Annotated in this window: 66 protein-coding genes (2 of these 66 only partly in view); 38 read left to right on the top strand and 28 right to left on the bottom strand. The window is 51.9% G+C overall.

Annotated elements, in window-relative coordinates:
• The 13 genes from ABJV08_RS07450 to ABJV08_RS07390 form a co-directional block, all read left to right on the top strand.
• Positions 1-390: the final stretch of a FliI/YscN family ATPase gene (locus tag ABJV08_RS07450; RefSeq protein ID WP_348040563.1), read on the top strand. The gene continues 969 nt to the left of window position 1, outside the view; the window shows 390 of its 1,359 coding nt (coding positions 970-1,359); its start codon lies beyond the left edge, outside the window; the stop codon is at positions 388-390.
• Positions 391-491: 101 nt separating this feature from the next.
• Positions 492-833 carry a hypothetical protein gene (locus ABJV08_RS07445; protein WP_348040561.1) on the top strand — a complete coding sequence of 114 codons (342 nt, stop codon included), beginning with the start codon at positions 492-494 and terminating at the stop codon, positions 831-833.
• A 58-nt stretch (positions 834-891) separates the two neighbouring features.
• Positions 892-2,904: a flagellar hook-length control protein FliK gene (locus tag ABJV08_RS07440; protein WP_348040559.1), complete on the top strand. Its 2,013-nt coding sequence runs from the start codon at positions 892-894 to the stop codon at positions 2,902-2,904.
• Positions 2,905-2,949: 45 nt separating this feature from the next.
• Entirely contained in the window at positions 2,950-3,525 is a 576-nt protein-coding gene (locus ABJV08_RS07435) for a flagellar basal body-associated FliL family protein (protein WP_348040557.1), read from the top strand.
• Positions 3,526-3,548: 23 nt separating this feature from the next.
• Positions 3,549-4,472 carry a FliM/FliN family flagellar motor switch protein gene (locus ABJV08_RS07430; protein ID WP_348040555.1) on the top strand — a complete coding sequence of 308 codons (924 nt, stop codon included), beginning with the start codon at positions 3,549-3,551 and terminating at the stop codon, positions 4,470-4,472.
• A gap of 9 nt (positions 4,473-4,481) precedes the next feature.
• On the top strand, positions 4,482-4,823 hold the full coding sequence (gene fliN, locus ABJV08_RS07425; RefSeq protein WP_348040553.1) for a flagellar motor switch protein FliN: 342 nt from the start codon (positions 4,482-4,484) through the stop codon (positions 4,821-4,823).
• Entirely contained in the window at positions 4,823-5,077 is a 255-nt protein-coding gene (locus ABJV08_RS07420) for a flagellar biosynthetic protein FliO (protein WP_348040551.1), read from the top strand. The genes fliN and ABJV08_RS07420 overlap by 1 nt, the downstream gene beginning before the upstream one ends.
• A complete protein-coding gene (gene fliP, locus ABJV08_RS07415) occupies positions 5,067-5,843 on the top strand; it encodes a flagellar type III secretion system pore protein FliP (protein WP_348040549.1) in 777 nt (258 codons plus the stop codon). The genes ABJV08_RS07420 and fliP overlap by 11 nt, the downstream gene beginning before the upstream one ends.
• Before the next feature lie 3 nt (positions 5,844-5,846).
• Positions 5,847-6,122 (top strand): flagellar biosynthetic protein FliQ, encoded by a 276-nt coding sequence (locus ABJV08_RS07410; protein ID WP_348040547.1) that lies wholly within the window; start codon positions 5,847-5,849, stop codon positions 6,120-6,122.
• A complete protein-coding gene (gene fliR, locus ABJV08_RS07405) occupies positions 6,119-6,901 on the top strand; it encodes a flagellar biosynthetic protein FliR (protein ID WP_348040545.1) in 783 nt (260 codons plus the stop codon). The genes ABJV08_RS07410 and fliR overlap by 4 nt, the downstream gene beginning before the upstream one ends.
• Entirely contained in the window at positions 6,901-8,043 is a 1,143-nt protein-coding gene (locus ABJV08_RS07400; protein WP_348040543.1) for a flagellar type III secretion system protein FlhB, read from the top strand. The genes fliR and ABJV08_RS07400 overlap by 1 nt, the downstream gene beginning before the upstream one ends.
• A gap of 67 nt (positions 8,044-8,110) precedes the next feature.
• The gene (gene fliD / locus ABJV08_RS07395) at positions 8,111-9,466 is read left to right on the top strand and encodes a flagellar filament capping protein FliD (protein WP_348040541.1); all 1,356 of its coding nucleotides are present in this window, start codon (positions 8,111-8,113) and stop codon (positions 9,464-9,466) included.
• A 19-nt stretch (positions 9,467-9,485) separates the two neighbouring features.
• Positions 9,486-9,881 carry a flagellar export chaperone FliS gene (locus ABJV08_RS07390; RefSeq protein ID WP_348040539.1) on the top strand — a complete coding sequence of 132 codons (396 nt, stop codon included), beginning with the start codon at positions 9,486-9,488 and terminating at the stop codon, positions 9,879-9,881.
• A gap of 15 nt (positions 9,882-9,896) precedes the next feature.
• Here the strand turns inward: ABJV08_RS07390 and ABJV08_RS07385 are convergent, their stop codons facing one another.
• The 3 genes from ABJV08_RS07385 to ABJV08_RS07375 form a co-directional block, all read right to left on the bottom strand.
• The gene (locus ABJV08_RS07385) at positions 9,897-10,997 is read right to left on the bottom strand and encodes a sigma-54 dependent transcriptional regulator (RefSeq protein ID WP_348040537.1); all 1,101 of its coding nucleotides are present in this window, start codon (positions 10,995-10,997) and stop codon (positions 9,897-9,899) included.
• Positions 10,998-11,278: 281 nt separating this feature from the next.
• A complete protein-coding gene (locus ABJV08_RS07380) occupies positions 11,279-11,761 on the bottom strand; it encodes a helix-turn-helix domain-containing protein (protein WP_348040535.1) in 483 nt (160 codons plus the stop codon).
• Between the two features lie 307 nt (positions 11,762-12,068).
• Positions 12,069-12,404 carry a PilZ domain-containing protein gene (locus ABJV08_RS07375; RefSeq protein WP_348040533.1) on the bottom strand — a complete coding sequence of 112 codons (336 nt, stop codon included), beginning with the start codon at positions 12,402-12,404 and terminating at the stop codon, positions 12,069-12,071.
• Between the two features lie 298 nt (positions 12,405-12,702).
• On the opposite strand from ABJV08_RS07375, the gene ABJV08_RS07370 reads away from it, so the two are divergent.
• Positions 12,703-13,638, top strand: a complete 936-nt coding sequence (locus tag ABJV08_RS07370) for a diguanylate cyclase (RefSeq protein WP_348040531.1) — start codon at positions 12,703-12,705, stop codon at positions 13,636-13,638.
• A gap of 98 nt (positions 13,639-13,736) precedes the next feature.
• A complete protein-coding gene (locus tag ABJV08_RS07365) occupies positions 13,737-14,579 on the top strand; it encodes a class II aldolase/adducin family protein (RefSeq protein WP_348040529.1) in 843 nt (280 codons plus the stop codon).
• On the opposite strand, the gene ABJV08_RS07360 is transcribed toward ABJV08_RS07365, so the two are convergent.
• The 4 genes from ABJV08_RS07360 to ABJV08_RS07345 all read right to left on the bottom strand — a co-directional run bounded on the left by ABJV08_RS07360 (position 14,576) and on the right by ABJV08_RS07345 (position 16,819).
• Positions 14,576-15,127, bottom strand: a complete 552-nt coding sequence (locus ABJV08_RS07360; RefSeq protein WP_348040527.1) for a hypothetical protein — start codon at positions 15,125-15,127, stop codon at positions 14,576-14,578. The two genes, ABJV08_RS07365 and ABJV08_RS07360, sit on opposite strands and share 4 nt — an antisense overlap.
• 92 nt (positions 15,128-15,219) lie before the next feature.
• On the bottom strand, positions 15,220-15,507 hold the full coding sequence (locus ABJV08_RS07355; RefSeq protein WP_348040525.1) for a hypothetical protein: 288 nt from the start codon (positions 15,505-15,507) through the stop codon (positions 15,220-15,222).
• Between the two features lie 190 nt (positions 15,508-15,697).
• On the bottom strand, positions 15,698-16,111 hold the full coding sequence (locus ABJV08_RS07350) for a holin family protein (RefSeq protein ID WP_348040523.1): 414 nt from the start codon (positions 16,109-16,111) through the stop codon (positions 15,698-15,700).
• A 156-nt stretch (positions 16,112-16,267) separates the two neighbouring features.
• Entirely contained in the window at positions 16,268-16,819 is a 552-nt protein-coding gene (locus ABJV08_RS07345; RefSeq protein ID WP_348040521.1) for a glycosyl hydrolase 108 family protein, read from the bottom strand.
• 120 nt (positions 16,820-16,939) lie between these two features.
• Between ABJV08_RS07345 and ABJV08_RS07340 the strand changes: the two genes are divergently transcribed.
• The 5 genes from ABJV08_RS07340 (at position 16,940) to ABJV08_RS07320 (ending at position 21,254) form a co-directional block, all read left to right on the top strand.
• Positions 16,940-17,368 carry a hypothetical protein gene (locus ABJV08_RS07340; protein ID WP_348040519.1) on the top strand — a complete coding sequence of 143 codons (429 nt, stop codon included), beginning with the start codon at positions 16,940-16,942 and terminating at the stop codon, positions 17,366-17,368.
• A gap of 29 nt (positions 17,369-17,397) precedes the next feature.
• Positions 17,398-18,027: a hypothetical protein gene (locus ABJV08_RS07335; RefSeq protein WP_348040517.1), complete on the top strand. Its 630-nt coding sequence runs from the start codon at positions 17,398-17,400 to the stop codon at positions 18,025-18,027.
• 142 nt (positions 18,028-18,169) lie between these two features.
• Positions 18,170-18,982 carry a universal stress protein gene (locus ABJV08_RS07330; protein ID WP_348040515.1) on the top strand — a complete coding sequence of 271 codons (813 nt, stop codon included), beginning with the start codon at positions 18,170-18,172 and terminating at the stop codon, positions 18,980-18,982.
• A gap of 114 nt (positions 18,983-19,096) precedes the next feature.
• On the top strand, positions 19,097-20,629 hold the full coding sequence (locus ABJV08_RS07325) for a PAS domain S-box protein (protein ID WP_348040513.1): 1,533 nt from the start codon (positions 19,097-19,099) through the stop codon (positions 20,627-20,629).
• Positions 20,619-21,254 (top strand): response regulator, encoded by a 636-nt coding sequence (locus ABJV08_RS07320; RefSeq protein ID WP_348040511.1) that lies wholly within the window; start codon positions 20,619-20,621, stop codon positions 21,252-21,254. Before ABJV08_RS07325 ends, ABJV08_RS07320 begins: the two co-directional genes overlap by 11 nt.
• A gap of 244 nt (positions 21,255-21,498) precedes the next feature.
• On the opposite strand, the gene ccoS is transcribed toward ABJV08_RS07320, so the two are convergent.
• The 12 genes from ccoS to ABJV08_RS07260 all read right to left on the bottom strand — a co-directional run bounded on the left by ccoS (position 21,499) and on the right by ABJV08_RS07260 (position 33,130).
• Positions 21,499-21,651, bottom strand: a complete 153-nt coding sequence (gene ccoS / locus ABJV08_RS07315) for a cbb3-type cytochrome oxidase assembly protein CcoS (protein WP_348040509.1) — start codon at positions 21,649-21,651, stop codon at positions 21,499-21,501.
• Positions 21,648-23,771, bottom strand: coding sequence for a heavy metal translocating P-type ATPase (locus tag ABJV08_RS07310; RefSeq protein ID WP_348040507.1), 2,124 nt, complete (start codon positions 23,769-23,771; stop codon positions 21,648-21,650). The genes ccoS and ABJV08_RS07310 overlap by 4 nt, the downstream gene beginning before the upstream one ends.
• Complete coding sequence (locus ABJV08_RS07305) at positions 23,768-24,247, bottom strand: FixH family protein (protein WP_348040505.1); 480 nt, start codon at positions 24,245-24,247, stop codon at positions 23,768-23,770. The genes ABJV08_RS07310 and ABJV08_RS07305 overlap by 4 nt, the downstream gene beginning before the upstream one ends.
• Positions 24,244-25,698, bottom strand: a complete 1,455-nt coding sequence (ccoG, locus tag ABJV08_RS07300) for a cytochrome c oxidase accessory protein CcoG (protein WP_348041261.1) — start codon at positions 25,696-25,698, stop codon at positions 24,244-24,246. Before ccoG ends, ABJV08_RS07305 begins: the two co-directional genes overlap by 4 nt.
• Positions 25,685-26,620 carry a cytochrome-c oxidase, cbb3-type subunit III gene (gene ccoP, locus ABJV08_RS07295; RefSeq protein ID WP_348040503.1) on the bottom strand — a complete coding sequence of 312 codons (936 nt, stop codon included), beginning with the start codon at positions 26,618-26,620 and terminating at the stop codon, positions 25,685-25,687. The genes ccoG and ccoP overlap by 14 nt, the downstream gene beginning before the upstream one ends.
• On the bottom strand, positions 26,613-26,774 hold the full coding sequence (locus ABJV08_RS07290; RefSeq protein WP_348040501.1) for a cbb3-type cytochrome c oxidase subunit 3: 162 nt from the start codon (positions 26,772-26,774) through the stop codon (positions 26,613-26,615). Before ABJV08_RS07290 ends, ccoP begins: the two co-directional genes overlap by 8 nt.
• Entirely contained in the window at positions 26,771-27,505 is a 735-nt protein-coding gene (gene ccoO, locus ABJV08_RS07285; RefSeq protein ID WP_348040499.1) for a cytochrome-c oxidase, cbb3-type subunit II, read from the bottom strand. Before ccoO ends, ABJV08_RS07290 begins: the two co-directional genes overlap by 4 nt.
• Positions 27,506-27,518: 13 nt before the next feature.
• A complete protein-coding gene (ccoN, locus tag ABJV08_RS07280; RefSeq protein ID WP_348040497.1) occupies positions 27,519-29,177 on the bottom strand; it encodes a cytochrome-c oxidase, cbb3-type subunit I in 1,659 nt (552 codons plus the stop codon).
• Positions 29,178-29,276: 99 nt separating this feature from the next.
• Complete coding sequence (locus ABJV08_RS07275; protein ID WP_348040495.1) at positions 29,277-29,972, bottom strand: endonuclease/exonuclease/phosphatase family protein; 696 nt, start codon at positions 29,970-29,972, stop codon at positions 29,277-29,279.
• Between the two features lie 18 nt (positions 29,973-29,990).
• Entirely contained in the window at positions 29,991-30,536 is a 546-nt protein-coding gene (locus ABJV08_RS07270; protein ID WP_348040493.1) for a DsrE family protein, read from the bottom strand.
• Between the two features lie 45 nt (positions 30,537-30,581).
• A complete protein-coding gene (gene ggt, locus ABJV08_RS07265; RefSeq protein ID WP_348040491.1) occupies positions 30,582-32,375 on the bottom strand; it encodes a gamma-glutamyltransferase in 1,794 nt (597 codons plus the stop codon).
• 182 nt (positions 32,376-32,557) lie between these two features.
• Positions 32,558-33,130, bottom strand: coding sequence for a hypothetical protein (locus ABJV08_RS07260; protein ID WP_348040489.1), 573 nt, complete (start codon positions 33,128-33,130; stop codon positions 32,558-32,560).
• 449 nt (positions 33,131-33,579) lie between these two features.
• Here ABJV08_RS07260 and ABJV08_RS07255 point away from each other — a divergent pair, with 449 nt between their 5' ends.
• The 7 genes from ABJV08_RS07255 (at position 33,580) to ABJV08_RS07225 (ending at position 37,579) form a co-directional block, all read left to right on the top strand.
• Positions 33,580-34,014: an aldehyde-activating protein gene (locus ABJV08_RS07255; protein WP_348040487.1), complete on the top strand. Its 435-nt coding sequence runs from the start codon at positions 33,580-33,582 to the stop codon at positions 34,012-34,014.
• Positions 34,015-34,106: 92 nt separating this feature from the next.
• Positions 34,107-34,454, top strand: a complete 348-nt coding sequence (locus ABJV08_RS07250) for a hypothetical protein (RefSeq protein WP_348040485.1) — start codon at positions 34,107-34,109, stop codon at positions 34,452-34,454.
• 104 nt (positions 34,455-34,558) lie between these two features.
• A complete protein-coding gene (locus ABJV08_RS07245; protein ID WP_348040483.1) occupies positions 34,559-34,858 on the top strand; it encodes a hypothetical protein in 300 nt (99 codons plus the stop codon).
• Between the two features lie 78 nt (positions 34,859-34,936).
• Positions 34,937-35,314, top strand: a complete 378-nt coding sequence (locus ABJV08_RS07240; protein ID WP_348040481.1) for a hypothetical protein — start codon at positions 34,937-34,939, stop codon at positions 35,312-35,314.
• 223 nt (positions 35,315-35,537) lie between these two features.
• Entirely contained in the window at positions 35,538-36,140 is a 603-nt protein-coding gene (locus tag ABJV08_RS07235; protein ID WP_348040479.1) for a hypothetical protein, read from the top strand.
• A 133-nt stretch (positions 36,141-36,273) separates the two neighbouring features.
• The gene (locus ABJV08_RS07230; RefSeq protein ID WP_348040477.1) at positions 36,274-36,609 is read left to right on the top strand and encodes a hypothetical protein; all 336 of its coding nucleotides are present in this window, start codon (positions 36,274-36,276) and stop codon (positions 36,607-36,609) included.
• 106 nt (positions 36,610-36,715) lie between these two features.
• Entirely contained in the window at positions 36,716-37,579 is an 864-nt protein-coding gene (locus ABJV08_RS07225) for a hypothetical protein (RefSeq protein ID WP_348040475.1), read from the top strand.
• On the opposite strand, the gene ABJV08_RS07220 is transcribed toward ABJV08_RS07225, so the two are convergent.
• The 3 genes from ABJV08_RS07220 to manD are packed head-to-tail and all read right to left on the bottom strand — an operon-like array spanning position 37,560 to position 41,729.
• Complete coding sequence (locus ABJV08_RS07220) at positions 37,560-39,326, bottom strand: hypothetical protein (protein ID WP_348040473.1); 1,767 nt, start codon at positions 39,324-39,326, stop codon at positions 37,560-37,562. The genes ABJV08_RS07225 and ABJV08_RS07220 overlap by 20 nt on opposite strands.
• A gap of 8 nt (positions 39,327-39,334) precedes the next feature.
• Positions 39,335-40,477 carry a Gfo/Idh/MocA family oxidoreductase gene (locus tag ABJV08_RS07215; RefSeq protein ID WP_348040471.1) on the bottom strand — a complete coding sequence of 381 codons (1,143 nt, stop codon included), beginning with the start codon at positions 40,475-40,477 and terminating at the stop codon, positions 39,335-39,337.
• Positions 40,478-40,511: 34 nt separating this feature from the next.
• The gene (manD, locus tag ABJV08_RS07210; RefSeq protein WP_348040469.1) at positions 40,512-41,729 is read right to left on the bottom strand and encodes a D-mannonate dehydratase ManD; all 1,218 of its coding nucleotides are present in this window, start codon (positions 41,727-41,729) and stop codon (positions 40,512-40,514) included.
• Between the two features lie 826 nt (positions 41,730-42,555).
• Between manD and ABJV08_RS07205 the strand changes: the two genes are divergently transcribed.
• Positions 42,556-43,239, top strand: coding sequence for an SDR family NAD(P)-dependent oxidoreductase (locus ABJV08_RS07205; protein WP_348040467.1), 684 nt, complete (start codon positions 42,556-42,558; stop codon positions 43,237-43,239).
• Positions 43,240-43,554: 315 nt separating this feature from the next.
• Here the strand turns inward: ABJV08_RS07205 and ABJV08_RS07200 are convergent, their stop codons facing one another.
• The 5 genes from ABJV08_RS07200 to ABJV08_RS07180 form a co-directional block, all read right to left on the bottom strand.
• Entirely contained in the window at positions 43,555-43,959 is a 405-nt protein-coding gene (locus ABJV08_RS07200; RefSeq protein WP_348040466.1) for a DUF3299 domain-containing protein, read from the bottom strand.
• Between the two features lie 101 nt (positions 43,960-44,060).
• On the bottom strand, positions 44,061-45,326 hold the full coding sequence (locus ABJV08_RS07195) for an ABC transporter permease (protein ID WP_348040464.1): 1,266 nt from the start codon (positions 45,324-45,326) through the stop codon (positions 44,061-44,063).
• A 3-nt stretch (positions 45,327-45,329) separates the two neighbouring features.
• Positions 45,330-45,923, bottom strand: coding sequence for an ATP-binding cassette domain-containing protein (locus ABJV08_RS07190; RefSeq protein ID WP_348040462.1), 594 nt, complete (start codon positions 45,921-45,923; stop codon positions 45,330-45,332).
• A 64-nt stretch (positions 45,924-45,987) separates the two neighbouring features.
• Positions 45,988-46,233: a hypothetical protein gene (locus ABJV08_RS07185; protein ID WP_348040460.1), complete on the bottom strand. Its 246-nt coding sequence runs from the start codon at positions 46,231-46,233 to the stop codon at positions 45,988-45,990.
• Positions 46,234-46,486: 253 nt separating this feature from the next.
• Positions 46,487-46,864, bottom strand: a complete 378-nt coding sequence (locus ABJV08_RS07180; protein ID WP_348040458.1) for a hypothetical protein — start codon at positions 46,862-46,864, stop codon at positions 46,487-46,489.
• 53 nt (positions 46,865-46,917) lie between these two features.
• On the opposite strand from ABJV08_RS07180, the gene ABJV08_RS07175 reads away from it, so the two are divergent.
• From ABJV08_RS07175 to ABJV08_RS07130, 10 genes are all read left to right on the top strand, one after another.
• Positions 46,918-47,208, top strand: a complete 291-nt coding sequence (locus ABJV08_RS07175; protein ID WP_348040456.1) for a hypothetical protein — start codon at positions 46,918-46,920, stop codon at positions 47,206-47,208.
• A gap of 138 nt (positions 47,209-47,346) precedes the next feature.
• Complete coding sequence (locus ABJV08_RS07170; protein WP_348040454.1) at positions 47,347-48,582, top strand: GTP-binding protein; 1,236 nt, start codon at positions 47,347-47,349, stop codon at positions 48,580-48,582.
• A complete protein-coding gene (locus ABJV08_RS07165; RefSeq protein ID WP_348040452.1) occupies positions 48,579-49,187 on the top strand; it encodes a DUF1826 domain-containing protein in 609 nt (202 codons plus the stop codon). Before ABJV08_RS07170 ends, ABJV08_RS07165 begins: the two co-directional genes overlap by 4 nt.
• Positions 49,188-49,445: 258 nt before the next feature.
• Complete coding sequence (locus ABJV08_RS07160; protein ID WP_348040450.1) at positions 49,446-49,763, top strand: PqqD family protein; 318 nt, start codon at positions 49,446-49,448, stop codon at positions 49,761-49,763.
• A gap of 47 nt (positions 49,764-49,810) precedes the next feature.
• Positions 49,811-50,356: a 2OG-Fe(II) oxygenase gene (locus ABJV08_RS07155; RefSeq protein WP_348040448.1), complete on the top strand. Its 546-nt coding sequence runs from the start codon at positions 49,811-49,813 to the stop codon at positions 50,354-50,356.
• Between the two features lie 6 nt (positions 50,357-50,362).
• The gene (locus ABJV08_RS07150; RefSeq protein ID WP_348040446.1) at positions 50,363-50,779 is read left to right on the top strand and encodes a lasso peptide biosynthesis B2 protein; all 417 of its coding nucleotides are present in this window, start codon (positions 50,363-50,365) and stop codon (positions 50,777-50,779) included.
• Positions 50,776-52,656: an asparagine synthase-related protein gene (locus ABJV08_RS07145; RefSeq protein ID WP_348040444.1), complete on the top strand. Its 1,881-nt coding sequence runs from the start codon at positions 50,776-50,778 to the stop codon at positions 52,654-52,656. The genes ABJV08_RS07150 and ABJV08_RS07145 overlap by 4 nt, the downstream gene beginning before the upstream one ends.
• Before the next feature lie 98 nt (positions 52,657-52,754).
• Positions 52,755-52,919 (top strand): lasso RiPP family leader peptide-containing protein, encoded by a 165-nt coding sequence (locus ABJV08_RS07140; RefSeq protein WP_348040442.1) that lies wholly within the window; start codon positions 52,755-52,757, stop codon positions 52,917-52,919.
• An 87-nt stretch (positions 52,920-53,006) separates the two neighbouring features.
• Positions 53,007-53,981, top strand: a complete 975-nt coding sequence (locus ABJV08_RS07135; protein ID WP_348040440.1) for a hypothetical protein — start codon at positions 53,007-53,009, stop codon at positions 53,979-53,981.
• A complete protein-coding gene (locus ABJV08_RS07130; RefSeq protein ID WP_348040438.1) occupies positions 53,974-55,401 on the top strand; it encodes a sulfatase in 1,428 nt (475 codons plus the stop codon). Before ABJV08_RS07135 ends, ABJV08_RS07130 begins: the two co-directional genes overlap by 8 nt.
• Before the next feature lie 339 nt (positions 55,402-55,740).
• Here ABJV08_RS07130 and ABJV08_RS07125 read toward each other — a convergent pair whose 3' ends face one another.
• Positions 55,741-56,086 carry the final stretch of a nucleotidyltransferase family protein gene (locus tag ABJV08_RS07125; RefSeq protein ID WP_348040436.1) on the bottom strand. The gene runs 731 nt beyond the window's last position, so the window shows 346 of its 1,077 coding nt (coding positions 732-1,077); its start codon lies off the right edge, out of view; the stop codon is at positions 55,741-55,743.

Genomic DNA, 56,086 nt, shown 5'->3' with positions numbered 1-56,086 from the left:
ACAGTGCTGGCCGATGGTGATGATCTGGACGATCCTGTCGTCGATAGCGCTCGGGCCATTGCGGACGGTCACATCATATTGTCACGTTCTTTGGCCGAGCAGGGCGTTTTTCCGGCGATAGACATCGGGAAGTCGATCAGCCGGGTTGCGGTCGATATTATTGAACCAGAGCATCAGGAAGCCCAAATCCACTTCCGAAGACTGTGGTCAGTTTATGAAGAGAACCGGGATTTGGTGCTGATGGGCGCTTATCAAGCGGGCAACGACCCGAGCATTGATGAGGCACTAGCCAGCTGGCCGCTACTCATTGATTATATTAAGCAAAAGCCCCGAGAACTTGTGGATTTCCAGACGAGCGTAGATGAGCTGTCTGGTTTGTTCGTCTCATGAAGCGGCGGGTCAAAGGATTGCGGCGGGTCTTGAAGGTTCGCGACACGCAAAAGCGCTTAAAGGAGCGCGCGGTAATGCAAGCCGGGAACCATTGCGCCTCAATGGAAAATAATGCGCGGAGAATTCGCGCGCTCCACGCCGAGACCCACGAGAGCGACGCAGCCGTAACCGCCGATATTTTTGCATCCAAAATGGAGCTGTCGGATCGATTGCTCGAAGCAACGCGGATGGTGGAGGCCTCAGTTCAAACCGCGAGGCAGGATCTTGCCGCTGCAGAACGGCAAAATTTTGCCGCCCAGGCCTTGCATGACGGTACTGAGAGATTGTTGAAATCGAAGGTGTCGATCCTTCAAAAAACAGCAAGTCGAAAAGCTGATTCGTCCAGTAACATGCTGTATAATATAGATAATCACAAAAAAAAGGAACGTCGCGATGATCGGTAAAATCATGTCGGAAGCTGCTCATTCCATAATTGGCATGTTTTCTGCAAAGCCATTAGGCATGGAACATAATACATCCAATTCTGATTTTGCATCACTTTTGCGGTCGCCCGAAGAGCAACCGCATGCAGGTGATGCCGTGATGGATATTTCACCGTCAGATTTAAAGAATGTTGATGCTGGCGAAAATGATATGGCGCTGGATCATAATGCAGATGCTTCCGCCGCCGTTTCGATTGCCAACCAAAGCTTTAGCAAGCCGCTTTTCGATCAGCATGTCTCTGCGGAACAGATTGTTCAAGATGCCGCAAGCGCTGAGTCCTCGGAAGATGTCCCGTCGGATATAAAGTTTTCACTCATTTCAAACCGAGATGTCATGATCAGCGGGAACCCTTTGCCTCGCAATAGCGGAGCCACGTTGGAATCTGGCACAGAGAATAATGTATTGGCGGCAAAGCCTGGCCTACCATCAGAGATTCCGGCTCCATCTGCTAATAGCAATCTTGTTGAGTCTTCTCGTTTGAAGGCTGCGCCGACTGCTAGCCTTGCAGATAATGTTGCAGGCCATGCAACCTCAAGCCGGTCGCACACCGAATTGCCACAAGCACATAATGACACCCGCATTAACGCAGTACGGACCGAAGTCGCGCCGGCAGCTGGACGTTCCAACATTGTTGAGGGTGATCTAACCAAGGGGCGGATGGAACCGGACGATGTGAGAGGAAATTCACTGAAATCTGGCGCGAATGGTACGCCGACAGTGAGATTATCCAATAGTGTTGACGGGCGTCCAGCCATGGATCGCTTGAACAATATTCTCGCTCAGCCAGGAACGGTAACGCTCGAAAATATATCTGATTTGGATGCGGCATCAACCGTGCGATTGACAGATATTGTTGAAGATCTCGCAACCACGCATCGTTTGAACAATGATCAACCGCAAGCAAGCAAGGCTAGTTTAGTCGATGGTCCTCAGATCGATTCAGGGCCGGCCTTTAGAGCGGCAACGGCAATTGACGGTGATCAGCCGATCAAGGAAGCGTCAACAACAGCTCCAGGCGCACGCATGCGGCCGGTGGGCATCCAGAACAATCTCGATTTCCCGATCAACGATAATCTGCAACCAAAGCAAGGGGATGAGCTAGTTGAAAAAACCCAAAGCTCTGTCTTGCAACCGCAGAAAAACGAGCAACCCGTCTCATCATCACCGGTTCGTGAAAATGCGATTGGCACCACAATGTTTCCGAGCAGTGATGCGGTGCTTCTGAAACTACAAAATCTACATCGCCAAAGGCTGCACAGCGCTGATGAGCAAGAAGCAACAACAGTCGATACCTCAAAAGTAAGCAGTGTTGAAAATCCACACGCCAAATTCCAAGGCCTGTCAAACCGGCTGGACCTAGGCAGAAAAGAAGGCTCTTCCACAAAGTCCAAGTTGAAGCCCGATGCGCTTAACGATGCGGTTTCTCTCAAGTCAGTAGGCAAGACTGATGAATATCTCCGTCCGTCCATTGAGGCGTTCAAGATGGATGGAGTACTTCCAGTCAAAGCGCCGGAACAATCGGCTGAGCCACAGCCGATCCTGACTGCGATGGCCAATGGAACGGTTCGCGAAACCCCTCAAAGATCCGTCCCCTTCGACATGTCAGCGCCGCAAGTTGCCGCGCGACTTGCAACTGAAATCACAGGCCTTGTGGCTGCCGGGGGTACAAAGAAGTTCGAACTTAATCCCCGCAATTTGGGTCGGATGGAAATCACCTTTGTCACACAGGGTTCGTCAGAAATTGTTGAAATTCAAACGGAACATCGCGGCGCCAAGGAAGTCTTGGTCCAGCACAGTCAGATGCTTCAGGATATTCTAAAATCCCAGGGTCGCGAGGACCTTAGCCTCCGGATTGAGGTGAAGGAAAACAGCTTCTCGACATCAAAAGGCGAGGGCGACGATATGTCACAGCAGGAAAATCGTGACGCGCAAGAGCATCCTCGTCAACCCTCTCAAAGCCCCAGAATGGCGGCATCCTTCGAGAGTGTTCCTGAAAATCATCTAGCATCAGACAACAGCCGATACGCTTAAAAATCAATCCTGCATCCACCAATTTAGCAAGTTCAGAGGTCAAAAATGTCAGACGCGAAAACAAAAGATGAAAAACCAAAGGGCAAGAAAAAGGGTAAGCTTAAAACCATAATCTTGATCGTTGTTTTGGTCTTGGTGCTGGGTGGCGGCGGCGCTGCTGGCGGATTTTTTGCAGCCGGTATGCTCGGCGGAGAAAAGGAAGAGCCAGAAGATCCCAACAAGCCGAAAATCATCCTGAAAGATGGAACAGCCGTCAGTGACAAAGAGGCGAGTAGTTCGATTCCACAGGAATCATCCAGTGATTTCAAGGTGACCTATCACCAGATCGAACAGCCTTTCACATCGAACCTGTCCAATTCAGACAGTTTCGCACAATTGTCTCTCGCGGTTTCGACATATTATGACGAACGCGTCTTTGAAAATGTCACCAATCACGAGATCGCGATTAGATCGGCCGTGCTGATGGAACTGGGACAGCAAGACGCTTTTGAACTGGAGCAGCCGGAAGGCAAGCTCAAGCTCAAGCGGAGATTGCGCGATATCATTAACGACACGCTGAAAGCCAAGACCGGTTTCGGTGGAATTGAAGACGTCTACTTCACCGACCTGGTAGTTCAATAGAGGTTTCGGAGAGAAGCAAGATCATGACCAAATCTAAATCCCCACCTTCGGACGCAGCTACCACCGCGGCGGAAAACGAACCTGCGCCGGCAAGCCATAGCTTGCTGAAAAAAGGGGAGCCGAACGAGATATTGCTGAAGACTTACAAGAAGGTAGAGAAGAAGCTTGCCGGTCTCCTGAAAGTGCATCTTTCCAATATTCTTGATTGCGACATGGGGGTGGAAGTTGGTGACAGCGCCAAGCTGCCTTTCCAGGATTGGCTTTCCAACCAACTAGCCGACTCTGTTTATCTCGAGTTTCAACTGGGTGCTTCGGAGGTCCCGATCATAATTCGGATCGCCCGGACATTCCTGACGGCATCAGTTGATTGTTTTTTTGGCGGCCAATTTGATGGCGAGATGGAAAGCACCGGTGAGCTGAAGAAATCCGAGATTGCGATGATCGAAAGATTGGCAAACTCGATCTCTGTCGTATTGGCCGATGCATGGTCTGTCCTTTTCAAAACGACCGTGCGTTTCAAAGGCTATGTGCATGACAAGGACGAAGTCGAACTGGAAACGGATGATGATGACATGCTCGTCGCTTCCGCATCCATCGAACTTTTCGGTCATACAATCCCAGCGATTGATGTTGTCCAAACGATTGATGGATTGGTCGCGATCGAGCCACAATTAAATCGCCCCAATCAAAAGACGACAAACGAAATTGATCCGATCTGGAAGGCCGACCTCAAGGATTCCGTGGAGCAGGTTTATTTGCCGGTCCGCTCGGTTCTTGGCCGTCCGACTATGCAATTGTCAGAGCTGTCGAGGCTTGCCGTTGGTGATATTTTACCAGTGGCACCGACCGACAATGTCCCTTTGATCGTCGGGGATCGGGTTTTTGCTCATGGCAGCATCGGCGAACAAAATGGCGGTGTCGCCTTCAAAATTACACAATTTTTATAGGACCAGAAGATGAATGATATGACTCATGATAGCGAAATATTGGATGCTGTAGCGCAGGCGGATTCCGACGTGATGCCAGCTCAGGACCACTATAGTTTCCTGTCCGACATCAAGGTTAGATTGTCGGTTGAAGTGGGCAATGTTTCGATGACAATTGCCGAAATAATGGATCTACGCGAAGGCTCTGTTGTCGAGCTGGACAGACAGGTTGACCAGCTGATTGATATCAATGTGAATGGAACATTGGTCGCGCGTGGAGAGGTCGTTCCGGTCAAGAATAAGTTCGGCGTGCGGATTGCGGAAATCGTATCCAACGGCATGACACGGGCGCGTGTCGAAAGGCGCAACTGATGACTTACTACATCATAAAGCTGTTCATCATGGTGCCATTGGTCGGTTTACTGATCTTTGGGTCGCTATGGCTGTATCGCAAATTTCAGCCGCAAATGATGATGCGGCAAAATGCAAACCTCCTCAATGTCGTCGAAACACTTCCAATGGGCGTTCAAAGCAAATTGGCCGTCGTCGACTTTGGCGGTCGTCAGATTCTGTTGGCTGTGACGCGCAGCGGTATCCAAAAAATTGATGTTCACCATGCGGATTAGTTCTAAAATCATCTGGGCGATTGTGCTGTTTTTTGCATCCGCATATGTCGCCGACCCTGCATTTGCTCAGGATACAACACCTGGTGCTTCCGTTGCTCTAGAGCGGGCCCTGGACGACATTTCTGGCGATGGTCAGCCACTGAGTACGACATTGCAGATATTGATCGTCATGGGCCTTATGACGGTGTTGCCATCGATCATTTTGATGATGACCAGTTTTACCCGGATCATCATTGTCTTGTCGATTCTGCGCCACGCTTTGGGTCTGCAGCAAACGCCGCCCAATCAGGTTCTGCTCGGGCTTGCGCTGTTCTTGTCCATGTTTGTGATGGCGCCGCAGATTGAGAGAATCAACGAACAGGCAATAGCGCCTTATTCATCCGATGAAATCGGCCTGACCGAAGCTATCGAGAAATCCGGTACAATCATGCACGATTTCATGGCGAAGCAGACAAGACAAAGCGATTTGAAGCTATTCATGGACTTGTCTGGCCAGGATGGTTTTGAATCTGCCGAAGAAATCCCGTTCTCGATAATGTTGCCGGCATTCGTCACCAGTGAACTCAAGACGGCCTTTCAGATCGGCTTTCTCATCTTTTTACCGTTTCTGATAATCGATCTCGTTGTGGCGGCAGTCTTGATGGCGCTGGGCATGATGATGTTGTCCCCCGTGATTATCTCCATGCCATTCAAATTGCTGTTGTTTGTGATGATTGATGGATGGGCGCTAACCATGGGCTCGCTTGCCGGTTCCTTTGCGACATAGACCATGACGGATAACCCAGATTTCTTTATTGGCATTGCGCAGCAAGCCCTTTGGATCACCGCGCTGGCTGCGGCTCCACTGCTGATACCGGCATTAATAGTTGGACTGTTGCTCGGTATGGTCCAGGCAGCAACGTCGATCAACGAGCAGACTCTGAGTTTCGTTCCAAAGCTTGTCATTGTGGCTGCCGTTGCAGCGGTGTTCGGCGGGTCAATCCTGCTGTTGATCGCTGACTTTACCCGCGAAGTTTACGCACGTATTCCGGACCTCCTGCTGTGATTGCACCAGGATTTGCAGAATTTGAAGGCCAGATGTGGATGTGGCTTATGGCCATGATCCGGCCAAGCGCAGCGATGGTTGTCGCCCCGATTTTTGGCGCTGCCAATATACCGGTTCAAATTCGCATCGTTCTCGCCTTCATGATCGGTATGGTCGCCACAAACAGTGTCAATTTCGACCTGCCAACCGAGACTGCAATTTCCTTGAGCAACAGTTTGTTTGTAATGGGGGAGGTGGTCACTGGCCTCGCAATAGGCTTTGCGCTCCAACTAGGCTATTCCAGTGTGCTGATCGCCGGTGAAACAATCAGCAATGCAATGGGCCTTGGTTTCGCCAGTATGTCTGACCCGCAAACCGGTCAATCGACACCCGTCATTGGTCAGTTTCTAACAATTTTTGCAACTCTGCTTCTGCTCGCAATTGATGGGCATCTGTTGCTGGTTGCAACAATTGTTAAAAGCTATGAGGCGCTTCCTCCTGGCTTTGCAATGATGGACACCGGCATGCTGTATAGCATGGTGCAATTTGGCGGGACGCTATTTTCCATGGGATTGCTTATTGCTCTGCCGGTGGGCGGCGCGCTCATTCTCATCCAGTTGATGATGGGCTTTCTGGCTCGGACGGCCCCTGCGATGAACCTTTTTGCCGTGGGTATTCCGGTGACGATTACCGCCGGTCTGGTAACCTTGGCGGTTACCGCTCCGATTATTGCCGATGCCGTCATGCGGGCATTGGGCATGGGCCTTGATCAAGCGGCGCTTGTCGCTGGAGGTGGATAATGGCGGAACAATCACCTGGTGGCGGAGAAAAGACCGAAGCACCAACCCCGAAGAAACTTTTGGACAGTTCGAAAAAAGGCGATGTTCTCCAATCCCGTGATCTGGGCGGGGCGATGATTATTTTTGTAGGCACCACGGCTTTTCTTATGTTTGGCGGTCTGCTCTACCAGGCTTTGGCTGACATGGTCACCAATGCGCTAATCTTTTATCCGGAAGATATCGAGGCATTTGATGTCGGCGGTCGAAGCGTGACGTTGGTCTCCAGCATAATACCGGAATTCATGACTCTATTTGCACTGTTGATGGTGGCAGCTGTTGCGACGCCGGCTATGCTGGGCTCGCTAGGATTTCGATGGTCGGCGATGAAGCCAAAGCCCTCAAAACTCGATCCGATAAAGGGTTTGCAGAGAATTTTCGGTTCCAATGGAGTCATGGAACTTGGTAAGTCCATGATGAAAGTGATCCTGATCGGGGCGGTTGGCGGATCAATCATATATTTGCACTTTGACGAGATTGCACAGCTTGCTGCGCAAGACCTCAACGAAGCGATCGCGAGCTTCTCGGCTTTGTTTTTGAAGCTGTTGGTCGGCATTTGCGTTAGCATGGTTTTAATTGCCATGATTGATGTTCCGATCCAGCTCTTTCAGCGCGGCAAGCGTCTGAAAATGACGAAGCAGGAAATCAAAGATGAATATAAGGAGGCCGAGGGCTCTCCTGATGTCCGCGCTCTTCAACGTCAGCGACGCAGTGAGATGTTGAGCGATTCAACGCGGAAAGCGGTTTCCGAAGCAACCGTGATCCTGGTCAATCCAACCCACTTTGCCGTAGCGCTGCGATATGATCGAGACCAGGACATGGCTCCTATCGTTCTCGGCAAGGGATGCGATGACATAGCGCTAGCGATGCGGGAGATGGCCAATGAAATTGGCAAGCCCATCATGGAATATCCGGAACTCACAAGGTCGATATACTATACGTCCAACACTGGGGATGTGATCGATGATCGCCTTTATGCTGCGGTTGCCATGATCCTGAGCTTCCTGATCCAACTGGATGCCAAAATGGTCAGCCCAATCCACAAACCCAATATCTCACTACCTGATGACGTGAAATATGGAGCCGATGGTGCCCGAATGGCATAATCTCAAATTAGCCGGAGCCATTAATTTGAAACCCGACGCGCCGTAAAACACCCAAAGGAAGTTCATTATGTTTGGAAATATTGCAAATAGTCTCGGGATCGGCTCAGGACTAAACACGGCGCAGCTGGTCAATGATCTTTTGGCTGCTACCCAAGGAGCCAAACTCGGTCAGCTCAATGAGCGCGAGCAGCTGAACTCTTCTCGGATATCCGCGATGGCGGCCACTGAATCGGCTTTGAGCACGTTTGCGGCGGCGGTGAAAGAGACTTTGAACGGACAGGGATTTGTCGGAGAATTAATCTCTAGTCAGGAAAATCTGGCCACCGCTTCGGTATTGGAAGGTGGACGGCCGGAAGGATTGCCTGCGTCGGTCGAAGTTGTGCAAATTGCGGTCGCTCAGCGAGAAATTTCGGACGTATTTGCAAGCGCTTCCGATCCTGTCGGGGAACGCACGCTCACGATCAACAACAGCGGTGGCAGTTTTGACGTGGTCATTGATAGCGCCAACAATAGCCTGACCGGGATGCGGGATGCTATCAATGCCAGCAATAGCGGCGTCACCGCGATCATCGTGACCGACAATGCGGGAGCCCGTCTGGTCATGGAGGCCCAAGAAGGTGTCGACAATGCCTTTACCCTTACACAAAGCGGTGCTTCGCCGGCCATGAATCTCACGAATATTGATGTTGCTGCAAACAGCATCATCAATGTGGATGGAATTCAGCTGACCAATGGCAGCAACAACGTCACCGGTGCAATTCCCGGCGTGCAAATCTCTTTATTGGCTGCTGAGCCGGGCACGCAGTTCACGATCAATGGTGATTCTGAACCACTTGACGTTAAGGGCTTGGTGACCGAATTTGTGACGGCCTATAATGAACTACGCAGCTCGCTCAACGACGCCACTGCGCCCGGTTTGGCGGGAGGCAATGGCGGACCGCTAGCCGGTGATCGCGGCGCACGCGAGGTCATGCGCAAACTCAGTCAGTTGACCTCGACTCAACTTACTGATGTCGGTGATTTCAAAACGCTTGCCGACATTGGTGTGCGGACCGAAAATGATGGTACACTTAGTGTCGATAACGTTCGCCTGGATGCTGCGATTGCTTTGGACAGCGGCGCGGTCAAACTGATGCTTGAGCCGGCCGTCGCTACTGAAACCCAGATTGGCCTGTCCGGTGCGCTCGATGCAATTTCGACAGCGTTGAACGACGACAGCGGTGCTTTGGCCGTGGCCCAGGATCGTCTGGAAGCGATTAGGGAAACGATCGCGGAATCGCGCGAAAAGATAAATGAAGACGGCGAGAAACTGCGTGAACAACTGGAAACAACCTTCGCCGGACTTGAACGACAGCTTTCGATTCTGCGTTCAACGCAATCCTATGTTGAGCAACAATTCGCTTCTTTTAACGATAACAACTGATCTGGGAAAGTAACAGAATATGACATTTCAGTCTCAAATTCAAAGATCCTCTAGCTATCAATCTGTTGCTAAGGAAAGCCGCGTTTTGGCCGCTGATCCTTATGAGCTGGTTGCTGTGCTGTTTGAAGAACTGCGAGAAACACTCAATATGATGATTGAATGTGCGCGGCGGCAAGACGATGCGCGGCTATTCCAATATCGAGCAAAGTCTCTGGCGATCCTGAATGGCCTGGATGAATCTTTAAACTTTGAGGTCGCGGGAGATCTCGCGCAGACATTGCACATCATATATAATGAAGCTGCAAAACGCATTCAGATTGATAACAAGGAATCCTGTGTTGAACGTGTTGAGTCAGCGCGAGAGATGATTCACGAGATTGAGAAGGCCTGGTCCGCAATCGCTCCGTTCCATTGAGGCCGTTTCTCGGCTTCAGCTTGCAACTTGAAAGTCTCTCGGGCCTTCTACCTGCCAATCGATATTATGCTTCCGCATTTTGTCGATAAGGGTTGTGCGTTTTATATTGATCGAGCGCGCGGCTCTCGAAACAACGCCATGCGAGGCATCCAGAGCCTTCATGATGATACGGCGTTCTTCATGCTGTAGGTGAACATTCAAATCCCGGACATTGTCATTTTGATGCTCGAAATTCGGAATGCCGATCGAATTGTCTGAAACTGAAGATTGATTAGTGTGAACTGCTTCGCTTGTTGCAGTTTCAGTAAAAGTTACATTTTCGCGAGCCGGAGCGATATCAGATTGCACAAGCATGGCGACATCTTTGGCCAAAACCTGTTGGCCAGAAAAGAAAACTGCAGCGCGCTCTACAACATTGCGCAGTTCACGAACATTGCCGGGCCAGTTGTAGCTTTGCATTGCTGCAAACGCTTCGGCGGTAAAAATGGGCAGGGCGTTCCGGCCATCTTGGTTTTTCATAAAGTGCGCAACCAACGCAGGAATATCTTCTGTGCGTTCGTTAAGAGCTGGTACTTCGATCGGAACAACGCAGAGACGGTAATATAGGTCTTCGCGGAATGACTTGCTTTTGATGCACTCGCCAAGATGTTTATGCGTCGCGGCGATGACTCTGACATCAACATTGATATTCTGATTGCCGCCGATCCGATTTACGACCCGCGTTTCCAGTACCCGCAGCAATTTGACCTGCATGTTAATTGGCATGTCGCCGATTTCGTCGAGGAATATCGTGCCGTTGTTCGCTTGCTCAAATAGACCGACATGCTGGTTTACCGCGCCGGTAAAGCTACCCTTTTCGTGACCAAATAGCTCTGATTCAATCAATTGGTCCGGAAGGGCACCGCAGTTGACGGCAATACTCGGTGCATTCGCACGGTCTGAAATAGCGTGGATCGCTTGAGCGACAACTTCTTTGCCGCTCCCCGAAGGACCAGTGATCATGATCGAGCTATTGCAGCGGCCGGCAAATTTAATGATAGTACGCAATTGCTGCATTTTTGGACTGTCGCCGATCAGCATGTCTGTCAGCATCGTCTCAAAATTTGTATCGGTCATATACTTACCCAGATAACAGTCCACACACATCCCCGAATTGCCGGGGAAGGGTGGTTCGAAGATCCCGCAATCTCCGAACCGTCACCTGGTAACGTCTGAAATGGACAAAGATGGTTAAATATGGGTTAATGAAGTGACGTCAGTTTTGCGGCCCAAGGGCTTGTGACCGATTGAGCGGCCTTCTTGCGCAATATTTTGGATTGATGTTGAGACAGGGGCATGGGTATTTATTCGGCTAGGCTTATCAGCAATTGTGGCACTTCCCGATTGATATCCGGGTTTTAGAAGGGGGCGTTCGAGAGAATCGTCTCGATCTTGCTCACACATTCAAGAGAGGCTGATACGAATATCATTCGGTTGTCGTCGGGGTTTGGGGTTTTCTCAAGCAAACCCTGATCAACCATAACATTGATGTATCTCATCGCTGTTGTCATTGGGATGCCGGAGCTATGCGCGATGGCGGATACTGTAACCTGATCGCCCTTGAGGCCGCAAAGATATATATCAAGACACATATTCCAGCATGAATCTGCAAAAAGCCCATTGCCTGTATCAAGCGCCTGGGACTTCAACCGACCCCATTGCAGATATTTTTCGGCGCGCAGGATCAAATCAACAGGGGCCAGGTCGTCACTGAAAAAAATAGTCTCTTCATTGGTTTTGCCGTTCGGAACCGATATCCGCTTCTCTAGATTCTCGAACTTTTCGTTAGCCAGTTTCATGGTCAAACGCAGCTCATCTAGCTCGTTTTTCACGCTATCCATTGTCTCTGCTATGCAATTCTAGAGCCCCCCCTGGTCTTGCTGATTCTTTTCAATATAAAAGCGTATTCATACTTCTCGGTGCGTTTCGCCAATCGTCGTTTCAACGGAATCCTTCGCACAGTGCCGGACCTTGCGATGTAATGCTACTATTTATCGAGATCGTCGACAAACAAATAACAACAAAGCAACAAAAAACGTAATATTTGGTATATCCACTTGGCAAGGCAACGAAGCTCGAGACTTAGGGAAGTGCAGATGCCGCAGTGGATGAAGGGCAATGAATTACCCGCTTTCGGGGCGTTGCCAGCTAACGCAGGCCTGCAACAATATGATCGAGAACCGCTGGATGCAGCGGCACGGTAAACTCGCAACCATAGTCATGATATTGCACCCACCTTATATGGGCTGCCAGCGTTTGTAGTCTTGGTAAAGTAATGAAGACCAGCTTCTCGAAATCGAGGCTGGTGCAGCAATTCATTTTGAAACCGGATACAGAGAGGTCTGATAAAGTGGTGCTAAATCGCTGTGTATCGGATTGCCGGACAAATATTTCAGCGTTTACCAACTTTCGATTGTTGGCCCGCATTTCATCAGCCGCAAGATTATGGCTTCGATCATTTTCGAAGTTAATCCGGGGTGTCATCGTTCCATCCTCAATCCGTTTCTACGTCTTATGAACGGCGAAACGACCGCTCGATTAAATGAAGCGTCGTGGAAATGGGTGACGGATAGCGGGGCGGTGTCCGAGACAGGGGCGGTGGAGGGGCTGAAGCTCAGCAATTGATCATAAAGAGGATCGCCGCTCGATCCGGCAGGACGGACTCTATGCGAGCAGGTCTGGTTTCAGGCGGGCTGCTATTTCAACTTTCTGGGCGAGCAGGCCTTAGGCTTACATCAGATTAACCGTATCTCACTTTGTGTAGGTAAAATAGGGTGTAATAATGCGTAATGAAGAGCGTCTCCAATTTGAAGGGGAAGTTGCTCGGCAATTTGCCTTGGAACGATATGATGTTTTAGACACCGAGGAGGAGTCGTCCTTCGATCATATTACCAAAGCGGTAAAACTGGCTCTTGATGTTCCCATCGCCGCTATTTCAATGGTCGATGGAAACCGGCAATGGTTCAAATCCAAAGTTGGTCTCGATGTATCAGAAACTCCTAGAAGTTCAGCATTCTGCGGTCATACGATCAGTCAGGCTGGAGCAATGGTTGTTGAAGATTCCTCGCAGGACTCCCGTTTCAAGGATAATCCTCTTGTGACCGGAAGCCCTTTCATCAAAAGCTATGTTGGCGTACCTCTGACCACCCCGGATGGTCATAATATCGGAGCGCTTTGCGCGATAGACACTGTTCCGAGAAAGTTCGAACCGACGAAGATAGAGCTTTTGGGACAGCTGGCAGAGCTGGTGATTCATGAACTCGAATTGCGTCAACAGGCGGCAAAGGATCGTTTGACGGGGGCGCTAACCCGCAGCGGTTTCTCTGTTGAAGTGCAGAAAGCAATTTCCCTATTCGACCGGCAAAAGGTCAAGAGCACCCTCATATTGTTTAATGTCGATCTCTATAGAATGGTCAATTCTAGCGCAGGTTCCTCTTCGGGAAACGCGCTTTTGAAGACGATCATCCAATCCTTGGTCAAACGCCTCAGGCCGTCCGATTGCGTTGGTCGGTTGGGCGGGACACAATTTGCTGTCCTTTTAACCGGTGCCACCCAAGCGAAAGCATCATTCGCAACCGAAGAGTTTTTGAAGAGAACGGAGCAAACCAATGCCGGCGTTTTCTTCAACGTGAGCTTTTCCGAAATTTCTCCAGAAATTGGGATTTCCGAAGACTGGCTCCAGCAAGCAAATGATGATCTCAAGGCGGGTCGAAGTTAAATGTCGCCAAAGCCACTTGGCTGCCGATGTTCGCTTGCGAATATTTCCTAGGCATGCCAATTTGTGTGGAGAATAAATTCACGCAAAAGGAACAGATCATGGCGACTGCGATCAAAAACCCAGAATCCGCAATGGGCGTTGGCCCCGGATTCGCGATACCTGATCCCCATGACGTAGATAATCTAAAGGGCAAAGTGTCTGATGTGGAATGGCAGTTGCGCTGCGATCTGGCAGCGACCTATCGGCTTTGCGCCATGCATGCCTGGACGGATCTGGTGTTCACGCATATTTCGGTTCGGCTTCCTGACGAAGACGGCGAAGAGCGGTTTTTGATCAATCCTTACGGTGTTCTGTTTGACGAAATGACCGCCTCGGCATTGGTAAAAATCGATCTGGACGGGAATATCAAGCAGGAGACGCCTTATTTCATCAATCCTGCCGGCTTTACCATCCATAGCGCTTTGCACAGCGCGCGCGAGGATGCGGGATGTGTCATCCATGTTCATACCCCATATGGCATCGCGGTCTCCGTTCAGAAAGCAGGGTTGCGCCGCTACACGCAATTTTCCATGCAGGTCTATGATGACCTCGCCTATCACGACTATGAGGGCATCGCGCTTGACCTGGATGAACGGGAGCGTCTGATCAACGATATTGGAAACAAGAATCTATTGATGTTGCGCAATCATGGCACGCTCACCGTGGGTCAGAATTGCGCGCTTGCCTTCCTGCGCATGTATATTCTCGAAAATGCATGCAAAACGCAGATTTTGGCGCAATCCGTTGGCAATGAAGATAGCCTTCATGAAGAGAATGAAGATATGGGGCATCGCGTCTATGAGCAAGGCGCGGCGGCCTTTCAGAAGGGGTTGGGGGACAATCTTGTCTGGCCAGGTTTGATGCGAAAATTGCAGCGCACCAATCCGGGATTTGATCACTAGAGATCAAATGGTTGGCGGGAGAGAATCTCGACTTTCTTATTCTCGAAGACCGCGGAACCCAATTCCTGTTTCTTGTCCATCAACACGCTGTCACGCTTGCTGACCATCTCGACAAGCGGATCGTGAAAATGCTGGACGGCGGCGGTTAGCCAGTCGTTGACCAGCGGGTCACCAGGAGCGCCGGTCATATCAAATTGCTTCAATTTCGAAGCGATGGCTGCGGCCGGCATCATATATTCGTAAGTTACCCAGTAATTGGTGGTAAACCAGCTAATCGGCATGCCATCTACGCCAAAGCTCAGCGCGCCGAAATGGACGACGCCTTGGGTGTTCTTGCCATTGGGCAGCTTGGCGGGAGGCTGATAATAAGGTTCGACATCATCAAACATGTCGAGCGGCAGAAACATGTGAAAATGGCCATGTTCGCCTTCTTCGCGCTCCTCAGGCTTGTGCGCATGGTAAAACCAGCGCGACTTGTTACCAGGCGCTACGCAATCCCCTTGGGGATAATGTTGATATTGAACGAAAGGGGCGTCTGCCGGTACCACTCTGGGTACTAGCGAGACGCCCTCTTTAGCTATTTGGCCTGTAAGCTCAAATAACCTTTCTAATGCATTTTCCAATGCTGAATAAGCTAAGCTTACTCGGTAACTGCGTCTGCAGCTGCACAAGCAGCATCGCCAGCTGCACAAGCAGCAGCACATGCAGCGCCTTCAGCAGCACATGCAGCGCCTTCAGCGGCACAAGCAGCGGCATCGCCAGCAGCACAAGCAGCATCGCCAGCTGCACAAGCAGCGCCTTCAGCAGCACATTCAGCTACTGCAGCAGCGTCTTCAGCCTGTTCTGCACATGCAGAAAGAGCAGGAACAGCAAGTACAAGGCCGCCGGCTACAGCGAGCATTTTGCGGAAGTTTGTTTCGGTAGTCATTTAAAATATCCCCTTTGGATGAACTAGACTTGCCCCTTTATCTTTAAAGATATCAGCATGGCAAGCCTATTTCGTAAATATTGTGTTAAATTGGTCGATTGCACACGTTTGTCCATTCGCGGGACATTCAAATCATCGGTCAGCATAAATTGCAAAAATTTGGATGGCTTTTGCACAGGAACGACCGTTTTTAGTGTTCTATGCCGCGATTCTTACCCCATTGCCTGGCCACCGTATAGCCAAGATAGCCTGTACCAAAAAGAGCATAAAGTGGTTCGGGTATGCCCGAGAGATAAGCGTTCATACCGGCAGCGATATCTTTTGCCGTTTCAGGACGAAAAGCGGCGATCAAGCCCATTGGAATTGCCCATAATAGCAGGAGATACATGACATAAAGAAAACTGGGCCGCGCTCGGCTTGTCCATGGATCACGGGATTGCGCTTCTGCCAAAATAGCTGACATTTGAACGCGAACCTCATCCAACTCCTTGCTTCCTTGCATTTTGAGAAGCTCTAGCTTGGCCCGATCGCGGGCTTCTTTATCTGGAATAATCTTATCTATGATGCTGGATACGGGGCCGATTAGGGTTGAGATTATGGACATGGAGAAAATTCCTCTCGTGGATGTTCGGATTACGAAACTTGATAAACTAAAAACCCAGCCCAGATTCTGGGGTCCGGGAGCTTAGAAGAGCGCGATGAGTCCTTCTGTTCGTTACAAACTTTACAGGGTTATAAGAAAATTCGGCTTGCATAGGAATCAGCCGATCCGATTGGCTAGCCAGCCGTAAAGAAACGCTTCGTTCGCGGGACGGGTTTGGGCCAACTTTATATATCTGGCTCCCTGAAGCGCTTCGAGTGCTTTGAGCAACACGATCTCACCCTTTGCACCGCGCCCTCTGAGAAACTTATCCAGAGCCGCTAAAGTCTGCCCGCCAATTTGTCGGTCGACAGATATGTCCTGATAGTCACGGCCATTGCGGTTCAGCGCATTAAGGGCGCGCTGGAGGAAACCGCTCGCCGTTCGAGCGCCCATGTTGATCCCGGTGTCGAAGAGCTCGGCGGCAATATCGGGTGCCCGTTTTGCAACCTGATCAAAACCGGGCCGATGCCAATATTTGCGTTTGTAAATCACCGCGGCGTCTTGTCGCGGGAAATGCCGCATGTCACCGACATAGCCATGAGACCGGGCAACCGCCTCGGTGACACCCCACCGTGTGGCGCCGCCCCGGTCCGCAGGATGGTTAGAAAAATCACCCTCCAGAGCAATGACGTTGTTGATCAGGGTTTCGATATCGGAAATATTGGGCATCGGAAAACTATCCTTTCTTGATTGAAGATTGAGAATATAACCTATTTGGTTATTTGTAGGAAAGGACGAACAATGGCCATTGCAGAGATTTGATTGGCCTTGCTTCGATCGGGCGATGAGATGTCCGATGCTTTTGACTACGCAATATTCCGTATCGCGCCGGTAAACTCACTCGTCCAAATGCGTTGTATGACTTGGAAAACAATTCGACTTGAACTGGCGCGAACCGCTGAACATCCCAACGGTTCGGAGGCTTATGCTTACGTTTTTCGCGTGCCTCTGGACGACCGTGGGAATATTGAACCTGAGACTTTGAAGGCGGCTGAGAAACGGCCGGTTGTACGGCGGTTTTGGCCAAGCGAAGCGGACCAGGCCGGTGTTGTGATCGCTTCGCCCAAAGGATGGGCCTTTTCTTACAAGGTTGGTGAGGATGACGATGAAGTCATCTTCCGGCTCAAAGATCATCCCCTTGCGGTTGGAGAATATCTGACGATCACGGAACCCGATGGCAGAGAGCTGCCGTTTCGGGTCATTAGTTGTCACGAGTGAAGGCAGGAACCGTTATCAGGAGAACGCACATGTTGAAGAGTTTGAAATGGTTCGGCTGCGTCTCGGTCTTGGCGATCACGCTGACAAGCAACCCCGCTGCCGCAGAATGTGTGGCTGGATCCGCTCCCTTGTTTGACCCGTTCGCGCCCTACAAAGAGCCTGGCTCGATCATTCACAAGGACAGCGGATTTATATTTCCGGCAACAATCGAAGGGTTCCGAAGGGAATGCGAGATGATGGCCGACTTTACCGGCGATAATTTTGAAATTGGCTATTCGCGTGATTTTGATGACCATGAAATCCAACTTAAAATCGTGATTGTTCACTTGGAACAGTTAACAGCTGAAGCCCATTATCAGATCATGAAACCCGATATGCTGTCGCACTATTCCAGTGCCGCGCCTTTGTCGGAAGGAGATTATTTCGTCTCGGGGCGCCCGGATATTGACGCCTATCAAGGTATTTTTGACGGTGACAAGGATGGCGTCCCTTGGCATTTCAGCGTGACTGCGCTGGATTACGGATATTGGGATGCGCGGTTGACGGCCTCTTATCCACAGGAAATCGATGCCGTTGCGCAGGAAGCGATTATGAAATTAATCGCGGCGTTCCAGTGGCAAGTGCCGATCGGTGGAAAGACCGAAGAAAAGGTGCCGTGATATCGCTCGCTGGAGGCCATTCTGCCAGCAAATGCCCCGATCCACCTTATACGTATTAAACCTTATGTAGGTTTTTGAATCCGACCGCTATTTTTCAGCCGAAGACATTCCCCCACGGGAATCATGATCATAGGAGACTGAGATGAAATCCGTTCTGGTTTATATTGCTGATGATTCTGGGCTTGAGGCGCGCCTTCAGGCAGGGCTTGATTTGACTCGATCGCTGGGCGGCCACCTTCATTGCCTGCGAGTGAACCCCTACAACCCGCAAATGGCTTTTGATGGGGTTACCGGCATGTCTGTGATGTATGATATCGGTAAATTGTCGCGCGAACAAGATGCGCAATTGCGCGCAAGCATTGAAAAAAAATTGGCCGGCGAAGATGTTCCGTGGGAATATCGGGAAGAAAATGCCGAAGCGTCCCGCGGGCTGTCTAAAAATTCGGCCTTGGTTGATATCATAGTGTTGAGTTCTGCAAGCGGTGACGATGACACCGGTTTGCCGCTGGGAATATTGGGTGACGTGCTGCACAATGTGACGGCTCCGGTCGTGGTTCAGCCGAACGCGGTGAAGAAGTTCGATGCATGTGGATCGGCCTTGGTCGCGTGGAACGGCAGTTTCGAGGCAGGCAATGCTCTGCGGGCTGCCGTACCGTTGCTCAAAATGGCCAGTGATGTCCAGATTCTGACGGTCGAGGAAGACAAGGGGCATGATCTGCCGCCGCTCGTTGCGTCAGAATATCTGGCCCATCACGGTATCAAGACGGAAATTAATAACCCGTCGACGGGAAAGTTGCCGGTGCAAGACGTGCTCTTGAATGAAGCAGAAAATATGCAGGCAGCCTATTTGGTGATGGGAGCTTACGGTCATAGTCGAGCGCGGGAGTTCCTATTTGGCGGGGTTACGCGGAGCCTTTTCAAAAACTCGCCTGTGCCGCTCGTTGTCTCCCACTAAGCAGAGAATTTGTTAGCTTCTTTATATCGGATTTTTTATGGTAATGCCCGTAATTTGTGTAGGATCATCATGTTCGCAAATGGCGATTGGGCAGCCGAGGGATAGATATAGAAAGTGCGCAAAACGATTGTTTCTGACAAGGATGGGACTCTCTCTCTGGAATCCATCCTCTCTGCTCTGCCTCACTGCATCATGATTGTTGATCGCAACCTTCAGGCAATAAATTGTAGCGTCGTAGGCTTGCAGATCATGGGAGTATCCAGCCTCGCGGAGTTGCCCAAAGGGGCGCCTGCGACATGTGTTGCGCAGTCCGATCGGAAACATTTTCAGAAAATGTTGCTGCGTGCATTTGATGCACCTTCGGGAAAATATGTCGAACCATTCGAGGTGGCGCTAGAATTTCCGGACGGCCGTTCGATGCTGGTTGAATGCCACTTGTCTCTCTTGGCCAATCCTGAGGATGAAATTGATGCCGTCATGATATCCTTTCAGGATGTGACGGCGCTCAGAACCACCGAAAACAAGCTGGACCAGGCCAATTCAATCTTGAGTTCGATCCTGACCACAATTCCCGACGCGATGGTGGTGATTGACGAGCAGGGACTGATCAGTTCTTTCAGCGCCACAGCGGAAAAAATGTTCGATTATGACAAAGCAGATATCATTGGCAAAAATGTAAAAATATTGATGCCAGAACCCTATCGAGCGGCGCATGATGGTTATATCGAGCGATATGTGCGGACGGGTGATAAACGGATTATCGGTATCGGACGGACGGTCGTCGGTTGCAAGAAAGACGGTACGACCTTTCCGTTGCAACTGGAAGTGGGCGAAGCAAAAATCGGCGATGACCGCTATTTTACCGGCTTCATTGTAGATTTGACTGAGAAGAAGCAAACAGAAGCGGAGCTTCAGTCGTTGCAGGCTGATCTGGCCCATGCCTCTCGCCTCAGTGCTGTCGGAACATTGGCCTCCTCATTGGCACATGAAATCAATCAACCTTTGACCGCGATTGCCAATTATCTCTCCGCAGCGCGGGATCTGATGGACGGCGATTTGGAAGAGAATAAAATATATTTTCGGGAAGCGCTGCAGGAAAGCGTCGCCGAGAGCCTGCGGGCCGGGACCATTGTGCGAAGGTTGCGGGAATTCGTGTCACGGGGAGAGATCAACCGGCAGGTTCTGTCCATCGCGCAGGTGGTGGAAGATGCAACGGTGCTGGGCATGATCGGAGCACAAGAAAAAGGCATTCAATGCTCGATCGATATCGCGCCGGATACCAATCATGTTTTTGTCGATCGTGTGCAGATCCAGCAAGTGATGGTCAACCTGATGCGCAATGCCATTGAGGCGATGTCCGATAGCCCTCAGAAAAGACTCCATATTGCTGTGACTTCTGTGGATTCCCAGACAGTGGAAATTGCGGTTTCCGATACCGGATCAGGGATTGATGCGGAATTGGAAGAGCGGATATTTGACCCTTTCGCCAGCACCAAGGGCGACGGCATGGGTTTGGGCCTGTCGATTTGCCGGACGATTGTCGAGGCCCATGGCGGCACTATCGGTGCAGAACCCAACCCCGAAGGCGGGACCATTTTTCGGATAACGTTGGAAAAGGCGGAACTGGAGCAAGATGATGACCAATGAACGGCTAGTCTATGTTGTGGATGATGATGATTCTGTTCGGCGATCCGCTGCGTTCATGCTGCGGCACGCGGGTTTCAAGGTTCATCCGGTGGATTCTGGTGTTGCCTTTCTAAAGCTCGCGAAAGGCGCGGAACGGGGCTGCGTTTTGCTTGACGTGCGCATGCCGGATATGGACGGCCTGCAAGTGCAGCAGCAGATGATCAAGGATGGGATCGATATGCCCGTGGTGATCCTGACGGGGCACGGCGATGTCGAAATCGCCGTTCAGGCGATGCGGGCCGGAGCCACTAACTTTCTGGAAAAGCCCTACGAGAAAGAAGCATTGATTGCGGCGATGGAAGAGGCGTTTTCACGGCTGGAAGATAGCGATCTAAAAGAGATAGCTGGATCGGAAGCACAAGTCAGACTGGCCTGTCTGACGGGAAGAGAAAAGGATGTGCTGGATGGTTTGATGGCCGGATATCCCAACAAAACCATTGCATTTGATCTGGGCATCTCACCCCGTACGGTAGAAATCTATCGCGCGAACATGATGGAAAAATTGCGGGTGCGCAGTCTGGCCGAAGCATTGCGCATCGGGTTCGCGGCGGAAAGCTTAGAGGACAAGCAAGCCCGGACAAAATAGTCTGAGCCGCAGCCCTAGTTTTTCAAGCCTTTTTTGCGTGACAAGCAAGCGTGGCACGGCTTGACACAATGATCCTCGCCATTCTCGTTCTCGATAGGAATAGACATCTCCCGGACCTCACCATCGGCGGAACAGAGCTCTATTGTCATCATGTTAGATTTTGCCGACAAGGGCATTGTGGCAAGGGGCAGGGCTATTGCCGCAATCGCAAATTGACTGATCCTGGATGCTCTAATATTTGCTATCATGACCGGTCATCTTCCTCGTCGATCAACACCCTTTGTGCTGCACCGTCGAGATCCTCAAACTGATCGTGGCGGATCGCCCAGAAGAAAACGACAAGGCCGCACAGTCCCATCAACAGGGCCACTGGAATCAATATTGCCAGCCCGCTCAATTGGCCGCTCCATTGAGCCGCAGGGCGTTGCCGACGACGATCAACGACGATAGCGACATGGCTATCGCGGCGATCAACGGCGTGACCATGCCGGTCAGAGCCAAAGGCACAGCGCAGATATTATAGCCAATGGCGAGCGCAAAATTCTGATGGACGATCTGCATGGTGCGGCGCGCGACCGTGATGGACAGCGCCACCGGCATAAGGGATTTGCTGGTAAATACGGTATCAGCGGCTTGCTGCCCGACATCGCTGGCCGAACCGGGTGCAATGGAAACATGGGCTGCCGCGAGGGCAGGGCCGTCGTTAAGGCCATCACCGGCCATCAGCACCTTGTGTCCGCTATCGCTTAGACGGGCAATGGCCTCTACTTTGTCTTGCGGCGAGGCAGCGGCCTGCGCAAAAATCCCCAATGCCCGTGAAACAAGGGAAACGGACCTCACGTTGTCACCAGATATGATCGAAACTGGCAATCCCATGTCTTCCAGTTTCGCGATGGTATCTCGTGTGTCCGGCCGGATGTCGTCTTTCAGATGGAGGACGATCGTGTCGCTACCAACGCTTAGTTGACAAGACAGGTGATCTTCAGACTGTGTTGGTTTTCCGAGCATCACTTTCTCGCCATTCCACAGCGCCTTCATGCCTTCGCCGGGCATTTCCTGAACGTTCTCCAGTGCGGCCGGACCGATATTCAGGGCGAGCAATCCGGAACGGATAGCCTTGCTGATTGGATGACGACTGGCTTGGGCGAGCCCGAGGGCAACTTGTTTGTGTGCGAGATCAAGATCGCCTAGATTGACAGGAACCGGATGACCAAGGGTGATGGTACCCGTCTTGTCAAAAAGTGCATAATCTACTTCTGCCAGACGTTCCAATGCGCTGCCGTCCTTCACCATTACGCCCTTTCGCAGCAGCGCCCCTGAGGCGACGACCTGCGCCGCAGGCACGGCCAGTCCCAGCGCGCAGGGGCAAGTGATGATGAGAACCGCAACTGCAATCAGCAAGGACTGATGCCAACCCGCACCGGCAAGCATCCAGAAGACAAAGGCCAGCAAGGCAAGGCTATGCACCGCCGGGGCATAATAGCGAGCAGCCCGGTCAGCGATGCGCACGTAGAATGAACGGCGCTGGGCGGCCTCGTCCATCAAGCGCGTAATATCAGCGACACTCGTATCTTCACCGGTTGCGGTGACCCGCACAGTCACGGGCGATGACAGGTTCAGAGTGCCGGCCAGAACCACATCGCCTTCGCCTCTGGGTTGCGGTTCGCTTTCACCGGTGATCAATGAGCAGTCAAAGCTGCTCATACCCTTTTCAATCACGCCGTCTGCCGCCAAATTTTCTCCGGCGGCAATCATCATCCGCATCTCGGGAAGGATATCCTTGCTGAGCACCCAGCGTGTTGTGGCATTGTCTGTCAGCACCATCGCGCCGGGGGCGGATTGTTTCAACAGGGCTCCAATGCCTTCCCGCGCACGATCCCGCATCATACCATCCAGCACGCGGCCCGCGAGCAGGAAGAACAGCAGCATCACGGCTCCGTCAAAATAGGCATGGGCGCCGCCGGTGGCGGTTTCATATATGCTCAGTCCGGTCGCCAGCAATATGCCGATCGAGATGGGCACATCCATATTGGTTCGGCCATAGCGCAGGGCCATCGCGGCAGATGCAAAAAATGGACGCCCTGCATATGCGATCACGGGGATAGCGATTAGCGCGGACAGCCAGTGGAATAAATCCCGCGTGACACCGGTTGCACCTGACCAGACGCTCACCGACAATAGCATGATATTCATCATCCCGAAGCCTGCGACAGCAAGCGCTCGGATCAGCTTGTCGGTACTGCCTTTTTCTTCGGATAGAGGATTGTCAGCGAGAATCTGGGCTTCAAAACCGAGAGTCTCGATCGCGCGCTTGAGCCGGTTGCTATCCAGTTCCGGCAGATGCGTTATCGCCACTTGTTTGGTTGAGAAATTCACCCGCGAAGACAAGATACCAGGGGCGTCGCTCAGGCCGTTCTCGATTTTCGCAATACAACCAGCGCAGCGGATTGCCGGCACGGCAAAACGTGACACAGTCGCGAGCGTTTGATCATCGTTTATGGTGCTATGCGCGGTCACCAGATGTCCCGAACAACGCGCATATTCTTGTCGTCCTGGGTGATGATGATCTTGAGTTTCCAGCGGCCTTCGGGGAGTGGCTGCACGCTCACATAGTCACCCGCTTCGGTTTGGACGAAGTCGAGCGCAAACGGATCCGTCCGCCCAACGGGATGTTCTGCAACGGCGGAGAGTGTTGCTCCTTGCAATGCCGCGCTGTCAATGTCGGTTACGACTATGCTTGCTTTGCCAGTTTTGCGCACCGCTGGCGAAACAGTCCAGCCATGCGCCTGTTGGTTCCTTGCCTGTTCCAGCCATTGGTTATATTTCTGGCTAGCCACATAGCTGTTGTCGACCACTGTGCCGCTGAACGTTGATAGCGCAAATTGCGCCATGACCAGATTGACGCTGACAACCACGGCGAAAAAGGCAACGATTATCATCGTTGCATGATAGCCGGTAAATTTCTTTATGCTGGGCGATTTCTGGTTCATCATTCTGTCTCCGGTCTTTCGAAAAATACCGCATCGATATCCTTGGCCCCGGCATCATCAATTGCGGTAACGGTCAACGCGAATTCTTCCCGGACGGGTCCGACGCCTGGCGCGGCGACAAAGACCCGCAATCTTGCAATGCTGTCGGCAGAAACCTTGGTAACGAGGGATTTTCCAGCCGCTTCCCGTGACCCGGCATCGGACCACATGATCGCGCCGTTAAGCTCGGTCATCCCGATGGCCATATCGCGGGGTCGGTTTTCCATATTGCGTAAATTGATGGTGTAGCTGTTACGAACATGACCGTCTGCGAGTTGGACATAGATCGGGTTGCGATCATGATTGGCGCTGATGTCGATGCGCGTTCTGTTCCCGACAGCAAACAGCATCGCCAGTCCAATGGCACCCCAGATTGAAGAATATAGGATCGTGCGGGGACGAAACAGGGTTTTGAGGATTGGCTCGTGCGGTTTTCCCGCTTTCTCCAGTTCGGCATCTTCCAGGGTCGCATAGTCGATGAGTCCGCGCGGTCTTCCGACCTGGGTCATGACTTGGTCGCAAGCGTCGATACAAAGCGCGCAGGTGATGCAGCCGATTTGTGGTCCTTCGCGAATATCGATGCCGGTGGGGCAGACAGCTACACATTGATTGCAGTCGATACAGTCGCCAAAGCTGCCCGGCTGGGCCTCTGCCTTTTTCACGCTGCCACGCGGCTCGCCGCGCCAGTCCTTATAGGTAACGGTCAGTGACTTTTCATCCATCATGGCGGTCTGGATGCGCGGCCAGGGGCACATGTAGATGCAGACCTGTTCGCGCATGAAGCCGCCGAAGATGAACGTCGTCAGCGTCAAAACGCCGACTGTGGCATATGCGACAAAAGCGGCCTGACCGGTCCAGAAGTCGACCACCAAAGTCGGTGCATCCGCAAAATACATGATCCATGCGCCGCCGGTCCAGAAAGCGATGAAAAGCCAGATGGACCATTTCAGCATCCGCTTGCCAATTTTCTTGGGGCCCCAAGCCGCGTCCTGCAGACGGAACTGGGCATTGCGGTCGCCGTCGATTTTGCGCTCGACATGCTGGAACAGATCGGTCCAGACGGTTTGCGGGCAGGAATAGCCGCACCACGCGCGGCCGACGGCAGAGGTGACCAGGAACAAGCCGATACCCGCCATGACGAGCATACCGGCGACATAGTAAAATTCATGCGGCCAGATTTCTATGCCGAACATGTAAAAGCGCCTGTGGGCCAGATCGACAAGCACCGCCTGATTGGGAGCATAAGGCCCGCGATCCCAGCGGATCCACGGCGTGATATAATAGATGGCGAGAGTGATCGCCATAACCGCCCATTTCAAGCGACGAAATATACCATCGCCTGCCTTGGGATAGACATTTTTGCGCGCTTCGTAGAGCTTTAGCTCGGGATCGAGTATTTCCTTAGGATTGTTCATCATCCCCGCTCTCAACCTTGGACTCGATGGCTGGCTCTGCGATCGGTGCCTTTTCACCGCCCCCCAGGGAGTGAACATAAGCAGCCAGCATCCGGATCGTCGCCGGGTCGAGCCTCTGTCCCCATCGCGGCATGACGCCGTATCGGGCGTTGGCAATTGTATCGGTCAATGAGGCGCGGTCCAGGCCATAAAGGCTGATCGCGTCGCTGAGGTCCGGTGCCCCCTGAACGGGGTCGCCTGTGCCATCGGCTCCATGACAGACGGTGCAATTTGTCTCAAACAATAGGGCTCCGCGCTGTGCAGCGGCGCTTTGCTTCTCCCGGCCCGACAACAACCGGACGTAAGAAACCAGATCCTGAATTTCGGTCGACTGTAATATTCCGTCTTTGCCAAAGGCTGGCATTTGCGAGAAGCGGGTTTGGTCGTGATCCGGATTTCGGATGCCGTGGATGAGCGTATATTCAATGCTTTCCAGATCGCCGCCCCAAAGCCAGTCATCGTCGTTGAGATTGGGATAGCCTTTTGAACCAGCGGCACCGGACCCGTGACATTGTACGCAATGGACCTTGAACGCCGACCGTCCGCCTTCAATCGCCTGTTGCCGCAATTGCGGATCATTGCGGATCGTGTTTATGTCAGATGAAACCAGCGCCTGCCTGATGGGTTCCAGCTGCTTCTGCCGTTCGGCCACCTCGAGGGCATAGTCGCCGCGGCTGCTCCAGCCAAGCAGCCCTTCGCTCGCCGAGTTGAGCATGGGGATAGCGGGGTAGAGAATGACATAACCAATGGCCCAGATGATCGTGGCGTAAAAGGTCAACACCCACCAGCGCGGCATCGGTGTGTCGAGTTCCTCGATGCCATCCCACTCGTGGCCAACAAAATCCGTTCCGGTCGGTTCATCAACACGGTTTTTCTCAGGCATCTTTTTTGTCCTCGTCAAAAATCATATGGGCGGCATGTTCATGATTGCGTCCGGCTCCGGGCCGAAAGGTCCAGCCGACCAGTGTCAGAAAAACAATCGTCATGAACAGCAAGCCCCAACTGTCGGCAAAATGGCGCAGCGCTTCATAGTTCATCGGGGCTGCTCCTGGGCTTCGCCTGCCTCGAAATTGACCAATGTGCCGATCATTTGCAGATAGGCTACCAAGGCATCCATCTCGGTGAGCTTGTCGGGATTGCCGTCGAAATCGCGGACCTGCACCTTGGGATAGCGTTTCTCGAGTTCGGTTGTACTGGCCATCGGATCAACCTGCGTGAGCAGATCCTCATCAGCTTTCTCAATCGCTTCCAGACTATAAGGGACACCGACGCGGGAGAGCGCCCGCAAGTGGCCGCTCATATCACCGGCCTTCAGTTCCTTTTTGGCAAGAAAGGCATAAGGCGGCATGATCGATTCCGGCACCACGGCGCGTGGGTCTTTGAGATGCTGAACATGCCATTCATCCGAATAGCGCCCTCCAACCCGGGCCAGATCTGGTCCGGTGCGTTTGGACCCCCATTGGAACGGGTGATCGTACATGGACTCCGCTGCCAGCGAATAGTGGCCATAACGCTCCACCTCATCGCGGAATGGCCGGATCATCTGGCTATGGCACGTATAGCATCCTTCCCGGACATATATATTGCGTCCGGCGAGTTCCAGCGGGGTATAGGGGCGCACGCCGTCCACTTTCTCAACCGTGTTATCGATCCAGAAAAGCGGTGCTATCTCGACGATGCCACCAATGGAAACCGTGACCAACGCAAGCACCGCCAACAGCGTGATATTGCGTTCAATCTTCTTATGTTTTTGCGTGAACGTGGTCATTATCCTGTCCCCCTCACTCTGCTGGAACCGCGACGAGCGGCTTGTCAGCTGTCTCATCATGGGGCGTTTCGGTCATCGATTTTTCATCCCTGACCTTGCCGGCAATCGTCATCCAGACATTGTAGATCATGACGATAGCGCCAGCGAGATAGAGCAGGCCTCCGGTTGCCCGGATTATGTACATCGGGAACATAGCCGAGACGACTTCGCTAAAGGCATAGACGAGATACCCGTCGTCCCCATATTCGCGCCACATCAATCCCTGCATGATACCGGCGACCCACATGGCGGCGGCGTAAAGAACGATGCCGATGGTCGCGAGCCAGAAATGCCAATTGACCATGCGCAGGCTGTATAGTCTTTGCCGGCCCCAGAGGCGCGGGATCATATAATAAAGCGCGGCAAAGGTGATCATGCCGTTCCAACCCAGCGCGCCGCTATGCACATGGCCGATGGTCCAGTCGGTATAATGCGACAGGCTGTTGACCGACTTGATCGACATCATTGGGCCTTCGAACGTGCTCATGCCGTAAAAGGCGAGCGCCAGCACCATCATCCGGATGATCGGATCGGTGCGGATTTTATCCCAGGCGCCGTTCAGCGTCATCAGTCCGTTGATCATGCCGCCCCAACTGGGCATCCACAAAATGATCGAGAAGACCATGCCGAGTGTCTGCGCCCAGTCGGGCAGGGCGGTATAGTGAAGGTGATGCGGGCCGGCCCAGATATAAAGAAAAATGAGCGACCAGAAATGGATGATCGATAGGCGATAGCTATAGACCGGTCGCTCTGCCTGTTTCGGCACGAAATAATACATCATGCCCAGGAAACCGGCGGTCAGGAAAAATCCGACCGCATTATGGCCATACCACCATTGTGTCAGCGCATCCTGCACACCGGCGAAGGCACTATAGCTTTTCGCGCCCAATAGACTGACCGGCATGGCCAGACCATTGACCAGATGCAGCATTGCTACAGTCAGGATGAAGCTGAGGAAAAACCAGTTGGCTACGTAAATATGGGGCTCTGACCGTTTGACGATGGTGCCGATGAACACCACGGCATAGCTAATCCAGACGATCGTCAGCCAAATATCGACATACCATTCGGGTTCGGCATATTCCTTGGATTGGGTGATGCCCATAAGATAACCGGTGGCGGCCAGCACGATGAACAACTGGTAGCCCCAGAAAACAAAGCGGGCGAGGTGGGGGAAGGCCAACCTCGCCCTGCAAGTGCGCTGGACGATATAGAAACTCGTCGCAATTAGCGCATTGCCTCCGAAAGCAAAAATTACGGCAGACGTGTGTAACGGGCGGAGGCGACCGAACGTCGTATATTCAAGGCCCAAATTAAGAAACGGAAACGCCAGTTGCAGGGCAATGAACAGTCCGACCGCAAAACCGGCCATGCCCCAGAATAATGTTGCGATGACACCCCAGCGGATGGGATCATCATCATATTGCCCCGGATCGGCCGGAGCGTTTAAAATCCCGCGACCGATTGCGGTATAATCTGCGTTGCTGATCGTCACCCAAAGAGCGATCAGGCAGGCCATCATGACAAGCATCATGTGCACAGCGAAACCGCCATCTGCGGCTAAGACCATTGCAACAAATGCCAGAAACGCGAGCGCAAACCACCCGCCGGCTTTCACCAGTAAACTGTCCATAACGTCCTTCCCCGTTGTGTAGGAAGAGCGCTAGCAGGCCGCAGGATGCGGCTATATCAGGAGAGTTACGTAGTTGGACATATCATGTGCGGGCAGTGCCTATGCGATCGCGATTCTGGCCCATACGGGAAGGTGGTCGGACGCCTTGCGTGCGGCCGGACTGTCATGAACGCCGGCTTCGGGCGATAGGATCCCGTTCGAGTGCATGATCCGGTCAAGGGTGGCGATCGGGCTGCGGGTGTGGAAGCTCCGTCCGCAATGGAGCATATGAAATGCGCGGGAAAAATCTTTCAAACAGCCGCCAGCCGCGCTCCATTCATTAAGATCGCCCATGAGGATGACCGGCGCCTGCTGCTCCAGTTCCAGCGCAGCCTTGATGATCGCGGCGGCTTGCCGCCTCCGCCAGAGTCCGGACAGGTCCAGATGCATGCCAACGACCGCGAGTTGCTGCCCGGCCAGTTCGACATGTGCCATGATTGCACCGCGTGGTTCGAGACAGGGGATATGCATGATGTCATGAGCCAGAACCTGTGCGGATTTGCGGACCAATATCGCATTGCCATGCCAGCCCATCGAATCCGTCTGAACGTCGAGCGGGATGGCGCGATAGTCGCTGTGCATTTCCAGCTGAGTTTGTGGAATGGCAGCGGCTCTTCTACCGAACCGGCGATCGGCTTCCTGCAACGCGACAATGTCTGCATCAATCTCGTTCAGGACATCGATGACCCGCCCGGGATTGCGGCGCCGATCGGTGCCGATCGCTTTGCGGATATTGTAGCTCGCAACCTTTAGCATGAAGCAATTGCTAGCAAGTCAGAAGGGATTTAGCGTGAAATCTTGCTGTTGCAGCAAGGCGTGACTGGTCATCGCAGAGAGCGACATTTTGACGCCTGGCAACAGGTCGGCATTGCTGATGCCATGAGCGGCAGCGCTCTGTCCGCACAGATAAAATTCGACACCATGTTTCTGCAATTGTGCAATTGCCGCCGCGCTGGCATTTTCTGCCCCGTCTTTCTTCGTCGCGAAAAATTCCGATTTGGTCAGATCGAAAGATGCGCCGCCGTGAACGACGATCGCGAGCTGGATATTTTTTTCGGGAACACCTGCGGCTACGTGCATGTTGATGAAGCGGGCGGCACTTTCGATCGAGCGGTTGAGCTTGCCGGGATCAGCGCCCTTGGCCAGGTCGAAAGCGATTTTGAACACCGTATCTTTGGCCAAAGGCACGTCTGTTTCGACCGGAGCGGTCGGTCCAAAATCTTCAAAAACCGGTCCGGTTTTGAATTTTTCCATCTGGGCGGACGCCGGTTGGGCTATGGCCAGAAGAGGAAGAAGGGCAAAGAGAATGGGGCTTTTCATATAGGTTCCTGTCTGTGTTGATGCTTCCGGCAATTGTGGGGCCGTTCAATAGCCAATGGCCTGACCATCTTTGCGCATCTCCGTAGCGCCCGTGTAAACGCCGGTTTCCGCATCCCGGACAATGGCTTGATAGCCGCCAAACATGACGCCATCGCTGACGACTTTGACATCATGGCCCATGGCTTTCAGCCGTTCGATCGTCTCTTGGGATATGCCGGGTTCCACATGCAGAACCCCGAGAAGATTGGCGTCTGTGCCTGAAAGGTCCTGGGTCGGTTGACGGCCACCATCATGGTTTAGTCGCGCGGCATCGCCGGCTTCTTGCAGGTTCATGCCATAGTCCACCATGTTGATCATCACCTGCACATGGCCCTGCGGCTGCATGCCGCCGCCCATCAGACCGAAAGACATATAGGGCTTGCCGTCCTTCTTCATGAAGGCCGGTATGATTGTCTGAAACGGGCGCTTCCCGGGCGCATAGACATTGGGGTGATCGGGATCGAGCGAATAAAGTTCACCGCGATCCTGAAACATGAAGCCGAGCCCGTCGGCAACCAGACCGCTACCCATGCCCCGGTAATTGGATTGGATCAGTGAAACCATCATGCCGTCTTTGTCAGCGACCGTGAGATAGGTCGTATCGCCTTCGCCCTCCAGCTTCGGCTCGCCCGGTCCAAATTCCGGACTGGCTTCTGCCGGATTGATCAAAGCGAAACGTTCTTTCCCATAGGCGTCAGACAGCAGCCACTCGAGCGGGGCAGGGGAGATGTCGGGATCGGCATAAAAGCGGGCAACATCTTCGAAAGCCAGTCGTTTGGCTTCGGTGATATAGTGTAGCACTTCCGCGCTGCCTCGCGGCCATTGGGCAAGGTCGACATTTTTGAGAATATTCGCCATTTGCAGCGCCGCGAAACCCTGAGAATTGGGCGGCAGTTCGCATAGTTCATAACCTTTGCGATAGTCTACGCAGCCTGGCTCGATCCATTTGCTGCTGTGCGCGGCAAAATCCGCATGGCGTAAATTGCCGCCAATCCGCCTGAAATAATCATCCATGACGTGCGCAATTTCACCCTTATAAAATGCATCGCGTCCTCCTTTGGCAATCTTGTCCAAAGTCTGCCCAAGATCCGGATTCTTGAAAATCTGGCCCGCTGCGGTGGGGCCATTTTTGAAATAGGTTTCGCGCGCATTGTCAAAATCGCCGATCATTTCGAGATTTTCTTCAAACCGCTTGAGATTTCTTGTCAGATAATAGCCAATTACCGGCGAGACCGGATGGCCCTCCTTGGCATAGGTGATGGTCGGTGCGAGGATATCGGCCATGCTGAGCTGACCAAATTTTCCATGCATTTCAAACCATGCGTCAACCGTGCCGGGAACCGTCACGGGCATCGGACCAAAAGGCGGAATAGATTTGCTTTCGCCGAGCTGTTCCACAAACTGCGCATAGCTCGTCCCCATCGGACTTTTTCCCGATCCGTTCAGGCCATAGAGCTTTTGCGTTTTCGGATCCCAGATGATCGCAAAGAGATCGCCGCCAATCCCGTTACCCGTGGGTTCCATAAGACCCAATGCCGCGTTGGCGGCAATGGCCGCGTCCACCGCTGAACCGCCTTTTTTGAGGATATCGATCGCAACCTGACTGGCCAGCGGATGGGCAGTCGCCGCCATGCCATGCTGCGCATGAACCGGACTCCGCGACCAGGATTCTCCAACCGGCCGTCCGCCTGCGCCGATCGCCAGCGTGGGAGCCTCTGCTGCGGGTTTGGTGTCCTCCGCAGCGGCAGGGCTGGCAGACACGACAGCCAAAGCAAGGGTGGAAAGGAATAGTTTGCGCATGATATCATCCGTCCTGCTGAAAGCAGCCCCACGTCATTTGCGAAGCCACTGAAAGCCGCACTCTAGACAGTCTGCTTACTGCATCAAGTAGGAACGGCCGCTAATGTCCGCTTTGGGCGCAAAAGCGGACATTAGATATTGCACAGCTGATCTTGTGATACGACATTATAGCGGTCAATTACCTATTGGCTGCGGCCCACTTCAATGCGAACTTCGTTCGAACGATTGTATGCTCCATGCATCGCGCCACCGGCAATCTTAAGACAGAGAGTCATGCGTTGCTTGCCGAGATCGTAAGATGGCATCGGTGCGTTGAAATCGGCTTCTGAGCGATATCGGCCATTTTCAGGCAAGTAGATGTCATATTGAACGTTGCTAGATGAGGGGCGGTATTCTCGAATACCATCACCATAGTATGTAACAGCCATTTCTCCCGTGTAGGGACCTAAGCTGAGAACGCTGTAGTCGCGGTCGTCACAGCGCGCGACAGTGGCGTATGAGTTCAATTCGTGCCGTTGTACCTCTCGTATCCAGTTGGAGGTACCCGTCAGCGAAACCTTCCAAACAGCTTCGCCTCTTTGCAACAATGATTGCCGCAAGTCATCTATTAGGGGCAGCTTTGATGCCGGAACTCTAGTTACCTCTATGGCTCGCAAGTCATTTATCGGTTCCGGGACACAACGATAAACAAACAGCAACAGAGCCAATAGCAAACTTGCTGGGAGGATTGCGCGTTTTAGCCTCGTAAAGTCCATTTACCAGCGGTACGTGTCGACAAATCTCATGTCCAGTTCCCATGTTGCTAATGTCCGCTTTCGGGATGTAGCAGACATAACGCTAGTATGACTTTGTGATATTGCAGAATTGTCAATTGAGCGCCAAGGATATCCGAATGAACAAGACCATGCTGTATGCATTATTGATCGTAATAAACTGCGTTCTCATATCACTGTCAAATGGTCAGACTAGTGGGTTTTTTCTCTTACCCATTTTCTTGATTTCAGTATCGATATTTGTGTTCTGCTGCTATCTAAACACCAAGGAAACGAGCTCTTTTGATGGGATAATATTGGCAATGATCGCGTTGTCTTACGTATTCGTAGATCGTCAGTTCTAGTGTCCGCTTTCGGGATGAAGCAGACATTGACATAAATGTGTTGCTCACACACTCACCTTTCTTTGAAACTCTGGCAAGGATTGCGCGATGAATATCAAAGGTTATGAAACGAAATGCCATTGCGGCACTGTTAAAGTGGCTATCTCTAACCAACCAGAATTCATGCAAGATTGTAATTGTAGTCTGTGCAGCAAGAGTGGCGGCGTCTGGGGATATTTTAAACCGTCAGAGGTTGAAATCGAAGGCGATACTGGAAGTTACACGCGCAGCGACTATCCGCAACCAGCGGTTGAAATACACTTTTGCAAAAATTGTGGCTCAACAACCCACTGGATACTGACCACAGAACATGTAGCGAGCGTTGGAAGCAATGATCAGATGGGCGTTAACATGAAATTGTTCGATAGCAACGATTTGGCAGGCATTGAGTTGAGGTTTCCAGACGGTAAGAACTGGGCTGGTGAAGCTGAATTTGGATTCAGACGCCAAGCAGTGATCTTGGGAGAAGACTATACTCTCTAGTGTCCGCTTTCGGGATAAAGCGGCCACCAAGCTGATGTCCGCTTTGGGCGCAAAAGCGGACGTTAGCGATAATCTGTGTTATTGATCGTGACATGTTAAAGAAACGCGCTGAAAAATATCAAACTTTTGTGGATTTTGTCGACTGTTATTGGCACCAAAGTGCCGACTATGTGTATGGAACCATCGACAAAGCAGCCAAAGAATTCGCCATGGATAATGAAATCGAACTATCTCGCAGATTGATAGCCGACTTCTGCGATATAATTGCCGAGCGAGGATTCCCGTTAAAGAACACAACACCAAGATTGAGTACGCCAAAACCGAAATATGCCAAGTATCTGAACGGTCCGGCGTGGATAACGATCACCAAGCCAGAAGCTGAAATTGTTGTTGCGGCGTTGGAAAAGCATTGTGATCAGCACAAACAACAAGGCTGCTAGTGTCCGCTTTCGGGATGAAGCAGCCACAACGCTAATGTCCGCTTTGAGCGCAAAAGCGGACGCAACAAATGTTGCACGAATAAGCAGCGCTGATAAAAGGCGATATGGAAGCTTATCAAGAACTTGTTCAGATACTTGAAGACACGAAAGAATGGGCTTTAGATAACAGTTTAAATTTCGATGACATGTATAGTGACTGGTCATCCCAAGGCGAGTTGCTCGCGCAACTGAATGCGCATATTGTAGATGCGAGGAGAGAAACAGCCGACTTCGACAAGCTGTCGATGTTGTATGCTCCGACGGCTGGTTTATGTGAAATTGTAGCGGCGAATAGTTCTGTAAATAGTTACATGAACTTGGCCGCCAGATTCGACGACTGGCATGCTTCCGTGAATCGAAGCTAGTGTCCGCTTTGGGCGCAAAAGCGGACATTGGTAATACGTACCATTGTTAGCAAGGTGCAGCCTTGCTACGTGTGCCGAATGAATAAAAGCCGCTATGATGGAATGACTTTGAACGAGCGCCTCTTCGTCGCTGGTTTATTAGAAAAATTTGATGATGCTTTATCTGCCGGTGATCAGGACGCATTGGTTGACCTGCTCGTAACGGTGAATGCTGATTCTAGCTTGGCTACTACTTTGCTTGGCGAGAGTTATGCTTGTTGGTATTGTAATGAAAGTATCAGCAAAACTAAGGGATCAGCTTTGAAGATCGGCTTAAAGGGCCTCTGGAGCGAAAACCCTGACCCTGAGCCTACACAATTGATTTACGCTCATTTCGAATGCGCAAATAGCCTCCTGAAAGGGGCGACTATGGAAGTAGAGCATGAAGATCTATTCCCTGAGCCAGATGATATTTGATCGAGCCGAGCATAATAAATCAACGTTTCATTCACAATTCTAACGTCCGCTTTCGGGATATAGCAGACATAGCTCTAATGTCCGCTTTGGGCGCAAAAGCGGACATTAGAGATATAGAAATTCTCGGTTGATTAATGCCCCGCTTGCTGTCGTTGCCTTAGGTCGTTTCATATCTTAACAGCCAACATTATAGTTTGGGCGATCAAAGAAGATGGAGTGTAGAATGGATTGGCAGAAATCACTGCTAAGTTGGGAAGATGCCACCAATCAAATAGCACTTTTACCGGACTTTCTTAGTCCAATTGCAGCGGTGGCAAGCAATATCGCGAAAGCAGGAGTATGGTTGGAAGAGGATAGTGGAGCGCTTTTGGCCGGCTATCGACCGGACATTGGGACTCACGCCTACAATATTACAATCTTTCCCCCACTGAAGCGCGCGCTGTTAGGCACATATCAGCAGGTTAACGACTTTCCTCTGCCCGGACCAATCGTCAAATTGCTAACTCACCTAAACGGCTGCAATATATTGGATCTATCGATTTATGGTACGCCAACTTCAATGGCGCAAAACCCTCCGCTCCTTGATCGTTCCCGTCGAGCACCCTTAGATATATCTAGTGGACGCCACTGGCGGTTTGAATATACAAATCCACATGAGAATGAGGTGCTATTTGCTTCGCGAAATGTCGGAGATAGTGGCCAGATTGGTTACTTTATGAACCCTATAGGGTCGGTAATCGGGCGGGGGAACGACACGATAGAGGTTGAGGAACAAAGCGGGCCTTGGGATAACATAACCGATTGGCTGGAATCAGAGCTTGAGTAAGTTTGGTAGATTATTCTTAACGCTCCAAGCCGAATAGTCGGCTAATCTCTCGACGGCGGTCAGCCAAAAAGGTCAAAGCTAATGTCCGCTTTCGGGATGAAGCGGACAGAGCAATGCGAGGACATATTGCATTATGAAGAACATTCAGATCATGGACGGCGCACGAAACGCAACATTCAGTATCTTTCAAGCAACCGATGAAGAATTCCTCGCTATCTTTCCGGACGATCACGATATGGAGATAATTGAGGATGTGGTTGAGCGACTTGGAGAGGCTAACGCAACTCAAGTTCTTTCTCCTCTTTGGAATCGCCCTATTCTAAAAAGCAAAGCACTAGGAATTCACGGCACACTTTTTTACGACTATGCTGAACGGCGTGATGTGATCCCTGAGACTAGGAAAGAAGTTGATTGGGATACACTCTCGATAAATGGTGCCCAACGACAATTGTTCGTCTCTAACCGCTAGCGTCCGCTTTCGGGATATAGCCGCCACACGCTAGTGTCCGGTTTGGGAAAAAAGCGGGAATTAAAACTATATGGAAAATACCGCCTACCGACGTTAATGTGCGAGGATGTATCAAACAGCAATCGCGGGACTTTTCTCTATCATGTTTTTGCTCGGCGCATGCGCCGTGCAGATTGCGCAGCCACTCAAAACCCAACCGCGCGAAAAATCCGATCAACTGGTAAGTCTGGCCCATGGGATCGACGAGTCAGCTGGAGGCGTACAAAGCTATATCATCACAACCGCTGCGGCGATCTATTATCTGGAAAAGGCAGGCGGTGGATTGTCGAGTATGCTCGATCCAAACGGTGTGGACTGGATCGGCTTCCACCGCAAGCCAGGGTCCGGCCACAACGGCGAATATCGCGGCTTTCCCAATGCCGTTCACCGGCAGGATGGTAACTTTTTTCATGCCATGAACGCGGGGACCGATGCCTCTACCTCGTTCGTGAACATCGAAACCGGGAATCACGTTCGCATCACCTTCACATCAGGTAACGGCAAATGGCAGGGCCGATACGATTTCTATCCTGACCGCCTCGACTTCACGATGAGCAAGGTGAGCCCGGGCCATAAATACTGGATACAATATGAAGGCGTCCCCGGCGGTTCGATGGACGACGCCGATTTCTGGTACCGCTCCGGCGACAACAAGCGTCATGGTATCAGGGAAGATATCGAAGGTGACCTGCCAGCACCAGAATGGATGGCCTTTGGCGATCCGCAATCGGCGCGCATGCTCTATATGCTGAACCATGGAGATGACGCACAGCCCGACGACTATGCCAATCGCGAACCGATGACCGTGTTCGCCTTTGGACGGAGCGGGAAGGAAAAGTTCTTAACCGAGCCGCAGAAGTTCTCCATCGGGTTTGTAGAATCGATGGATTATGCGGTGGTTGACCGGGAGATCAGGCGGGTTCTGGAATAGGTTCTTTGCGATCGCGCGCCCCGCGCCTCAGCAACCAGCCGATAGTCAATATCACAATCGCACATATCCCGAACATCAGCCGACCCCATCCGGGATTGGGAATTAGCATCATCAAAAACAATCCGGCTCCCATATACATCACCATCGAACCCAACTTTTGCCGTTGCTGCCGGTCATAACCATCCTGTTCTGAATCGGCGACAACCGGTGTTTCCAGATCGGCGAAAAACGCTTCTGTTTTCTGCCGGTAATTGTCGCTTTTTTCTTGATAGAAGAGGATCGTGGAGCAGAAGAAACCGGCCGTCACAAAAACCTGAGCAGCGAGGGTTAGCAATAAATTCATGTCTGTTGTTTCGCGGCCCGTCAGTTCGCCCAATTCCAACCAGTTCGCGACATAGTCTGCCGCCGACGCGTTGAACATAAACCATGACACAAATAGACCAACCAATACCGTGACCCAAGGCGCCCAGCGCGGTATTCGTTTTATAATCAGTCCAAGGATTAGCGGGATCAAAATCGGTACTTGTATCATCGCGGAGATCGACATCATCAGATCGAACAGGCTGAATTCCTTTAGCGATTTGAAGAACAACGCCATCGCAATGACGATCAAACCGCTAAAGAAACTGAAGATCATGCTGACGCGCAGCAGGTGGGCGTCGCTGACCTCTTTTCCGCGCTTTGTAAGGAACGGCTGATAGAGGCTTCGCACAACAATGCCGGCGTTTTTGTTGAGCGCCGAGTCCATTGAAGACATGGATGCGGCGAACAGACCGGCGAGCAACAGGCCGACTGTGCCCAGCGGCATCGCATTGCGGGCGAATACCAGATAGACCGCATCGGCGGCCTTGTTGCCGAGACTGGAATAGGCCGCCGCCGCATCAGGATACAGGATCGCCGAAGCCCAGGGCGGGATAAACCAGATGATGCTGCCGATCCCCATCAGGACCATCGCGAACAGCGACGCTTTTCGGGCATTGACCGAATCCCGCGCATTCAGAAAGCGGAAGCTATCGTGCATGTTCATGATGGTGATCATCTGCTTCGCCAGAAAGAAGACAAATGTTCCGACAAGCAGCAGCGGGTAATTCATATCCGGCCCCATGACGAAATCGGTCGGAAAATTGGTAACAAGTTCCACCGGCCCACCGACTTTCACCAGCGCGACAATCGCGCAGGCAACTGACACAATCGCCACCACCAATGTCTGAACGAAATCCGACGCGACCACACCCCAGGCGCCCGACAGCACGGAAACAAATAACACGGCCAGCCCTGCAGCAACAATAGTGACGACAATATCGGCTTCGAAAACCGCGCTGGAGAAAACACCCAAGGCGTTGAGCCAGATACCAGCGTTGATATAGCTGAAAATGATCAGCGCAACTGAGAAGAATAGTTCATTTTGACCACCAAATCGTCTGCGGATCGCTTGCGTGGGCGTATCCACACGCATCTGCCTGAACCTGTGCGCAAAATAGGCCCAACCGCAAAAATAGGCGAAGGTGTTAGCGAAGAAAACGAGACTTACCGCAAAGCCATCGGTGAACGCTTTCCCGGCCGCTCCGGTGAAGGTCCATGCCGAAAATTGCATCATGAAGGCAGTCGATCCGACCATCCACCACAACATCCGCCCACCGCCGCGGAAATAATCGCTGGTCGATTTCGCGGCCATTTTCTTGAAGGCAAACCCTATACCGACAACCAGCGCGAAATAACCGGCGATGACGATATATTCATAGAACATCGCGCGCGCTAATCCTGAAACCGCGTGACGTCGATCCAGCTATCATCCTCGCGGATCACATCGATCAGCCGCTGATACAGGCTGCCTTCGCGGAACGTCTGATAGGGGGCCACGTTCTCGCCCTGAATGTCATTCACAAATTCGCGGATCAGGTATCGCCAGTTGCGCTCGGTATCTCCGTCTACATCGGGAACATCGGCGGCAATATCATCGGGCAGATGAAGCTCTCGCCACTCCTTGTCCTTACCATAGTGATACAACGGCCCGCTGCCATAATGGCCCTTGAGATAGATCGCGCCTTTGCTGCCATAGAATACAACATGGTCATCATGGATACGGGGATGCAGCCCGCCGTGACGAAATAGAACGGAGACAGGCTTGCTAGCCAATTCACTCTCGAGCTTCGCCAGCACTGTGTAGCTCCACTCGACATTAGACTCACCCCATTCCAGATCGGGGTCGTCAAGGTTGTCGGGGATATGGTCGCGGCGGGTTTTGAAATTATGCACGCCTTTGACAATCGGGGCCTTACCGAGATCATCGCGGACCTCGGCTTTCAGCGCGAGAATTTTCTCGCCAACGACCGATGTCACAATCGACAATTTGTGCGTGAAATTATTGTTGAGCCGCCCTCCGCCTTCTTCTGCGCGATGCGACCAGCCGAACGGAATGTCTTTCTCCAGATTGAAATGCGAGATGCACTCGACTTCTTGCGGCTCGCCAATTGCACCCTCGGCAACAAGACGCTTTGCAAACAACACGTGCGGCATATAGCGAAAGCTTGCGGCATAGGCGGTTTTCACGCCTTTCTCGCTTGCTAGCCGGTACAGTTCCTCTGCCGTATCGCCATCAACCGTCATCGGCTTGTCGCAAAACACATGGCAACCTTGCGCAATCGCCTTCTTGATTGCTTCGAAATGCGCACCACCCGGGGTACCGATAGAAACGATATCGGGCTGGCAATCTCCAAGCGCCTGGTCCCAATCTGTCCCCGCGTACGGTATGGCCATTTCTGCAGCCAAATCCTGCACAACGCTTTCCGTACGACCGACAATTCCGACCACTTCTGCCCCGGCATAGCGAAATGCTTCGGCATGTCCCTGACCCGCAAAGCCCGAACCGTGGATCAGCACGCGTAATTTCTCGCTCATTCTATTGCATCCCCCTCCGTTTGCCGCGTTTCAACTACCAGTGCCACATCGTTCCATCTTCCAGTCGGCTGACCGGCAGATAGGATCGCTTATATGGATATTCAGCAGCAGCTTCTTCATCAAAATCGACGCCGAGCCCCGGTGCATCACTGACAAAGGCCGTGCCGTCGTTCACCTCATGCGCATGTTTGAAGATTTTCGCAGTCTGCTCGTTCACAGCGCCCGAATATTCCTGAATGCCGAAATTGGGTGCCCATGAATCGAGATGCATATGCGCTGCGAAACAGATCGGCGATAGATCGGGCGCGCCATGCGGAGCGGATTTCACATCATGGATGGCGGCAAAATCGATGATCCGGCGCAGTCCGGTAATTCCGCCGGCGTGGGTGGCAGCAGCGCGGATATAATCGATCCATTGGTTTTGGATCAGCTCCTTGCAATCCCAGATGCTGTTAAACGTCTCACCAATCGCGAGTGGTGTAACTGTATGGTTGCGAACTAGTTTGAAGCTATCCTGGTTCTCGGCGATGCAGGCATCTTCGAGGAACATAAGATCATAGGGCTCGAGCAGCTTGCTCAGTCGCGCCGCCTCAATGGGAGTCAGTCGGCTATGCACATCGTGGAGCAGATGAACGTCAGGGCCAAACTTCTCCCGCGCCTTTTTGAACAGCTCCACAACCAGCTTGTAATATTTCTTCGTCGACCACTCTTCTTCGGGCGGCAACGGTCGGTTGCCTTGTAGTTCGAAATAGTCTTTCTGTTCGCCCAGCACACCATAAGTAACCGGCAATCCGGGAATTGCCGATTGCAAGCGGATCGCTTTGAAACCCTGATCCATCAGGGCAGCCGCATTCTCCAACGTCTCGTCAATAGTTTCACCGTTAGCATGCGCATAAAGCGTCACTGACTTTCGGCTTCGTCCACCGAGTAGTTGATAAACCGGAAGTCCCGCAATCTTGCCCTTGATGTCCCAGAGCGCCATATCAATTGCAGCGATTGCTGCCATACCAATCGGGCCCCGCCGCCAATAGACCCCACGATAGAGATATTGCCAGATATCCTCGATATCTTGCGGATCGCGGTCAATGAGGCATGGCACGACATGCTCATTCAAGCAGGCTATAACGGCTTGTTCGCGTCCATTGATCGTCGCATCACCTAGCCCGTATACGCCCGCGTCCGTCACGATCTTGACAGTGACAAAGTTCCTGCCCGGGCACGTAACAAGCACTTTGATTTCACTAATCTTCAATTTGATGACTCGCTCTAATTGGACTGGTAATTTGGCTTACAAAATAACCTAACCAATTCAGACTAGCCTGTATAGATATTACTCTCAGCGCGTAATCTTGTGTCTGCTTTCGGGATATAGCGGACGCAAGTCGTTTTAATGTGTTTACAAATTTGCTTTTTTACCGAGGCCGTAAGATACAGCGTGCATGGACTGTGCAAAAGCTCAAAAATGAAACGCAACCGTAAAGACAAATGGGTTTCCGAAATTGATAAAGGCATGCGCCAAGGTTTCATTTTCTTTAACATTATCGGAATATTTTTTATCGCGATCTCGATCCGTGATAATGATTGGGACAAGTTTCTTTTGGCGCTTGCTATTCTTGCAATGGGAGGATTGGTTTATGTGTTTTGCTGGTTCATTTCCAGAATCGTGGACTGCATCGATTCCTACATCGACTCCTAGCCTATTCCAGTGTCCGCTTTCGGGATGTAGCGGACATTAGCAGTTCATGACATTTGGTATCAGGGGGCTGGCTCAACGGGAAGCCAGCCCCCTTGTTTGAGCTATCCGATCAGTCTGGAGGCAACCATGAAATGATCGGACGGGCTCAAGTCGGATTTGCGAAAATGGCCCGCAAGTCGGAGTCTGAAATTGCCATGATCCTGCTCTCCTGAAAGTCGATGATCGGTTGATCAGGCTATAGCAGTTGGGCGGCGATATCCAATGAGGACTGGCAGAGCCAAAAGCACTCCCGCAAAATCGGTGGGCCTGACTGCCATAATCATCAGTATTTTCACAATCAGCCACAGGTTAGTCAGAGCTTCAAATTTTGGGAGCGGAACAAATGGCGGTAGTTGCAATAACGGGTGCGGGACGTGGTATTGGTTTGGAGTTGACGCGGCAACACGCCGAGCAGGGCGACAAGGTCTATGCTTTTCTGCGCAATCCGGATGGTGCCGAAGCGCTCCATGCGATGGTTGCCCAATATCAGGATCTCATCATCCCCGTCAAAATGGATGTCGGGGTCGATGCATCGGTCAAGGAAGCGGCTGCGCAGGTCACAGACAAAGTAGACGTTTTATACAATGTGGCCGGCAATGTCGGCCCCTTCACGCCGGAACTGGAAAAATCCGATTGGACGGCCTGGAATGATGTTCTGAACATTCTTCTGATGGCGCCGCTGCGGGTCTTGCAGGCTTTGTTGCCGCAAATGGAACCGGGAGCAAAGGTGATGAATCTCTCCAGTCAACTTGCTGCATCCTGGTGGCCTTATGGGGGCTTCTACGCATATGGTGCCGCCAAAGCCGGTCTCAATCGTATGATGCGCTCGGTGGCCATTGACCTGAAAGATCGCGGCGTTGTCGTCGGCCTGATTCATCCGGGATATGTGCAAACTGATATGGGCGGCCCCGGTGCAGAAATCACGCCGGAAGAGAGTGCCAAGGGCGTGCGCGCCGTTGCGGATGCATGGACGCTCGAAGAAACCGGCGAATTCAAGCGCTGGAACGGGGAGGCTCATCCGCTTTAGGGCTTGCAACGCAATCAATCCCTTTGAAGGGGAAACGCTTCTCGATACATGAGGCCCAATGGCAGGTGCGCAGACAATCGCTTTGAACGTTCATCAATAGCTGGCGGTCTTTGCTGCGGCTTTGGAGCAGCGGAACATAGCGGGTGCCGGCGCGCTGTTCGCAGAAAAGGCCGCCTAGCGTGATTTGTTGACTTTGTAAGCCGATCTCTTGGTATTGGGGGCGTTCGCAATCATCACAGGCAACAGCCTAGTGCCTAGTGCGCGCTTTTGTGGCGGCAACATCCCGAAAGCGGACACTAGCTTGACCAGTTCGATCTATGAAGGACTAGCCGCTTTTAACCGATAGAAAATTCCGCTTTCGTCTTGACCCGTAAGTTCAAGCACGCCGCTGACCACATGTGTCTTTCTTTCATCAGTAGGAAAGGGAATATCGGCCAAAACTTCGATAAACTGATTGGGCATTGCGTGAAAATGGAAGGGACATCCTGGCGGATAAGCGAGCAACACAAACCTTTTTTGCCGCACTCCCTTGTCCAATGGCATCATCCAGCCGGCCACTTTGATGCGCTTCCCAGCCAGTGACCTGACGGCAGGTGTAAACAGCGGTTTTGAATAAATATACCCGTCCTTGCCCTTTCGCGTTTTCTCTCTTGTCGCCTGCAGGATGGTCCACGATATTCCGCCTTTCGGGGTCCTCGCCGGTTTCCAGACATCTTTCACGGGAGCCTTCCCGCCATCTTGCATGGCCGCTGGCACCGGCTGAGCGGTCAGGACAAGCGCTGATGCGAGGGCAATAACCTGAAAAATTCTCATGGATAACCTCATGATGTTCGAGCGAGGGTAGTCGCCAGATTGATGCGAAAAATACGGGCCGCGGGAATGAGCGCTGCGACAATACCAATTAGCAGAACAGCCGTTATGATACCGATTTCAGCGGGAAGGAATTGTGTTGCACTTAACCCAAGATCGCCAAGCGTCTGGAAACTGCGACTGGCAACAAACAGCGTCATGTGTGCGGCTGCGATCCCAAAGACCGCTCCGGCTGCCGCTGTTATCAGGCCTTCCAGTAAAATCGTACCAAAGACCTGAGCCTTGCTCGCTCCCATTACCCGCAACAATGCAAGATCAGCCTCACGCGCACGGGCCATGTTCAACAGCGCAATGAAAATCGCGAGACCGCCGGTGGCCGCAAGTATCCAAGCGAATATTCGCGCGCCGTCTATTCCCGCACCAAACAGGGCGAGCAAACGAGCCGTTTCCACCGCTGGAGTGGCAGCCTGCATTTCGGTCTGGCGATTGATCATAGCAGGAATACGGATCGCTCCCGCGGCGTTACGATAGCTTACCAATATGGCGGTTAGTTCCGGTTGCAAACCCTCATGAGCCGCCAGACCCGGGTCATCCGTTTCATGGTCGCCCGGATGATCATGACCGTCCTCGGTTTCCTCATGATCTCTATGATCATGTACGATGCCGTGAACATCCCAGACGCTCTCCACAGACGTGAATATTAGACGGTCTGCGACTGTGCCCGTAGGCGCTAAGATTCCAACTGTCTCGAATGGGGCGTGGTCGTGCTCCTGACCGTCCCCGTCTTCCGTTTCTAGCCCATGGCTGCCAACAAATTGCTGGCCGATTTGCGCTCCAGTTGTTCTTGCTACTGCGGCGCCCAGAACTGCATCCATTGGCTTATCAAACATTCTACCTTGAGCAATTTTGATACCGTAGAAAGACACATAGGATGGATCCGTCCCGACAATTCGGTAGCCATTGAAATTATCGCCCAGCGCCAACGGAATGGCGGCTTTTACAGCCGGATTCTTCCGCAGCATATCAAGGCTGTCGAGCGGGATATTGCCGGTCGGCTGGTCAATGTGAAAGATGCTGGAAAGGATGAGTTGCAGCGGAGAACCCTTCGCACCTACAACCAGATCAATGCCTTGCGCATCACGGTCAAGACGGCTGGAAAGCTGGCTGCCCAATTGCACAAGCAAGACCAGCATCGCGACAGAAATACCAAGCAACAAGACATTGAGCGAGGTGGTGAGACCGCGATCTCGCAAATAGGCAATAGCTAGTCCCAACATCGATCAGCCCACCTTCAACATAAGATCGGTCAGGGCGATGCGACTTGGAAACCGCGAGCTCAGCCGTTCATCATGGGTGGCGACCAGCAACGTAACACCATAGTCCTTTGCACATTCAAACAGAAGGTCCGCAACCTGCATCGCATTGCCTTCATCGAGCGCCGATGTCGGCTCGTCGGCAATAAGCAACCGAGGCCGGGTCACCAATGCTCTCGCAATCGCTGCCCGCTGCGCTTCGCCTTGGCTCATCTGATGGGGTTTCGCTTGTGCGCGGTTCGCAATGCCGAGCCTCTCCAGCAGGGACGCGATAAGTGGCTTATCCGTCTTTCCCCGCGACAGGCGTTGAGCAAGCAATAGGTTGGCCGACAAATCCAGGGCAGAGACGAGCCGTAACGTCTGGAAGACGATCCCAATATACTCGCGCCGGATTGTATCGCGACCGCTTTCGGAAGTGGCGGCAATATCATGGCCTGCTACCTTGATCCTGCCATTTTCCGGCGACAGCAGCCCGCAGATTAGATTGATGAGGGTTGTCTTTCCCGACCCTGAGCGGCCCACGAGGAGATGATGATCCTGCTCCTCTATCGAGAGATTCAAGCCTGAAAACAGCGGCTTTCCATTAATTGTGTAATGAAGGTTTTCAATTTCAAGTAACATGGATCTAGTGAAACATCGTCCTGTCGATTGCTGGATTGCTGGTTGCGGTCGATGCTAGGCTTTGCTGCTCGTCGTCCTGCCTATCCTCCTGCTCTGAGCCTTGATTCAGTCCGTTTTCGTCATCGCGTCGACCAATGGGACTTTCCGGAGAAACAATCGCCTGTTCCTCCGCGTTCAGGCTATCAGTCCACGTTTCTTCGGCAGGTTCTTCCTCTGCACGCGGTTCATCTGCCGCAATCGCTCTCAGCATGGGAGACCTGTTTCTGTCTTGGCTAAGACTGGCACCCCATGAATTGCTGCTGTCATGGGAGCCGGCTTGAAAAGGGTTGAACCGATGCATGCCGTATCCCCCATCAAGACTGCAAGCATATGCCGGAGCGCCAGCGCTCACTGTTGCCAAAGACAGAATCAAAACTGTGCAAATTTTTCTGCTCTTACTCATAGATGATATGATACAACATCTCTAATAATAATCCAAGTGTAATTCGATAAGGTAAATCCGATCATGTCTCTCTTTGCTCGCGGCACTCTCGGCATGTTCCGGTCGTTTCGAGGAAGATTTCAGAGATGTCGAAGCTTTGTTTGTCGCAAAGCTCTGCCAATTCCAGGATAGTATCGGGACATTCAATCAGTTCAAATTCGCCACATTTGCCGCAGATGACTATCAAATCGGTTTTGGGCGATGCTGCCACGAAGGCATTGCGTGCAACGATCCGTTTTGCTTTGCCAGTCGAGACAAAGCGTTCCAGAACCCGATAGACTTGAGTTGCTGCCACCTTGGGCAGCATATTAGCAATCTGATATGCACCGATCGGCAATTTGCTGTCGTTGAGAATTTTCCAGACCTGCTCATCTATGACAAAGGCTTTCCGGCGCGTCATTTTCAAACACCGCCACTGGCCAAGCATCGCGAGCGACGCCTCCAGTTATTGATATGGGCAAACAGCAGACCGGAGGCGCCAATCACGGTGAGGATGATTTCATCGCTATGAAATTTCTCGGTAAGGGCAACAGCGAGGAACAGCAGCCCAAAAATACCTACTGCCAATGGCACGATCGATTTGTGTTGCCGCGCACCTATTGCAAGCGCCAGCAAGCTTACGGGCAAGGCCAGCAACACGGCAAAAAGATGGAATTCTTCCGGCAAGGCTATGAAAGAAGCCAAAGCGGGAAGCAATATCAAGAGCAGCGGGAGACCCAGACAATGCAAGAGACAAAGACCTGACAGAAACATGGCCGAACTCTCAAGCCGGTTAATATATTGTGACCGCACAGCTTGAATTTTCCTTGCAGTTGTTATGATTAGAAATTAGATCATCAATGATATGATACAACATAACATGATTCGCAAGGATTCAATTCTATGATTGCAGATTCCAGCAGGCGCTTGCCAGTGACTGTCCTTTCCGGCTTTTTGGGAGCCGGCAAGACAACGCTTTTAAACCACATTCTCGGCAATCGTGATGGCAAACGGGTCGCGGTGATCGTGAACGATATGTCCGAAGTGAATATCGACGCCGATCTGGTGCGCGGCGGAGAAGCGGCCTTGTCGCGGTCCGAAGAAACACTGGTTGAAATGACCAATGGCTGCATCTGCTGCACGTTACGTGATGATTTGCTGCTTGAGGTGCGCAAGCTGTCCGAGGAAGGCCGCTTCGACTATCTGGTCATTGAAAGCACGGGCGTATCAGAGCCATTGCCGGTCGCAGCCACCTTTTCGTTTCGTGACGAGGATGGACAATGCCTCGGCGATGCTGCCCGACTTGATTGCATGGTTACTGTGGTCGATGCAGTTAATCTTCTGAATGATTATTCCAGCCATGATTTCCTTGCAGACCGCGGAGAAACAGCTGGTGAAGGTGATGATCGCCGTCTGGTAAGCCTGTTGACGGAACAGATTGAATTTGCCGATGTCATCATCGTCAACAAAGTGAGTGAAGTATCGGCGGAACAGCTGGCTATCGTCAAAAAGGTCGTTGCCTCGCTCAACGCCGATGCCAAGATTGTTGAGGCGGATTATGCGAAGGTTGACCTTGATCAGATTTTGGACACGGGCATGTTCGACGATGAGAAGGCGGAAACGCACCCGCTATGGGCCAAGGAACTATATGGATATGCCGACCACCGCCCTGAAACAGAAGAATATGGCGTAGAGAATTTTGTCTATCGCGCCCGCCGACCATTTGATCCTTCGCGCTTTTATAAGTTTCTGACACAAAATGGCCTCGATAATGTTATCCGGGCAAAAGGGCATTTCTGGTTAGCCACCCGCCCCAATTTTTTAGGAGAGCTCGCTGTCGCCGGCAGCCAAACAATTACGGCGCGCTTGGGCCGCTGGTGGGCGGCCGTTCCGAAGAGTCAATGGCCCGAAGACGGTTCGTTTGAAGAATTTGTTCTGAAGCACTGGGATCCAATATGGGGTGACCGGCGACAGGAGCTGGTGTTCATAGGCATCAATATGGATGAAGGGCGCATCCGGCGCGAGCTGGACGGCTGTCTGATTGAGAGCAATACATTTACGCCAGACCAATGGACAACGCTCGCCGATCCGTTCCCCGCCTGGGCAACCCCGCAACCTGCATTGGAGCAGGCCGAATGAGCGCGGAGCTGAAAGAGCGTTCGATCGCGCTCATTGCTGACAATGCAGAAGCTCTTGATGGAATCCGCGATGAAAGTGTATCAATCGCCCTGTGGGAGCGAGAGCTGCCGGACGGTCTGACGAAACTGACGCTGGAAGGCATAGCTGACATCCGGTTTACCGCAAATATGGATGAGTTGCATGACGTGCTTCATGACACGCTTGATGAAGCTGGTCATCAGAAAGGCGATCCGCGCGATATCCTGCACAGCGATATTGTAGCACTCGTCCATCGCTTCGCCGAGGTTATGGAAACCCAATGTGTCGAGATCAGACTCGAACATGTCACCACAAATGCCTGCAGGAAGTTCCATACCGACTATGTCACGGCCCGCCTGATAACCACCTATCTGGGTCAGGGTACGCAATGGCTTGATAGCGACGGGCGCGATAGCAACGATCCAGGCAATATTCAGCAGATGCAAACCGGTGATGTTGCCTTGTTCAAAGGCCGACTCTGGTCATCACACGCACCCGCCATTCACCGCTCCCCGCCCATTGAAGGGACTGGTGAGGAACGGTTGATGCTGGTGATCAATCCGGCACGTTTGAAGGATGTGGTTTAGCTACGACTTAAGGTTGAGACTGGAGTCTTGCCTGCTATTCGATCACTCTGGCTCGTGACTATATGCTCAACACTCTGCAAGGCCTGGCAACAAGAGAAACATCATGGATTATGACAACGCTCCCCCATTCGAAATCACACGTTATCGCGAAATGCAAAAAGCTCTGCCGGGTGTCGCTGCGCTCTACCGCTTGACACTCGCTATCCCCACCCATAGTGCGAACCGAGTAAGGCTATTGGCTTGATCAAAGAGTATCAAATGACTGCAGAATCCAACGAAACAAATGGTGCGGCGCCATCGGGAAAACTGACCATTTCCGAAAATGCATTGCTCGAAGATATGGGTGATGAAGCGGTGATATTGAACATCAACAATGAGCGCTATTACGGGTTAGACCGGAACGGCATAAATTTCTGGACATGGCTGAAAGAAGAAGGCGATGTCGATAAAGCTTTAGCCCGCGCCGTCGCTGCCTATGACAATGTGGATGCCGACACGTTGAAAAAAGACCTAGGCGTCTTCGTGGTTGAGCTTAACAATGCAGGCTTGCTGACTTTTCATGAGGCTGACAGTTGAGCGCAATATTGCTCCAAAAATTGGGGGTGTATATTGATCCGGATTTCTTGAGCGCAGATCATTGTCAGGAAATATGCAAAGCTATACGGCAGGGGGAACTGAGCGAAGCAGGTTTGTATAGTGACAGCGCACAGGAAAGCAGTCTCGACGCCGTCAAGCGGCAGTCGTATTTTGCTGATGTGCCCGCAACAATCAAAGAAATGGTCGACGATAAAATACGAAAACTGCAGCCTGAACTTGAGCAGCATTTCAAAGAGAGCTTCAACAAACGGTTCGAAGCGTCCAAATTCTTACTGTACCGCGAAGGGCATTTCTTTGCGCCGCACCGCGACAATCAGCTAGGCCGCAGGGTTAATATGAGCATTTATCTGAATGACCAGACCGATGAACCTGCAGATGGCAGTTATAGCGGTGGGATGCTGAAAATATATGGATTGATTGACCGGCCTGATTGGGAAAATAGGGGCGTTGATCTGTGCGGAAAACGAGGCATGCTTGTTGCCTATCCCGCGCATCTGATACATGAAATCACGCCTGTTTTGTCCGGCGAGCGCTATGCAATCGTCTCACGGTTTTTAGACGCGCAGGCATAAACGCTCATGCACGTATCCCGTATCACCATATTGCAATATATCCTGATGGTGCCGTTGACCGAAATCGGTATCCGGGTATGGGGGCTAAAGATGACATGGCGGATGCTAAACGCCATTGCCCTTCCAGCTTCGCGCCAGTTAGAGGCCGCTGAAACCGAAGTGAAGAGCCATCTTTCCGGGTTGAAACGCGCTAGGAGGATCATGCCGATAAAAGGCAAATGCCTCGCGCGCTCCTTGGTCTTCTGGTGGCAACTTGAACGGCGGGGGTTGCACGCAACGCTTAACATCGGTGTACGCAAAAAGAAGATGTTTCGCGCTCACGCTTGGCTCGAATATGAAGGGTTGGTGCTCAATGCCGATCAGCAGGTTCGCGAGAAATATAAGTCCATTGCGGAATTCCACCAACCGAAAGACATGACATGAGCGGCATTTGTGGGTATTTTCGCCAAGATGGCAGACATATAGAAGAGCAGGTTTTTGCCGACATGCTGTTCCTGCTTGAGCGTCAAGGCCCAGATGATCAGGCTTATTGGCAAAATGGCTCCGTTGCCCTTGGCCACACGTTGCTTAAGACGACACGCGAATCTGAACATGAAGCACAGCCATCGACACTGGACGGTAAAACATGGCTCACGGCGGATGCGCGTATTGACGGACGCGTCGAATTAATCGCCAAATTGCACAGTAAAGACGTGACTGTCAGCCAATCGGTGACCGATGACCATCTGATATTGCATGCTTATGCGGTTTGGGGCGCGGATTGCCTTGAGCATCTGATCGGCGATTTTGCATTCATATTGTGGGACGAAAAGCAAAAACAGCTTTTTTGCGCAACTGATCACATGGGCGTTTCCCCACTCTATTCTGCTCAAGTCCGGGGTGGCTTTCTGGTCAGCAATAATCTGACAGCGATACGCGCGCATCCACAAATATCGAATGTTTTGAATGAACAGGCGATTGGCGATTACTTAATGTTCCGTCTGAATTTCACGCCGGATAGCACCAGTTTCCGCGACATTAAAAAGCTACCTGCCGGGCATAGCATCATCGTGAATCAAGATACTATGCGCATGCAGCAATATTGGTCGGTACCAAAACCTGATTACAAAAGGCGGACACAGGCGCAATATCTGGAGGAGTTTGGCAGTCTTTTCAAACAATCCGTTGCGGATAGAATGCGCACAGATTCGATCGGAACGCATCTCAGCGGCGGGATGGATTCAACATCAATTACGGCAATGCTTGCTGAGTTAAGAAATGAGGGTGGGGCAAATGACGTTAACGCTTATACACATGCTCCGCCGATCGGTCGGCCAAACCTTGAGCAGCCCTATGCTGAAGCAATTGCGCAAAAACTGAACATTCCTCTCCGCGTTTTTAATGGCAAGGATAGGGTGCTTGCCAACGATATTGACGGCATTGCCGATTTACCGCCCGAACCCAGTTTTGCACAGCGAGAGTCGCCGCGGTTCAAAATTTTCGCGGATAGCGCAAGCAAAAGCAGCAGCTTTTTTGCCGGATATGGCGGAGATCCTTTGCTTTCGCCTATGGTTGGCTATTGGTCGGACCTTAGGAAGTCAGGTCAATTCGGCGCTCATATTACCGATGCCGTGCTTCACATGAAAGTTCATGGCCGGCCGCCTTCGCAAATGCTGCCAGCTTGGATGCGTCCCTCGAAGAAGAAGAGAGGCGGGATGCAAAGTTTGCCTTTGCCGGGTTGGTTGAATGATGAATTTGCGGCACGCAATGGCCTAGCCGATCAATATCGGAAATATGGCGGTAGTGCCGACCTCAATCGCGATGCCAGAATCGAAATGGGGACGCACCCGTTATGGAGACGTATTTTTGAATGGCATAGCCCGTCCTTTTCCTCTTTGCCGGTAAAAGTTCGATTCCCATTTTTCGACAAACGTATGGTGGAATGGTTCCAAACCGTACCGCCTTATCCATGGTTGTGCCGCAAATATCTTCTACGTGCGATCATGGAGGGGCGACTTCCAAAAGACGTATTGGAGCGACCGAAAACGGGGCTTCCAAGCAACCCGCTTAGCGCCAAGGTAGAACAAGGCGGGGCCCCCGATTGGGCAAAATTAATTCCTAGTGAGGGAGCTATTAATGAGTTTGTTGATATTAAGCCGTTTTTGGATGGGATTGACGGTCCAAAAAGATTGACGGATGGAGACACAAGCAGCATAGTTAGGGTATCTACATTGAATCACTGGCTAACAAGGTTTGACAGTCTCCAAGAATATCTGAAGGGCAGCGAAGCAAGATTGCAAAATTATAAACTCCGAAAGTAGGAGCAATGTTATTCAAGAAAAACATCGGGGCCAGGCCCTTTCGTTGATCTTAGCCCTTAGGTCATCTTCACCCACACAAACGATAAGGAATAAACATCATGTCTAAAACGAACATTTCGTCTGAAAAAAGTGAAGAATCTGTAACGATCGCCTATAGCGCTCCACATTTGGTCGATTATGGCCCTGTCAGCGAATTGACTAAAACCGATGCTTCTGGCGTGGGCTTTGATGGCGGTGATACGCCCAGTTCTTACATCAGCTAGTCTATGATAAAGTTTGAAGAGGCATTGGCTATTGGAGCCAGTACCTCTTTTTCTATAGTGTTGATATGACGAAGGCAGACAAACGCAATGACCTTTGTTTATGGCGCTTATGGTCTGAACATTCGTTCGGATATTTCGATTGATTTTCTGACACCGTTACAAGCAGACGCAGCTATCGACGTAACCGTCTGCTTCCAGCCCGATGACAGCGTCCAGTCCAATTTGAATGCACTGCCTTGGGAACCACCAAGGGCTGGCCCGCCCCATGACGGCATAGGGATTGGTAAATACGGCGGGCAGTTGAAGCTGCTATATCCCCGAGACCCGCATAGCGCGCTTGAATTTGTCATTTCTGAGGATGCAAAACGTGTCACCATTTTGCGGCCCGGTGAAATTCCCGAAATCGATGCCATTTCCTTCTTTATCGGCCCAGTATGCGGCGTCCTATCACGCTTACGGTCGCGATCCTGCTTGCATGCCAGTGTGCTGACGTTGAATGGCCGTGCATTTGCGCTAACCGGCGACAAAGGCGCGGGCAAATCAACGACGTCCGCAATGCTTACCACGTGCGGCGCGATGCTGGTTGCCGATGATATCGGGGTTCTGAGCCATAACAACAATCAATTCTGGGTGCAGCCAGCTTATCCTTTCATGCGCCTGTCCCCGCCCGAGATAGAATTGACCGGGCGGTCCATGGCCGACACGCGCGAGCTATTGTCGGTCGGCGATAAAAGATATGTGTCGGTGGAGCCGGATGGTGAGGGCGGTTTCCCGCTTGACCCGCTGCCTCTCGACGCGATATATTTCCTGTCACGGCGCGGTAATCCGGATATGGATATCAGCATTGACCGGCTCGAACCGAATGAGGCAGCGCGCCTATTGAACAGCAATGGTTACGGGCACTATATAATGGATACGGCGATGCGGCGGCAGGATTTTTCGCTCTTTGCCAAATTTGCGCGTGAAAAACATAGCCGCGCGATATCGCGCCCCGATGATCTGTCGCGCCTTGCCGAGCTTGCCCAAATGATTTTAGATAACTTCCGGGAAACCCATGACTGACACTGGCCAATCCAAACGCCCGAATGTTGTCCTGCTGTCGGTCGATTGCTGGCGCGGCGACCATATTGGTCTGTATGATGGTGCTATCGCTAAGACCCCGCATATTGACAGGCTAGCATCGCAAGGCACCTGGTTTCCAAGACATTATACATGTGGCGGTTGGACCAAAATTGCGATGACGGCTCTATTGTCATCGACATACTCTTCACAATATAATTTTTCGCAAGGCAAGGTGGATGAAGACCGTCCTTTTCTAACCGATGCCTTAAAAGATGCGGGCTATAAAACAATCGGCATAACATCCAACCCGGTCTGCGGGTCGGCGCAGGGTTTTGATCGCAATTTTGATCATTTCACCGACATACGCCCCGTCATCAAGACCAGCCTTGCCGACCGCTTCTTTGCCATTCGCGGGTCGGGACATCTTCTAAGGCGCCGGATCGTTCGCCGTTTTTTAAACCTGATCGGCATGCATCCCAATCCGCCCCGCCCGGCCTGCAATGCTAACGAGGTGATTGAACATGGCCTGCTATGGATAACCCAAGAACATGATCAGCCCTTCTTCCTATGGCTGCATTTCATGGATTTGCATTGGCCCTATCAGGCGCGGCAACGCCCCAAGACCGGAGACGAAAAGGAAGCGGTTTGGAAAGACCGGTTTTTGTGGCGCACTGTACGGAGGCGCAAGGGCAAGTTTGATCCTGGGCAGAAGCGCAGTGATCGCTGGAAGCAGTTATATCGCGAAGAGCTGGAACAGATGGACCTGTGCTTCGGCCGTCTATTTGATGCGCTATACGACATGGAAGACTGGGAAAATACGCATGTCGTTTTGACCAGCGACCACGGCGAAGAATTTTTCGAACATGGCACTTGGGCGCATAGCTGGAACCAGCTGCATAAAGAGGGCGCGCATGTGCCGCTGATTATCTGCAAGGCCAGGGCGGATCAACCACGGCAAGTGACCAGCACCGTCAGTCAGATCGATATAGCGCCGACCATTCTCGACCTTGCTGGTGTGGCAAAGCCGGAGGCAATGGACGGGCATAGTTTGATGGTGCATCTGGAAGGGCAAGCAGAGGTCGAACCAAGACCCGTCTATAGCGAAATGCACGGCCACCGCGATTCCATCCTCTACCGGCTGTCGATCATCCATGACGGTTATAAATATATCTATGATGGCGACCGTGATTGCTGCCATTTGTTTGAAATGGCCAAAGACCCCGAAGAACGCAGCGACATTTATCACAAGGACGATGCCGTCTCCCGCCGTTTCGATAGCCTGCGCCTTTCGCATGTTGCCAAGGGCGTGCTGAACATCCTGAAATCAGATGATCCGGTTGTCGGAGAGGATATCCTATATGATCTGGATGCAGACCCCAAAGTGGTCGAGAGGCTTCGAGCGCTCGGCTATCTGGATTGACGGCTTACCGACAAACGGGCGAGCACCAGTACGAAAACAAAGCACAGATATCGGTTTAGCATTCAATGCCCACCTTTGCGCGGTGGCTTCAACGGATCGTCGCAACACAAATACCGAACGGCTGGGCCGACACTTGGTTGAGTCAAATTCTAACTGCCCCCCGTCAGCGCTACCTTGCACGGCGACGCTGTTGGCGATTTCTCAACCTGTCATTGGGCGTTCAACATGACAGCCGGAGTTGGCCAGCAAATTGAATGGAATGCGCTGCCCACTTACTTTAAGTTTGATACGCCGGATTGGTCTAAAGTGTTAAGGTAGCTTTTGCGGGTTCGAACATTGTTAGACCCGGATAGCAATCGCATTCAAAACTCTCAAACGAACAACATTCAATATACCGATTCGTCTGCCGAAAACCAAATGAGAAGAATCCGATAGAATAGGACGTTTAGCCGATAAACTCTGGTTGGAAGGGGCGCTGGACGAAAGGGCCTCAAAGAATATCCCAGCTATCTTTTTAACTGATTCATCTTGCCCTTTTTTCGCCAAAATACTGAACCATTCTTCATCCAGGCTGCCGGGAAAAATATCTTGCACCAATCTTAAGCTCGCCAGAATAGAGGCCTCGCATCCGTACTCATTCGCCAATCGTAATAGTTCGTTTCGATCATGTGAACGCAATTTGCGT

Source organism: Parasphingorhabdus sp., from assembly GCF_039982395.1.
Lineage (GTDB): Bacteria > Pseudomonadota > Alphaproteobacteria > Sphingomonadales > Sphingomonadaceae > Parasphingorhabdus.
This window is presented reverse-complemented; position numbering and strand designations above follow the sequence as displayed.

Bases quoted from the DNA above. Each gene is read 5' to 3' on its own strand.
- ABJV08_RS07365 (WP_348040529.1), top strand. From the start codon at position 13,737: ATGGCGACTGCGATCAAAAACCCAGAATCCGCAATGGGCGTTGGCCCC.
- ABJV08_RS07275 (WP_348040495.1), bottom strand. From the start codon at position 29,972: ATGCTAAAGGTTGCGAGCTACAATATCCGCAAAGCGATCGGCACCGAT.
- ABJV08_RS07135 (WP_348040440.1), top strand. From the start codon at position 53,007: ATGACCTTTGTTTATGGCGCTTATGGTCTGAACATTCGTTCGGATATT.
- ccoG (WP_348041261.1), bottom strand. From the start codon at position 25,698: ATGAACAATCCTAAGGAAATACTCGATCCCGAGCTAAAGCTCTACGAA.
- ABJV08_RS07240 (WP_348040481.1), top strand. From the start codon at position 34,937: ATGAATAAAAGCCGCTATGATGGAATGACTTTGAACGAGCGCCTCTTC.
- ABJV08_RS07350 (WP_348040523.1), bottom strand. From the start codon at position 16,111: ATGTCCATAATCTCAACCCTAATCGGCCCCGTATCCAGCATCATAGAT.
- ABJV08_RS07385 (WP_348040537.1), bottom strand. From the start codon at position 10,997: ATGACCGATACAAATTTTGAGACGATGCTGACAGACATGCTGATCGGC.
- ABJV08_RS07130 (WP_348040438.1), top strand. From the start codon at position 53,974: ATGACTGACACTGGCCAATCCAAACGCCCGAATGTTGTCCTGCTGTCG.
- ABJV08_RS07205 (WP_348040467.1), top strand. From the start codon at position 42,556: ATGGCGGTAGTTGCAATAACGGGTGCGGGACGTGGTATTGGTTTGGAG.
- ABJV08_RS07225 (WP_348040475.1), top strand. From the start codon at position 36,716: ATGTATCAAACAGCAATCGCGGGACTTTTCTCTATCATGTTTTTGCTC.
- ABJV08_RS07370 (WP_348040531.1), top strand. From the start codon at position 12,703: ATGCGTAATGAAGAGCGTCTCCAATTTGAAGGGGAAGTTGCTCGGCAA.
- ABJV08_RS07435 (WP_348040557.1), top strand. From the start codon at position 2,950: ATGTCAGACGCGAAAACAAAAGATGAAAAACCAAAGGGCAAGAAAAAG.
- ABJV08_RS07140 (WP_348040442.1), top strand. From the start codon at position 52,755: ATGTCTAAAACGAACATTTCGTCTGAAAAAAGTGAAGAATCTGTAACG.
- ABJV08_RS07250 (WP_348040485.1), top strand. From the start codon at position 34,107: ATGTTAAAGAAACGCGCTGAAAAATATCAAACTTTTGTGGATTTTGTC.
- ABJV08_RS07375 (WP_348040533.1), bottom strand. From the start codon at position 12,404: ATGACACCCCGGATTAACTTCGAAAATGATCGAAGCCATAATCTTGCG.
- ccoP (WP_348040503.1), bottom strand. From the start codon at position 26,620: ATGCCTGAGAAAAACCGTGTTGATGAACCGACCGGAACGGATTTTGTT.
- ABJV08_RS07160 (WP_348040450.1), top strand. From the start codon at position 49,446: ATGACTGCAGAATCCAACGAAACAAATGGTGCGGCGCCATCGGGAAAA.
- ABJV08_RS07320 (WP_348040511.1), top strand. From the start codon at position 20,619: ATGACCAATGAACGGCTAGTCTATGTTGTGGATGATGATGATTCTGTT.
- ABJV08_RS07380 (WP_348040535.1), bottom strand. From the start codon at position 11,761: ATGGATAGCGTGAAAAACGAGCTAGATGAGCTGCGTTTGACCATGAAA.
- ABJV08_RS07170 (WP_348040454.1), top strand. From the start codon at position 47,347: ATGATTGCAGATTCCAGCAGGCGCTTGCCAGTGACTGTCCTTTCCGGC.
- ABJV08_RS07305 (WP_348040505.1), bottom strand. From the start codon at position 24,247: ATGATGAACCAGAAATCGCCCAGCATAAAGAAATTTACCGGCTATCAT.
- ABJV08_RS07340 (WP_348040519.1), top strand. From the start codon at position 16,940: ATGTCCGATGCTTTTGACTACGCAATATTCCGTATCGCGCCGGTAAAC.
- ABJV08_RS07220 (WP_348040473.1), bottom strand. From the start codon at position 39,326: ATGTTCTATGAATATATCGTCATCGCCGGTTATTTCGCGCTGGTTGTC.
- ABJV08_RS07430 (WP_348040555.1), top strand. From the start codon at position 3,549: ATGACCAAATCTAAATCCCCACCTTCGGACGCAGCTACCACCGCGGCG.
- ABJV08_RS07245 (WP_348040483.1), top strand. From the start codon at position 34,559: ATGGAAGCTTATCAAGAACTTGTTCAGATACTTGAAGACACGAAAGAA.
- ABJV08_RS07335 (WP_348040517.1), top strand. From the start codon at position 17,398: ATGTTGAAGAGTTTGAAATGGTTCGGCTGCGTCTCGGTCTTGGCGATC.
- ABJV08_RS07230 (WP_348040477.1), top strand. From the start codon at position 36,274: ATGAAGAACATTCAGATCATGGACGGCGCACGAAACGCAACATTCAGT.
- ABJV08_RS07150 (WP_348040446.1), top strand. From the start codon at position 50,363: ATGCACGTATCCCGTATCACCATATTGCAATATATCCTGATGGTGCCG.
- ABJV08_RS07255 (WP_348040487.1), top strand. From the start codon at position 33,580: ATGAATATCAAAGGTTATGAAACGAAATGCCATTGCGGCACTGTTAAA.
- ABJV08_RS07145 (WP_348040444.1), top strand. From the start codon at position 50,776: ATGAGCGGCATTTGTGGGTATTTTCGCCAAGATGGCAGACATATAGAA.
- fliN (WP_348040553.1), top strand. From the start codon at position 4,482: ATGAATGATATGACTCATGATAGCGAAATATTGGATGCTGTAGCGCAG.
- ABJV08_RS07345 (WP_348040521.1), bottom strand. From the start codon at position 16,819: ATGCCCAATATTTCCGATATCGAAACCCTGATCAACAACGTCATTGCT.
- ggt (WP_348040491.1), bottom strand. From the start codon at position 32,375: ATGCGCAAACTATTCCTTTCCACCCTTGCTTTGGCTGTCGTGTCTGCC.
- fliD (WP_348040541.1), top strand. From the start codon at position 8,111: ATGTTTGGAAATATTGCAAATAGTCTCGGGATCGGCTCAGGACTAAAC.
- ABJV08_RS07355 (WP_348040525.1), bottom strand. From the start codon at position 15,507: ATGACTACCGAAACAAACTTCCGCAAAATGCTCGCTGTAGCCGGCGGC.
- ccoN (WP_348040497.1), bottom strand. From the start codon at position 29,177: ATGGACAGTTTACTGGTGAAAGCCGGCGGGTGGTTTGCGCTCGCGTTT.
- ABJV08_RS07195 (WP_348040464.1), bottom strand. From the start codon at position 45,326: ATGTTGGGACTAGCTATTGCCTATTTGCGAGATCGCGGTCTCACCACC.
- ABJV08_RS07165 (WP_348040452.1), top strand. From the start codon at position 48,579: ATGAGCGCGGAGCTGAAAGAGCGTTCGATCGCGCTCATTGCTGACAAT.
- ABJV08_RS07400 (WP_348040543.1), top strand. From the start codon at position 6,901: ATGGCGGAACAATCACCTGGTGGCGGAGAAAAGACCGAAGCACCAACC.
- ABJV08_RS07410 (WP_348040547.1), top strand. From the start codon at position 5,847: ATGACGGATAACCCAGATTTCTTTATTGGCATTGCGCAGCAAGCCCTT.
- ABJV08_RS07290 (WP_348040501.1), bottom strand. From the start codon at position 26,774: ATGAACTATGAAGCGCTGCGCCATTTTGCCGACAGTTGGGGCTTGCTG.
- ABJV08_RS07235 (WP_348040479.1), top strand. From the start codon at position 35,538: ATGGATTGGCAGAAATCACTGCTAAGTTGGGAAGATGCCACCAATCAA.
- ABJV08_RS07180 (WP_348040458.1), bottom strand. From the start codon at position 46,864: ATGACGCGCCGGAAAGCCTTTGTCATAGATGAGCAGGTCTGGAAAATT.
- ABJV08_RS07270 (WP_348040493.1), bottom strand. From the start codon at position 30,536: ATGAAAAGCCCCATTCTCTTTGCCCTTCTTCCTCTTCTGGCCATAGCC.
- ABJV08_RS07175 (WP_348040456.1), top strand. From the start codon at position 46,918: ATGGGCAAACAGCAGACCGGAGGCGCCAATCACGGTGAGGATGATTTC.
- ABJV08_RS07420 (WP_348040551.1), top strand. From the start codon at position 4,823: ATGACTTACTACATCATAAAGCTGTTCATCATGGTGCCATTGGTCGGT.
- ABJV08_RS07440 (WP_348040559.1), top strand. From the start codon at position 892: ATGGAACATAATACATCCAATTCTGATTTTGCATCACTTTTGCGGTCG.
- fliP (WP_348040549.1), top strand. From the start codon at position 5,067: ATGCGGATTAGTTCTAAAATCATCTGGGCGATTGTGCTGTTTTTTGCA.
- ABJV08_RS07330 (WP_348040515.1), top strand. From the start codon at position 18,170: ATGAAATCCGTTCTGGTTTATATTGCTGATGATTCTGGGCTTGAGGCG.
- ABJV08_RS07445 (WP_348040561.1), top strand. From the start codon at position 492: ATGGAAAATAATGCGCGGAGAATTCGCGCGCTCCACGCCGAGACCCAC.
- ABJV08_RS07215 (WP_348040471.1), bottom strand. From the start codon at position 40,477: ATGAGCGAGAAATTACGCGTGCTGATCCACGGTTCGGGCTTTGCGGGT.
- ABJV08_RS07390 (WP_348040539.1), top strand. From the start codon at position 9,486: ATGACATTTCAGTCTCAAATTCAAAGATCCTCTAGCTATCAATCTGTT.
- ABJV08_RS07260 (WP_348040489.1), bottom strand. From the start codon at position 33,130: ATGGACTTTACGAGGCTAAAACGCGCAATCCTCCCAGCAAGTTTGCTA.
- ABJV08_RS07185 (WP_348040460.1), bottom strand. From the start codon at position 46,233: ATGCTGAGAGCGATTGCGGCAGATGAACCGCGTGCAGAGGAAGAACCT.
- ccoO (WP_348040499.1), bottom strand. From the start codon at position 27,505: ATGACCACGTTCACGCAAAAACATAAGAAGATTGAACGCAATATCACG.